General features: G+C 58.9%; 59 protein-coding genes and 4 tRNA genes (2 of these 63 only partly in view). 20 read left to right on the top strand and 43 right to left on the bottom strand.

Going from position 1 to position 55,195, the window contains the following annotated elements; all coding sequences use genetic code 11:
* Positions 1-81 carry the end of a cyclopropane fatty acyl phospholipid synthase gene (gene cfa, locus ACURWW_RS11515; protein ID WP_445616807.1) on the top strand. Its footprint begins 1,086 nt before the window's first position, so 81 of the gene's 1,167 nt are visible here — the last part of the coding sequence; its start codon lies off the left edge, out of view; its stop codon occupies positions 79-81.
* Between the two features lie 25 nt (positions 82-106).
* Here cfa and ACURWW_RS11520 read toward each other — a convergent pair whose 3' ends face one another.
* The gene (locus ACURWW_RS11520; RefSeq protein ID WP_445616808.1) at positions 107-1,144 is read right to left on the bottom strand and encodes a COX15/CtaA family protein; all 1,038 of its coding nucleotides are present in this window, start codon (positions 1,142-1,144) and stop codon (positions 107-109) included.
* A 219-nt stretch (positions 1,145-1,363) separates the two neighbouring features.
* Here ACURWW_RS11520 and ACURWW_RS11525 point away from each other — a divergent pair, with 219 nt between their 5' ends.
* Together ACURWW_RS11525 and ACURWW_RS11530 are read left to right on the top strand one after the other, a co-directional pair.
* Positions 1,364-1,849, top strand: a complete 486-nt coding sequence (locus tag ACURWW_RS11525; RefSeq protein WP_445616809.1) for a c-type cytochrome — start codon at positions 1,364-1,366, stop codon at positions 1,847-1,849.
* Complete coding sequence (locus tag ACURWW_RS11530) at positions 1,839-2,552, top strand: cytochrome b/b6 domain-containing protein (RefSeq protein ID WP_445616810.1); 714 nt, start codon at positions 1,839-1,841, stop codon at positions 2,550-2,552. The genes ACURWW_RS11525 and ACURWW_RS11530 overlap by 11 nt, the downstream gene beginning before the upstream one ends.
* A 102-nt stretch (positions 2,553-2,654) precedes the next feature.
* Here the strand turns inward: ACURWW_RS11530 and ACURWW_RS11535 are convergent, their stop codons facing one another.
* Complete coding sequence (locus ACURWW_RS11535; RefSeq protein ID WP_445616811.1) at positions 2,655-4,040, bottom strand: spinster family MFS transporter; 1,386 nt, start codon at positions 4,038-4,040, stop codon at positions 2,655-2,657.
* A 206-nt stretch (positions 4,041-4,246) separates the two neighbouring features.
* On the opposite strand from ACURWW_RS11535, the gene ACURWW_RS11540 reads away from it, so the two are divergent.
* Positions 4,247-4,489 (top strand): hypothetical protein, encoded by a 243-nt coding sequence (locus tag ACURWW_RS11540; protein ID WP_445616812.1) that lies wholly within the window; start codon positions 4,247-4,249, stop codon positions 4,487-4,489.
* Here the strand turns inward: ACURWW_RS11540 and ACURWW_RS11545 are convergent.
* A complete protein-coding gene (locus ACURWW_RS11545; RefSeq protein ID WP_445616813.1) occupies positions 4,482-5,705 on the bottom strand; it encodes an argininosuccinate synthase in 1,224 nt (407 codons plus the stop codon). The genes ACURWW_RS11540 and ACURWW_RS11545 overlap by 8 nt on opposite strands.
* A gap of 218 nt (positions 5,706-5,923) precedes the next feature.
* Here ACURWW_RS11545 and pyrC point away from each other — a divergent pair, with 218 nt between their 5' ends.
* A complete protein-coding gene (pyrC, locus tag ACURWW_RS11550) occupies positions 5,924-6,958 on the top strand; it encodes a dihydroorotase (RefSeq protein WP_445616814.1) in 1,035 nt (344 codons plus the stop codon).
* A gap of 4 nt (positions 6,959-6,962) precedes the next feature.
* The gene (rnt, locus tag ACURWW_RS11555) at positions 6,963-7,655 is read left to right on the top strand and encodes a ribonuclease T (RefSeq protein ID WP_445616815.1); all 693 of its coding nucleotides are present in this window, start codon (positions 6,963-6,965) and stop codon (positions 7,653-7,655) included.
* A gap of 144 nt (positions 7,656-7,799) precedes the next feature.
* Here rnt and ACURWW_RS11560 read toward each other — a convergent pair whose 3' ends face one another.
* Complete coding sequence (locus ACURWW_RS11560) at positions 7,800-8,402, bottom strand: peroxiredoxin (protein WP_445616816.1); 603 nt, start codon at positions 8,400-8,402, stop codon at positions 7,800-7,802.
* 301 nt (positions 8,403-8,703) lie between these two features.
* On the opposite strand from ACURWW_RS11560, the gene ACURWW_RS11565 reads away from it, so the two are divergent.
* Complete coding sequence (locus ACURWW_RS11565) at positions 8,704-8,907, top strand: bacterioferritin-associated ferredoxin (protein WP_445616817.1); 204 nt, start codon at positions 8,704-8,706, stop codon at positions 8,905-8,907.
* A gap of 157 nt (positions 8,908-9,064) precedes the next feature.
* Complete coding sequence (gene bfr, locus ACURWW_RS11570; protein ID WP_445616818.1) at positions 9,065-9,535, top strand: bacterioferritin; 471 nt, start codon at positions 9,065-9,067, stop codon at positions 9,533-9,535.
* Positions 9,536-9,743: 208 nt separating this feature from the next.
* Here bfr and ACURWW_RS11575 read toward each other — a convergent pair.
* A tRNA-Ser gene (locus tag ACURWW_RS11575) sits at positions 9,744-9,831 on the bottom strand.
* Between the two features lie 612 nt (positions 9,832-10,443).
* Here ACURWW_RS11575 and ACURWW_RS11580 point away from each other — a divergent pair.
* Entirely contained in the window at positions 10,444-11,760 is a 1,317-nt protein-coding gene (locus ACURWW_RS11580) for an adenylate/guanylate cyclase domain-containing protein (protein WP_445616963.1), read from the top strand.
* An 8-nt stretch (positions 11,761-11,768) separates the two neighbouring features.
* Here the strand turns inward: ACURWW_RS11580 and queF are convergent, their stop codons facing one another.
* The 4 genes from queF to ACURWW_RS11600 form a co-directional block, all read right to left on the bottom strand.
* Positions 11,769-12,599 carry an NADPH-dependent 7-cyano-7-deazaguanine reductase QueF gene (queF, locus tag ACURWW_RS11585; RefSeq protein ID WP_445616819.1) on the bottom strand — a complete coding sequence of 277 codons (831 nt, stop codon included), beginning with the start codon at positions 12,597-12,599 and terminating at the stop codon, positions 11,769-11,771.
* Between the two features lie 35 nt (positions 12,600-12,634).
* Positions 12,635-13,408 carry an ABC transporter permease gene (locus ACURWW_RS11590; protein WP_445616820.1) on the bottom strand — a complete coding sequence of 258 codons (774 nt, stop codon included), beginning with the start codon at positions 13,406-13,408 and terminating at the stop codon, positions 12,635-12,637.
* The gene (locus tag ACURWW_RS11595) at positions 13,405-14,337 is read right to left on the bottom strand and encodes an ABC transporter ATP-binding protein (RefSeq protein ID WP_445616821.1); all 933 of its coding nucleotides are present in this window, start codon (positions 14,335-14,337) and stop codon (positions 13,405-13,407) included. Before ACURWW_RS11595 ends, ACURWW_RS11590 begins: the two co-directional genes overlap by 4 nt.
* Positions 14,338-14,485: 148 nt before the next feature.
* Positions 14,486-14,947 (bottom strand): Hsp20 family protein, encoded by a 462-nt coding sequence (locus ACURWW_RS11600; protein ID WP_445616822.1) that lies wholly within the window; start codon positions 14,945-14,947, stop codon positions 14,486-14,488.
* 187 nt (positions 14,948-15,134) lie between these two features.
* Here ACURWW_RS11600 and ACURWW_RS11605 point away from each other — a divergent pair, with 187 nt between their 5' ends.
* The 3 genes from ACURWW_RS11605 (at position 15,135) to ACURWW_RS11615 (ending at position 16,619) form a co-directional block, all read left to right on the top strand.
* Positions 15,135-15,416 carry a DUF503 domain-containing protein gene (locus tag ACURWW_RS11605; protein ID WP_445616823.1) on the top strand — a complete coding sequence of 94 codons (282 nt, stop codon included), beginning with the start codon at positions 15,135-15,137 and terminating at the stop codon, positions 15,414-15,416.
* A gap of 145 nt (positions 15,417-15,561) precedes the next feature.
* The gene (locus ACURWW_RS11610; protein ID WP_445616824.1) at positions 15,562-16,401 is read left to right on the top strand and encodes a tetratricopeptide repeat protein; all 840 of its coding nucleotides are present in this window, start codon (positions 15,562-15,564) and stop codon (positions 16,399-16,401) included.
* A 141-nt stretch (positions 16,402-16,542) separates the two neighbouring features.
* Positions 16,543-16,619, top strand: a tRNA-Pro gene (locus tag ACURWW_RS11615).
* 234 nt (positions 16,620-16,853) lie between these two features.
* Here ACURWW_RS11615 and ACURWW_RS11620 read toward each other — a convergent pair.
* The 9 genes from ACURWW_RS11620 to ACURWW_RS11660 form a co-directional block, all read right to left on the bottom strand.
* Complete coding sequence (locus ACURWW_RS11620) at positions 16,854-17,210, bottom strand: MerR family transcriptional regulator (protein WP_445616825.1); 357 nt, start codon at positions 17,208-17,210, stop codon at positions 16,854-16,856.
* Positions 17,191-17,496 (bottom strand): integration host factor subunit alpha, encoded by a 306-nt coding sequence (gene ihfA / locus ACURWW_RS11625; RefSeq protein ID WP_445616826.1) that lies wholly within the window; start codon positions 17,494-17,496, stop codon positions 17,191-17,193. Before ihfA ends, ACURWW_RS11620 begins: the two co-directional genes overlap by 20 nt.
* Before the next feature lie 170 nt (positions 17,497-17,666).
* Positions 17,667-20,042: a phenylalanine--tRNA ligase subunit beta gene (gene pheT, locus ACURWW_RS11630; RefSeq protein WP_445616827.1), complete on the bottom strand. Its 2,376-nt coding sequence runs from the start codon at positions 20,040-20,042 to the stop codon at positions 17,667-17,669.
* A gap of 70 nt (positions 20,043-20,112) precedes the next feature.
* On the bottom strand, positions 20,113-21,132 hold the full coding sequence (pheS, locus tag ACURWW_RS11635) for a phenylalanine--tRNA ligase subunit alpha (RefSeq protein WP_445616828.1): 1,020 nt from the start codon (positions 21,130-21,132) through the stop codon (positions 20,113-20,115).
* Between the two features lie 200 nt (positions 21,133-21,332).
* Positions 21,333-21,689, bottom strand: a complete 357-nt coding sequence (rplT, locus tag ACURWW_RS11640) for a 50S ribosomal protein L20 (protein ID WP_445616829.1) — start codon at positions 21,687-21,689, stop codon at positions 21,333-21,335.
* Between the two features lie 43 nt (positions 21,690-21,732).
* Entirely contained in the window at positions 21,733-21,927 is a 195-nt protein-coding gene (gene rpmI, locus ACURWW_RS11645) for a 50S ribosomal protein L35 (RefSeq protein WP_445616830.1), read from the bottom strand.
* 187 nt (positions 21,928-22,114) lie between these two features.
* The gene (gene infC / locus ACURWW_RS11650; RefSeq protein ID WP_445616964.1) at positions 22,115-22,693 is read right to left on the bottom strand and encodes a translation initiation factor IF-3; all 579 of its coding nucleotides are present in this window, start codon (positions 22,691-22,693) and stop codon (positions 22,115-22,117) included.
* Positions 22,690-24,627: a threonine--tRNA ligase gene (gene thrS, locus ACURWW_RS11655; RefSeq protein ID WP_445616831.1), complete on the bottom strand. Its 1,938-nt coding sequence runs from the start codon at positions 24,625-24,627 to the stop codon at positions 22,690-22,692. The genes infC and thrS overlap by 4 nt, the downstream gene beginning before the upstream one ends.
* Positions 24,628-24,833: 206 nt before the next feature.
* Positions 24,834-24,910: transfer RNA gene (locus ACURWW_RS11660), tRNA-Val, on the bottom strand.
* Between the two features lie 170 nt (positions 24,911-25,080).
* Between ACURWW_RS11660 and ACURWW_RS11665 the strand changes: the two genes are divergently transcribed.
* From ACURWW_RS11665 to ACURWW_RS11680, 4 genes are all read left to right on the top strand, one after another.
* Positions 25,081-26,325 carry an O-antigen ligase family protein gene (locus tag ACURWW_RS11665; protein WP_445616832.1) on the top strand — a complete coding sequence of 415 codons (1,245 nt, stop codon included), beginning with the start codon at positions 25,081-25,083 and terminating at the stop codon, positions 26,323-26,325.
* Between the two features lie 112 nt (positions 26,326-26,437).
* Positions 26,438-26,513: transfer RNA gene (locus ACURWW_RS11670), tRNA-Asn, on the top strand.
* 194 nt (positions 26,514-26,707) lie between these two features.
* A complete protein-coding gene (locus ACURWW_RS11675) occupies positions 26,708-28,672 on the top strand; it encodes a polysaccharide biosynthesis protein (RefSeq protein WP_445616833.1) in 1,965 nt (654 codons plus the stop codon).
* An 11-nt stretch (positions 28,673-28,683) separates the two neighbouring features.
* Positions 28,684-29,268: a sugar transferase gene (locus ACURWW_RS11680; RefSeq protein WP_445616834.1), complete on the top strand. Its 585-nt coding sequence runs from the start codon at positions 28,684-28,686 to the stop codon at positions 29,266-29,268.
* 60 nt (positions 29,269-29,328) lie between these two features.
* Here the strand turns inward: ACURWW_RS11680 and ACURWW_RS11685 are convergent, their stop codons facing one another.
* The 12 genes from ACURWW_RS11685 to pyrF form a co-directional block, all read right to left on the bottom strand.
* On the bottom strand, positions 29,329-30,654 hold the full coding sequence (locus ACURWW_RS11685; RefSeq protein WP_445616835.1) for a UDP-glucose dehydrogenase family protein: 1,326 nt from the start codon (positions 30,652-30,654) through the stop codon (positions 29,329-29,331).
* 193 nt (positions 30,655-30,847) lie between these two features.
* Positions 30,848-31,309, bottom strand: coding sequence for a transcription termination/antitermination NusG family protein (locus ACURWW_RS11690; RefSeq protein WP_445616836.1), 462 nt, complete (start codon positions 31,307-31,309; stop codon positions 30,848-30,850).
* 53 nt (positions 31,310-31,362) lie between these two features.
* The gene (gene rfbD, locus ACURWW_RS11695) at positions 31,363-32,244 is read right to left on the bottom strand and encodes a dTDP-4-dehydrorhamnose reductase (RefSeq protein ID WP_445616837.1); all 882 of its coding nucleotides are present in this window, start codon (positions 32,242-32,244) and stop codon (positions 31,363-31,365) included.
* Positions 32,241-32,777, bottom strand: coding sequence for a dTDP-4-dehydrorhamnose 3,5-epimerase (rfbC, locus tag ACURWW_RS11700; protein ID WP_445616838.1), 537 nt, complete (start codon positions 32,775-32,777; stop codon positions 32,241-32,243). The genes rfbD and rfbC overlap by 4 nt, the downstream gene beginning before the upstream one ends.
* Positions 32,777-33,646, bottom strand: coding sequence for a glucose-1-phosphate thymidylyltransferase RfbA (gene rfbA / locus ACURWW_RS11705; RefSeq protein WP_445616839.1), 870 nt, complete (start codon positions 33,644-33,646; stop codon positions 32,777-32,779). Before rfbA ends, rfbC begins: the two co-directional genes overlap by 1 nt.
* Positions 33,647-33,664: 18 nt before the next feature.
* A complete protein-coding gene (rfbB, locus tag ACURWW_RS11710; RefSeq protein ID WP_445616840.1) occupies positions 33,665-34,720 on the bottom strand; it encodes a dTDP-glucose 4,6-dehydratase in 1,056 nt (351 codons plus the stop codon).
* Between the two features lie 84 nt (positions 34,721-34,804).
* Complete coding sequence (gene lapB / locus ACURWW_RS11715) at positions 34,805-36,004, bottom strand: lipopolysaccharide assembly protein LapB (protein WP_445616841.1); 1,200 nt, start codon at positions 36,002-36,004, stop codon at positions 34,805-34,807.
* Between the two features lie 38 nt (positions 36,005-36,042).
* Positions 36,043-36,342, bottom strand: coding sequence for a LapA family protein (locus tag ACURWW_RS11720; RefSeq protein WP_445616842.1), 300 nt, complete (start codon positions 36,340-36,342; stop codon positions 36,043-36,045).
* A gap of 110 nt (positions 36,343-36,452) precedes the next feature.
* Positions 36,453-36,746 (bottom strand): integration host factor subunit beta, encoded by a 294-nt coding sequence (ihfB, locus tag ACURWW_RS11725; protein WP_445616843.1) that lies wholly within the window; start codon positions 36,744-36,746, stop codon positions 36,453-36,455.
* A gap of 342 nt (positions 36,747-37,088) precedes the next feature.
* On the bottom strand, positions 37,089-38,768 hold the full coding sequence (gene rpsA, locus ACURWW_RS11730; protein ID WP_445616844.1) for a 30S ribosomal protein S1: 1,680 nt from the start codon (positions 38,766-38,768) through the stop codon (positions 37,089-37,091).
* 226 nt (positions 38,769-38,994) lie between these two features.
* Positions 38,995-39,696: a (d)CMP kinase gene (gene cmk / locus ACURWW_RS11735; RefSeq protein ID WP_445616845.1), complete on the bottom strand. Its 702-nt coding sequence runs from the start codon at positions 39,694-39,696 to the stop codon at positions 38,995-38,997.
* A 3-nt stretch (positions 39,697-39,699) separates the two neighbouring features.
* A complete protein-coding gene (pyrF, locus tag ACURWW_RS11740) occupies positions 39,700-40,401 on the bottom strand; it encodes an orotidine-5'-phosphate decarboxylase (protein WP_445616846.1) in 702 nt (233 codons plus the stop codon).
* Between the two features lie 135 nt (positions 40,402-40,536).
* Here pyrF and ACURWW_RS11745 point away from each other — a divergent pair, with 135 nt between their 5' ends.
* Complete coding sequence (locus tag ACURWW_RS11745; protein WP_445616847.1) at positions 40,537-41,013, top strand: MarR family winged helix-turn-helix transcriptional regulator; 477 nt, start codon at positions 40,537-40,539, stop codon at positions 41,011-41,013.
* Positions 41,010-41,969: a S41 family peptidase gene (locus ACURWW_RS11750; RefSeq protein ID WP_445616848.1), complete on the top strand. Its 960-nt coding sequence runs from the start codon at positions 41,010-41,012 to the stop codon at positions 41,967-41,969. Before ACURWW_RS11745 ends, ACURWW_RS11750 begins: the two co-directional genes overlap by 4 nt.
* Positions 41,970-42,123: 154 nt before the next feature.
* Here ACURWW_RS11750 and ACURWW_RS11755 read toward each other — a convergent pair whose 3' ends face one another.
* The 8 genes from ACURWW_RS11755 to zapE all read right to left on the bottom strand — a co-directional run bounded on the left by ACURWW_RS11755 (position 42,124) and on the right by zapE (position 49,060).
* On the bottom strand, positions 42,124-42,429 hold the full coding sequence (locus tag ACURWW_RS11755) for a ComEA family DNA-binding protein (RefSeq protein WP_445616849.1): 306 nt from the start codon (positions 42,427-42,429) through the stop codon (positions 42,124-42,126).
* 192 nt (positions 42,430-42,621) lie between these two features.
* Complete coding sequence (locus ACURWW_RS11760; RefSeq protein ID WP_445616965.1) at positions 42,622-43,011, bottom strand: ClpXP protease specificity-enhancing factor; 390 nt, start codon at positions 43,009-43,011, stop codon at positions 42,622-42,624.
* Between the two features lie 124 nt (positions 43,012-43,135).
* Entirely contained in the window at positions 43,136-43,771 is a 636-nt protein-coding gene (locus ACURWW_RS11765) for a glutathione S-transferase N-terminal domain-containing protein (protein ID WP_445616850.1), read from the bottom strand.
* 131 nt (positions 43,772-43,902) lie between these two features.
* Positions 43,903-45,960: a ubiquinol-cytochrome c reductase gene (locus ACURWW_RS11770; RefSeq protein ID WP_445616851.1), complete on the bottom strand. Its 2,058-nt coding sequence runs from the start codon at positions 45,958-45,960 to the stop codon at positions 43,903-43,905.
* On the bottom strand, positions 45,957-46,562 hold the full coding sequence (petA, locus tag ACURWW_RS11775) for a ubiquinol-cytochrome c reductase iron-sulfur subunit (RefSeq protein ID WP_445616852.1): 606 nt from the start codon (positions 46,560-46,562) through the stop codon (positions 45,957-45,959). The genes ACURWW_RS11770 and petA overlap by 4 nt, the downstream gene beginning before the upstream one ends.
* A gap of 313 nt (positions 46,563-46,875) precedes the next feature.
* On the bottom strand, positions 46,876-47,268 hold the full coding sequence (rpsI, locus tag ACURWW_RS11780) for a 30S ribosomal protein S9 (RefSeq protein ID WP_445616853.1): 393 nt from the start codon (positions 47,266-47,268) through the stop codon (positions 46,876-46,878).
* Positions 47,269-47,325: 57 nt separating this feature from the next.
* Complete coding sequence (rplM, locus tag ACURWW_RS11785) at positions 47,326-47,757, bottom strand: 50S ribosomal protein L13 (RefSeq protein ID WP_445616854.1); 432 nt, start codon at positions 47,755-47,757, stop codon at positions 47,326-47,328.
* Between the two features lie 205 nt (positions 47,758-47,962).
* Positions 47,963-49,060: a cell division protein ZapE gene (gene zapE / locus ACURWW_RS11790; protein ID WP_445616855.1), complete on the bottom strand. Its 1,098-nt coding sequence runs from the start codon at positions 49,058-49,060 to the stop codon at positions 47,963-47,965.
* 202 nt (positions 49,061-49,262) lie between these two features.
* Here zapE and ACURWW_RS11795 point away from each other — a divergent pair, with 202 nt between their 5' ends.
* Together ACURWW_RS11795 and ACURWW_RS11800 are read left to right on the top strand one after the other, a co-directional pair.
* The gene (locus ACURWW_RS11795; RefSeq protein ID WP_445616856.1) at positions 49,263-49,691 is read left to right on the top strand and encodes a YhcB family protein; all 429 of its coding nucleotides are present in this window, start codon (positions 49,263-49,265) and stop codon (positions 49,689-49,691) included.
* An 83-nt stretch (positions 49,692-49,774) separates the two neighbouring features.
* Positions 49,775-50,941: a S1C family serine protease gene (locus ACURWW_RS11800; RefSeq protein ID WP_445616857.1), complete on the top strand. Its 1,167-nt coding sequence runs from the start codon at positions 49,775-49,777 to the stop codon at positions 50,939-50,941.
* On the opposite strand, the gene hisD is transcribed toward ACURWW_RS11800, so the two are convergent.
* The 5 genes from hisD to ACURWW_RS11825 form a co-directional block, all read right to left on the bottom strand.
* Complete coding sequence (gene hisD / locus ACURWW_RS11805; protein WP_445616858.1) at positions 50,938-52,251, bottom strand: histidinol dehydrogenase; 1,314 nt, start codon at positions 52,249-52,251, stop codon at positions 50,938-50,940. The genes ACURWW_RS11800 and hisD overlap by 4 nt on opposite strands.
* A gap of 21 nt (positions 52,252-52,272) precedes the next feature.
* Entirely contained in the window at positions 52,273-52,899 is a 627-nt protein-coding gene (hisG, locus tag ACURWW_RS11810; RefSeq protein WP_445616859.1) for an ATP phosphoribosyltransferase, read from the bottom strand.
* Positions 52,900-52,956: 57 nt separating this feature from the next.
* Entirely contained in the window at positions 52,957-54,219 is a 1,263-nt protein-coding gene (murA, locus tag ACURWW_RS11815; RefSeq protein ID WP_445616860.1) for a UDP-N-acetylglucosamine 1-carboxyvinyltransferase, read from the bottom strand.
* 34 nt (positions 54,220-54,253) lie between these two features.
* Positions 54,254-54,496, bottom strand: a complete 243-nt coding sequence (locus tag ACURWW_RS11820) for a BolA family protein (RefSeq protein WP_445616861.1) — start codon at positions 54,494-54,496, stop codon at positions 54,254-54,256.
* Positions 54,497-54,660: 164 nt separating this feature from the next.
* A protein-coding gene (locus ACURWW_RS11825) for an MlaC/ttg2D family ABC transporter substrate-binding protein (protein WP_458618488.1) crosses the window boundary here: on the bottom strand, positions 54,661-55,195 show its 3' portion. Its footprint extends 125 nt past the window's final position; 535 of the gene's 660 nt are visible here — the last part of the coding sequence; its start codon lies beyond the right edge, outside the window; its stop codon occupies positions 54,661-54,663.

A 55,195-nucleotide genomic window follows, 5' to 3' on the forward strand; every position in this document is an offset into this window, starting at 1 on the left:
TTCCGATCCCGGCAGGGGCAACTCTGGCAGCTGGTGCTCGCCAAGCGCGAACGGGAGTGCGTCTACCGTTCTGTTCGCTGAGGCAGCCGCCCTCCCTCGCAGGACCTCAGTTGTTCTTGAGGGAGTGACTCAGGTAGAGGGAGGCCGTCAGCAGCAGTATCGCCCCGCCCTGGTGGGCAGCCGCCAGCGACACCGGGACCACCAGCAGCAGGGTCGTGATCCCCAGGCTGACCTGAATCACCAGCATGGCCAGCAAGGCGAGACTGCCAACCCGGGCCCGCCCCTGCACACCTTTGCGCACGGCCAGCACAAAAAAGGTGACGATCAGGACCACCAGCAGATAGGCAAACATTCGATGGTTGAACTGAACCGTCGTGATGTCTTCGAAAATGGATGTCCAGGCCGGCTCCAGGCCATAGAGCCCCACCGGGAAGAAGCGCCCATCCATCAGGGGGAAAGTGTTGTACGCGAAGCCCGCATGAATGCCGGAGACCAGCCCCCCCGACAGAATCATCAGGAAAATCAGGCCCGTCAGTGAAAAGGCGAAGCCCTTTACCCCTTTACCGGCATGGGGGTCTGACTGGCGCCCCGGATACAGCAGATCCAAGGCAACCCACAGCATGTAGCCATAGATGATCACCGCCAGACCCAGATGGGCCACCAGCCGGTACTGACTCACTCTGGGCACGTCCACCAGCCCGCTCTTCACCATGAACCAGCCCAGCAGACCCTGGAGTGCGCCGAGCACGAACAGTGCAATCAATTTGGGGAAATGCTGCTTCGGAATGCGCCGCTTCCAGGCGAAGAAGACCAGGGGTACGAAGAATATGACCCCGATCAGCCGGCCGAGGATGCGATGGGCATATTCATACGCAAAAATGCGTTTGAATCCAGCCAGATCCATCCCGCGATTCACCTGCTGGTACTCGGGATACTGCTTGTATTTGCCGAAGGTCTCCTGCCAGGCCTCCTCGCTGAGCGGAGGGATGACCCCCATCAGGGGCTTCCATTCGACCATGGACAGCCCGGACCCGGTCAAGCGGGTCACCCCGCCCAGCACGATCATTCCAAAAATAACCGACGCACAAACAAGCAGCCAGATGGCCAATTGGCGGTTGTACCGCGACTGAAGGGAATCGTTCATAGGACAGACTTACCACTGGGAGGATCAGAGCCGCCATTGTACCCGAAGTGCCATTTGGCGGACCATCAGGCGACCGGAGGCCGTGAGGCATTTCCTTGCATGCGCCGGCTCTGTTCGCGAAAATGCCAGGGCGGCCCCAATCCGGCCCGCTATCGGAGCGCCCACGGGATGAACAATTCTGCAGCGCTCCCCCATGAGAACAATAGCCAAGGAGCCAAAATGCCATCAAGAAAATCATTCGCCCTGCTCGCAGCGGGAGCTGCGTTCCTCGTCAGTGCCGCGTTCGCTCAGGAGGGGGCGGTCACCGATCAGGAAACAGCCAGGCAGTTGATGCACGAGCGCCACGAAAACTTCGAAACCATCGGTGAATCATTCAAAACCATTCGCGATCAGCTGCGCTCCAAAGACAGCGATATGGAAGCGATTGCAAAGGCCTCAGAAACCATCAATAGCCTGTCCAAGGAGATTCCAAGCTGGTTCCCCGAGGGCACCGGTCCAGAGACCGGCATCGAGACTGAAGCCAAGGCCGAAATCTGGCAGGACTGGAGCAGCTTCACCGCGGCTGCAGATCGGCTGGTGGAGGAGTCCGGCAAGTTTGTCGCTTTGACGGCCACGGGTGACAAGGCCAAAATCATGGGCGGCGTTCGCGGCCTGGGCGGCGCCTGCAAAAACTGCCACGACAGCTTCCGCGTCGATGAAGACTGACGCCGCAGTGCAAGCGGCAGCGGGCCGGTCCCCACGGGCAACCGTGTGGGACCTGCCCCTGCGCATTACCCATTGGGCTTTTGTTGCAGCATTCGGGTTTTCCTGGTGGACGGCCGAGAACGACAAGCTCGAATGGCACACCTGGTCCGGCTACGCCCTGTTGGGCTTTCTGATTTTTCGCATTTACTGGGGACTTGCAGGCAGCACTACTGCCCGCTTCAGCCATTTTCTGCGCGGCCCCAAAGCGGTGTGGCAATACAGTCAAGGCCTGTTTCGGCGCGGCGGAACTCCGTTCGTGGGTCACAACCCCCTCGGCGGCTGGAGCACCCTGTTGATCCTCGCCTTTTTATTGAGCCAGGTTCTGCTGGGGCTGTTCTCTGAAGACGTGGATGGTCTGGCCTCGGGACCACTGTCCTACAAGGTGAGCTACGACACGGGCCGCTGGGCCGCCGAGACCCACGAAGCTCTGTTTGACGGATTGCTGATCGTGATCGGCTTGCACGTAGCCGCGATACTGTTCTACCTCCTGTACAAGCGCAATAACCTGATCGCGCCAATGGTCACAGGTAAATTGGCCACGGACAAGAAGGAAGAGGCGGGCACGGAGCCCTTGTACATTGCACCGCTGTGGCGGGCCGTTCCGGGAATCATCCTGGCGGGAGTCGTGATCGGGTGGATTGTAAAAAACGGGGTAGTGTTCTAGGGAAGCTTCGAAACAACTCCGATGGGCCTGGGCTCCACGGGAGCCTCCTTCGACCATCGGAGCAATGAGGGCCGCCGCTCGGCAGCCCTCCAACCTCATTCCTCAGGTATTCTTCCATTTCTCCAGGTGTTCCATGCTGGCGCGGAAGTGACGCATCCCCAGGTACAGCAGGATGGAAGCCACCACACCGAACACGGTGCTCACCAGGACCAGCGACAGATAAAGCTGACTCTCGCTGCCAAACAGGTAATCCGTGCTCAAGGCCACCGCAGAGGGGCCGAAGCCGAGGCCGATCAGGTTCAGTACGAACAGATACACCGCTGAAGCCTGCGCGCGCATGCGGTTGGGCATCATCTCCTGAATGGCCGCAGGCCCCACCCCGAAGGGCATGGCGGCGAAGAATACCGCGCCGCACAGCAACACCAGGGCCATCTGTGCGTTCGGCATCAGCGGAAACAGGATGCCGAATGGAATGTGCAGCAGGGCCGCGGTCAGCGCGGAACGCATGCGTGCGTCCTTGTAGCCGCGCTGGGTGTAACGGTCTGCGAGCCAGCCGCCAAAAATAATTCCAGCGGTCCCAAAAAACATCACGATGTAGCCGTAAAAGATTCCCGCATCCCGAATCGGGTATTCATAGGTGCGATTGAGAAAGGTGGGAATCCACTGTGTGCTGCCGTAGGAGATGAACGAACAGAGGGCGAAGCCGACATTGTGGAAGAAGAAGGTGCACCAGTTGTCCTTGATATAGCCCATCACCTCGCGGATGGGCACTGAAACCGCCTTGGCCGCGTTGCCGGTTTTTTTCAGGCCACGGCGCACGGGTTCCTTGACCGTCAGCAGAGCGAGAGTAAAGATCAGCCCCGGGACCCCGATCATGAAGAACACCGATTGCCAGGGCTTCACTGCGCCCACAACCGGTAGATCCACGGTTTCCGCACCGGCGGTAAAGCCCACTACATACCCACCCAGGACGTAGGCAAGGCCCGACCCGATATATATCCCTGCACCATAAATGCTGATTGCCAGCGCCTGCCGATGGGGGCGGAAGTAGTCGGTAATCAGCGAATAAGCCGAAGGAGACAGCGCCGCCTCGCCGACCCCCACACCCATACGCGCCAGGGCAAGAGTAAAAAAGCGTGAAGTCATGCCGCATGCGGTGGTGAACAGGCTCCATACAGCAAGACCAATTGCAATGATTCCGACCCGGTTCTTACTGTCTGCGAGGCGGCCGATGGGAATTCCGAAGATTGTGTAGAACAATGCAAAGGTAAAACCCATCAGCAAACTCATCTGGGTATCGCTGATGTCCAGGTCCGCCTTGATAGGGCCGACGAGGAGCCCGAGAATCTGCCGATCCATAAAGGAGAAGATGTAGACGATCATCAGGATCATTACTACATACCAGGCATAGGCCTCCTTGGGATAGGGAATCTTCTCCTCATCCACGTTCTTCTCTCCTGAAGTCATCTCGACTTGGTCTGCACTCATGTTGTTATCTCCATCGGCTGATCCACCCTGGGCACAGCGACACCTGTCGGTATTTACCGGGAATGCTTAAATAGCGTAAAAGCCAAATAATGAATGGACGAGAACATTCGGCGGGGAAGTTTGACGAGGTGCCCTGATTCCACAATCGTCCTACCGGTTGATGCTGACAAGAAACTGGCTGGCAAGCTGTTGGTAAACAACCTGCATTGCCATCGCTGCTGGTGGTGATCGTGTCTGATCGACCTTCTCTTGAATTATTCAACGCCTGCGGGCGTGCTTATGGTTTCACTTCTGCACCCGCCAAAATCGCCGGGCGCGTCTGGATTAAATCACAATTGGCTGGGCACTTCCATCAGGCACCTGGGAGCGCGACAGATACGGGAATGACCCAGGAAAAGAAAGGGGTCACCACCAATGGTGGCGGTGACCAGGGGAAAGGCGTTACTTGAGGGGGCTGCGGCCCTTGTCGGCGGCAATGCGCATGCGCAGAGCGTTCAGTTTGATGAAGCCCGCCGCATCTTTCTGGTCGTAAGCGCCGGCATCGTCCTCGAAGGTGGCGATGGTGCTGTCGAACAGACTATCAGCGGAACGGCGACCGACTACGATCACGTTACCCTTGTAGAGCTTGAGCCGCACCTCGCCATTGACCACCTGCTGGGACTCGTCGATGGCCGTCTGCAACATGTGCCGCTCGGGGCTCCACCAGTAACCGTTGTAGATCAGCTCGGCATACTTGGGCATCAAACTGTCTTTGAGATGCGCCACTTCCCGATCCAGTGTAATGGACTCGATGGCCCGGTGGGCTCGGAGCATGATGGTCCCGCCGGGAGTTTCGTAGCAGCCCCGGGATTTCATGCCCACGTAACGGTTCTCCACAATGTCCAGGCGACCGATTCCATTTTCACCGGCAACCTTGTTCAGATGCCGCAGCACCTGAGCCGGACTCATGGCCTGACCATCAATGGCCACGATGTCGCCACGCTCGTAGCGGAGCTCCATATAGGTGGGCTGATCCGGAGCGGCTTCCGGGCTTACCGACCAGCGCCACATCTCCTCTTCCGCTTCATTCCAGGGATCTTCCAGCAGATCCCCCTCATAGGAAATGTGCAGGAGATTGGCGTCCATCGAATAGGGGGACTTTTTCTTGCTGCTGGAAAAATCCACCGGGATCGAATGCTGATTGCAGTAAGCCATCAGGGTTTCGCGGGAGGTAAGGTCCCACTCCCGCCAGGGAGCAATCACGCGAATGCCCGGCTTCAGGGCGTACGCGCCCAGTTCGAAGCGCACCTGGTCGTTGCCCTTGCCCGTGGCGCCGTGCGCGATGGCATCGGCACCGGTTTCATTGGCGATTTCGATCAGGCGCTTGGCAATCAGGGGACGGGCGATGGAAGTCCCGAGCAGGTACTCGCCTTCGTAGATGGCGTTACCGCGAAACATGGGAAACACAAAATCGCGGACAAACTCTTCCTGCAGGTCATCGATGTAGATTTCTTTGACACCCAGAGCCTGGGCCTTGGCGCGAGCTGGTTCCACTTCCTCGCCCTGGCCGATGTCGGCGGTGAAGGTGACCACCTCGCACTGATAGGTTTCCTGAAGCCATTTGACGATGACCGAGGTATCCAGTCCGCCGGAATAAGCCAAAACCACTTTCTTGATGGACGACATGAAGTGCTCCCATGATGAACAGGGCCGACGACCAATGTGCGCGCGACGCTGGGAAGAGATGAAATCTGCCGATTGGCAGGTGGAACAGCAGGCGCGAATTGTAGCGGTAAACCCCCGAAGATTTCAAAAAGAACAGCCTCCTTTCGGCCCCCGGCCTGTGTTTTAACGCGCTTTTTCGGTAGCATGCGCCTCCTCTTCCATCGAACGAACACCAAGGCATGAGCGAAACGCTGACCATCACCCGACCCGACGACTGGCACATCCATCTGCGCGATGGTGCCGCCCTCACGCTGACGGTGCCCGATGCCGCCCGCTATTTCGGCCGCGCCATCGTCATGCCCAACCTGGTTCCGCCGGTCACCACCGCCGAACAAGCCATCGCTTACCGGCGCCGGATTGAAGCGGCCTTACCAGGCAGCAGCGGCTTCGAGCCGCTGATGGTGCTCTATCTGACCGATAACACCACTCCCGAGCATATCCGGGACGCCGCACGCGCCGGAGTGGTAGCGTGCAAGCTCTACCCGGCCGGGGCAACCACCAACTCGGATTCAGGCGTTACCCGTCTCGAAAACTGCTACCCGGCACTGGAAGCCATGCAGGAGGCCGGGCTCCTGTTGCTCGTGCACGGAGAAGTGACCGACGCCGATGTGGACATTTTTGATCGGGAGGAAGTCTTCATTGAGCGGAATCTGCGCCCGCTGGTTGAGCGATTTCCAGAGCTGAAAATCGTGCTGGAACATATCTCCACCGCAGCCGCAGTGGACTACGTGAGCAACGCGGGCTCCAATGTGGCCGCGACCATCACCGCGCACCACCTGCGATACAACCGCAATGCCCTGCTCGCCGGCGGCATCCGGCCCCATTACTACTGCCTGCCCATTCTCAAGAGCATGCAGAACCAGCGCGCCCTGATTGATGCAGCCACCAGCGGCAACCCCAGGTTCTTCCTGGGCACCGACTCTGCGCCCCACGCCACAGCCAAAAAAGAAGCCGCCTGCGGCTGCGCCGGCTGCTACACCGCCCACGCCGCGCTGGAGATGTACGCCGAGGTTTTCGAGGATGCCGGCGCCCTGGACAGGCTGGAGTCATTTGCCAGCCACTTCGGGCCGGATTTTTACGGTTTGCCACGCAACCGGGACTCCATCACGCTGGTACGACAGGACTGGCAGCCCCCGGCCGAGTTGCCTTTTGGGGATGAGAAACTTACTCCGCTGGGCGCTGGGGAGCCCCTGCGCTGGACGGTTCGTGGATAAGCGAATGACGGGACAGAAGATAAATTCCGATGAGTCCTCCACCGAAGAGGCCACCCTGATGGCCCAGCGGTTCCGCGGCTTTTTACCCGTGGTTATCGACGTGGAAACCGGCGGTTTCAACCCCGCCACGGATGCCTTGCTTGAAATTGCCGCGGTCACGCTCCGCATGGACGAGCAGGGCTTCCTCCACCCGGACAAGCTTTTCGACTTCCATGTGGAGCCGTACGAGGGAGCCAATGTCGAACAGGCCGCCCTGGACTTCACGGGCATTGACCTGGAGTTCCGCGAAGTGCCGGCTCAGCCCGAAAGCATCGTGATCAACGAGTTATTTCGCCCCATCCGGACCGCAATCAAGGACAGTGGCTGCAACCGCGCCGTCGTGGTCGGACATAACGCCCACTTCGACCTCAGCTTCATCAATGCAGTGGTCAAACGGTGTAACGTCAAGCGCAACCCTTTTCACCCATTCTCATGCTTCGATACGGCGACCCTTGCGGGTCTCGCATTCGGCCACACGGTGCTGGCACGCGCCTGCCAGCTGGCGGGAATCGAATTCGACAACAGCCACGCGCACTCCGCCGCCTACGACGCAGAGCGAACCGCCGAGCTGTTCTGTCGTATCGTTAATCGCTGGCAGGAGTTGGGCGGATGGCCGCTGACCGGCGCTGGCACAAAGGTTGGTGGCCCGGCCGAATAACTAAAGCGCGGCCGGCAGAGCCTCGGCGTCCCTTATCTCCTTTTCTGTCCATCCAACGACCAACCAACGAAAAAACCCCGGCCGAAGCCAGGGTTTTTTGGCAGGTCTTCTCGTTTGAGCCGACCCCGGAGAACCGCCCGAAGCTTACAGCTTGCCGGCGTTCTCTTTCAGATACGCAGCCACACCTTCCGGAGTGTCTTTCATGCCCTTGTCGCCTTCTTTCCAACCGGCGGGGCACACTTCGCCATGCTCCTGGTGGAAGGCGAGGGCATCCACCATGCGCAGCATTTCGTCGATGTTGCGGCCCAGAGGCAGATCGTTGACCACCTGATGACGCACCAGACCGTCTTCATCGATCAGGAATGAACCGCGATACGCCATGCCGCCGGGAGATTCAACGTCATAGGCCTTGGCAATGTCGTGGGTCATGTCGGCAGCCAGAGTGTACTGAACCGGTCCGATGCCGCCGGCATCCACGGGGGTGTTCCGCCAGGCGTTGTGGGTGTAGTGAGAGTCGATGGAAACGCCAACCACTTCCACATTGCGCTTCTTGAACTCTTCGATGCGATGGTCAAAAGCCAGCAGCTCCGACGGGCAGACAAAGGTAAAGTCCAGCGGATAGAAGAACACCACAGCCTTTTTGCCCTTGATGGCTTCGGACAGGGTGAATTCATCCACGATCTCGCCGGAGGCAAGCACTGCAGGCACAGTGAAGTCCGGAGCGGGTTTGCCAACAAGTACACTCATACTGTTTCTCCTGTTTGGGTTTAAGTCCACGAAAGAAGTGCTCAACTAGCACGCCGGCCTCTCACCGGCAGAATCTCAGGCAAATTGAAAAAAATTTAATCAATTTATCTGCGCCTGATAGGGAGGCGCTATGGTACCCCACTGCTTGCAATCTTACTCATTGATTTTCCATATCAATCCATTGAACCGCACCTATCGGGACCGGTCAATGGAAATACGAATTCTTCGCATCCATGTTTGACAATCATTCTCATTCTTCCTAGACTTCACTCAACATCAACTCGAGGAAGTTTCGCTCAACATGTACGTCTGTCTCTGTAATGGCATCACCGACCGCGAAATCAAGGCTTCGGTCCACGAAGGCTCGGCGAGCATGGAGGACCTGCAGGAGAATCTCGGGGTGTCCAGCCAGTGCGGCCAGTGCGCCTGCCTCGCTCGGGAGATCCTCGAGGAAACTGTATCCGAGCTCAATGAAGCGGCGCTCCTCCCATACGCCGCAGCGTGACCCCCACCGCGGCGCCGTTCGCGTGCCGCGGTGCCTTCCCCAAGCCGCAAGACCTGCCCGCCCCCATCCGTTATAATCCCGACCAGAACAACGCAATCCGCGGCACGGGCTTCCGTGCACAGATTCAGGCACCACCAGGCCAATCGGGAGACAGGTAATGAAGGGCGACAGCAAGGTAATAGCAATTCTCAACAAAGTACTCGGCAACGAACTAATCGCCATCAATCAGTACTTTCTCCACTCGCGCATGTACAAGGATTGGGGATTGAAAGAACTGGCCGAACATGAGTACGAAGAATCCATTGATGAGATGAAGCATGCGGACCAGCTCATAGAGCGCATCCTGTTTCTGGAAGGGCTCCCGAACCTTCAGGACCTGGGAAAGCTGCTGGTCGGCGAGAATACCCAGGAAATGCTGGAATGCGACCTCAAGCTGGAGATGCAGGCCATCCCGGACCTGCGCGAGGGAATTGCCTATTGTGAGTCCGTTCGGGATTTCGGCAGCCGGGACCTGCTGCAGGAGATTCTGGAATCCGAAGAGGAGCACGTGGACTGGCTGGAGACCCAGTTGGGGCTGATCAAGGCAGTGGGGCTTCAGAATTACCTGCAAGCCAAGATGGACAGCTAAGGTCCCGCAAGCGTTGGGTTACGGCCTTCGGCCTTAACCCAACCTACTCACACCCAACTACCCTTCGGCGCCCATGCACCTCACCCCCTTGCGGGGGCGCTAACGCGGTCCAAATCGCTCCCGGCGATTTGTCGAACCGGGAGGGTTCAAATCAGATCATCCCTCACCCCCATACAAAAAAGCCCCGCATTTGCGGGGCTTCTCTGTATGGCGGTGAGGGAGGGATTCGAACCCTCGAAGCCTTTCGACTTACACACTTTCCAGGCGTGCTCCTTCAACCACTCGGACACCTCACCGGACTGGAGTAAATGGCGGTGGCCCGGGGGCGCGCCCTTTACTGCGTTGAAGCGATGCGTGGTGCGTCGCTCCAAATTAGGGGCGCTAACTGTACACAAGTGACTGGCGGAACGCAATCGAAAACCCTGGCTCTGGAGTGGCTGGCTCAGAGGCGGACATGCATGTGCAAAAAATGAACTGGTTCGCAGGTGGCTCGCGAATTGTGTCACTTTGTACCATACTAGGAAGCTTTGGCAGGGAGTGGCGCGATAAACCACCTCTGAGCAGGGGAAAACACATCCCGCAGCCCGGAATTGTGAACCGAAGCGCGGCCTTGGTATAGAATGGGTGCTCAGAAAAAAGGCTTACTGGTCGACATTCTGGCCAGGAACATAACAAAAGCTGCCAGACGCCCCGGCGGGTTCTCATCCGTGCCGGGCGCGGGCAATTGGGGTGTCAACCGGACAGAGCCCCCAATAGCGTTGTGCAAGAGGGTTTGAACGTTGTCCACCCCCACACCAATCAGCAGCCCTGCCCTTGGGGATCCACGCAGGCGCGGCAAGGCTTTCTCCGCAGAGCCCGAGCAACCGGGGAAGCTCCAGGTTTCCCTATATCAGTTCTATTTCCGGGCGCTGATCTGCTTCGCGGCGGCCGGTACCCTCGCCACCGACATGGAATGGCCCCACATCAACCCCATCGCGGCGGCCGTGATCGTTTTATTGCTGGGTTACACCTGGGGCAGCTACGCCGTCACCCGCTGTATTCGCTCGGAAAAGGCGGAGGTCATCGCCGAGCGGCTGACTTACGGGGATGCCGCTCTGGTGGGCGTAGTCCTGAACCTGATCGATTTCAGCCTTCTGCCGTCCATCCTGTTCGTCACCATGGTGCAATTCAACGCCCTGCTTCAGGGCGGCGTCAGAAAGTGGGCCGGGGATAATCTAGCCCTCCTATGCGGCGTCATGGCTTCCCTGCTCATCCATCGGCCCAGTTGGGTCTTCAGCGACAATCTGGAGATCAGTGCCGCCAGCCTGATCGGCATCACCACCTATTTTTGTGCCTACGCCCTGTACACCTACACGCGCTTCCGCAAGTTGAGCATGAAGGTGGAGCAGTTGAAAAGCGAGCAGCACCTGCACAAGCTGCGCGCCTACAAGCTGTCCCGCTACCTGCCGCCTCCGGTCTGGAATGCCATCAATGAAGGGCGCGATCGGGCGCTGGCCACGGAACGCAAGCGACTGACCATCTTCTTCGCAGACATCAAGGGTTTCAGCCAGATGTCCGAAGAGTTGGAAGCGGAGACGCTGACTGAGTTGCTCAATAGCTTCCTCACGGAGATGACCAAGATCGCCACCCAGTTCGGCGGTGTGGTCAACAAATTCATGGGGGACGGTGTCATGATCGTGTTCGGGGACAACCCCCAGAGTCAGGGCGCCAAGAACGATGCGATCCGCTGCGTATCCATGGCCATCGCAATGAAGAAGCGCATGAAGGTGCTGCAGCACGACTGGTTCAAGAAGGGAATTCGCAAGCCCCTGCAAATTCGCATGGGCATCAACACCGGCTACTGCACGGTGGGCACTTTCGGCACCTCCGATCACCTGGATTACACAGTGCTCGGCACCCACGTCAATCTCGCCAGCCGGCTCGAGACCGCCGCCGATCCCGGCGAGATCCTGATCTCCTACGAGACCTGGTCACTGATCAAGGACATTGTGATGTGCCGGGACAAGGGTGACATTCAGGTCAAGGGCTTCAGCCAGCCGATTCAGGTGTATCAGGTGGTGGATCTTCGCAAGCACCTGGGCAAGAACCAGAGCTATTTCGAACAGAATACCGATGGCTTTTCCATGCACCTGGACATGGAGCGAATCCGCAACTATGACAAGGAGAAGGTCATTCGCTGTCTGCAGGACGCGGCGGAGCGCCTGAAGGACAAGATCATCGTTTAGCTTCGACTCTACTGTCGCGGCAACCGGATCTGCGGCGCCTGTTCCCCGCAATTGGAGCGATGGGGGTTGATATCCAGTCCGCCCCGGCGTGTGTAGTGGGCGCTGACCGTCAGCCGCTCCGGTCTGCAGCGTTCGCTGATGTCGAGAAATATCCGCTCCACGCAATTCTCGTGGAAGTCCCGGTGCTCCCGGAAGGAAATCAGATACTTCAACAGGCCACCGCGGTCGATCCGCGGTCCATGGTAGCTTATCCGAACACTGGCCCAATCCGGCTGGCCGGTAACAGGACAGTTGCTCTTCAGAAGATCACTGCACAGGACTTCGCTCACCATTGCACCGGCATCCATGTGCAGGAAGCCGGGATCCAGTTGGTAGATGCCCACCTCTACATCCACAGCGTCGATGTTCTCGCCATCGAACCCGCGCATGACCTGTCCACCTGGGTGGTCCAACGGAAGTATTTCCACCTGCACGCTGCCGCCGGACGCACGACCAAGGTCCCCTTCCAGCATTCTGACCAGCTCCGCTTCGCTCCCGATCCGGGTCTGGTTAAAGGAGTTCAGGTAAAGTTTGAAGGATTTGGATTCAATCAGATGGGGCGTATCACAGGGGAACGCGAAGCGGCCCAGTGCAACCCGCGGCTTTCCACGGGGATCCAGCCAGGACAGTTCGTAGGCGTTCCACACATCCACACCGCTGAAAGGCAACTGTCCGGCAATGCCGAGAGCCTGCCGGGACTCCGCACGAGGAATCGGACTCAGCAGGGATGGCGTGTAGGTGGTGGGGTACTCGCTGTGCTTGCCCAGGGGGCTGTCACAGACGGAGGAAGGAAGGTCCATGGAAGTCACTCATTGATGATTTCAAGCCGGCCGACTCAGGCCCGCAGGCGCCGACCGGACTGCAACATCGTCAGGGCAAGCGTCGCAAAGACGATGATGAAAACAAAAATCGATCCAAACGCCACTGCCACGTTGATATCTGAAATCCCCAGAATTCCATAGCGGAAGGCATTCACCATGTAGAGCACCGGGTTCGCCTGGGAGACCCAGCTCCAGAGCGGCGGCAGCATGTCGATGGAATAGAAGATACCGCCGAGGTAGGTCAGCGGAGTGAGAATGAAGGTGGGGATAATGCTGATGTCGTCGAAGCTCTGGGCGAACAGCGCGTTGATGAAGCCGGCAATGGCGAACAGCACCGCGGTGAGCACCACCACGGCTACGGTGATACCCAGGTGGTTAATCTGCAGGTCGGTAAAGAACAGCGATACCACGGTGACGATGAAGCCCACCGCCAGCCCCCGGAATACGCCCCCGAGCACGAAGCCGAGCAGGATGACGTAGTTGGGTGTGGGCGAAACCAGAATCTCTTCAATGCTGCGCTGGAACTTGGTGCTGAAAAAAGACGAGGCCACATTGGAATAGGAGTTGGTGATCACTGACATCATGATCAGGCCCGGTACCACAAAGGACATGTAATCCACGCCGCCCATCTGACCGATCCGCGATCCGATCAGGGTGCCGAAAATGATGAAGTAGAGTGTCATCGTGATCACCGGCGGAAGCAGCGTCTGCATCCAGATCCGGGTGAAGCGTTTGACTTCCTTGCGGGTGATGGTGAGCAGCGCGATGAGCTGTTGCTGGAATGTCATGCGGCCTCCCCTCCCCGTCCGGTTTCCACCAGGGAAACAAACAGCTCCTCCAGGCGATTGGCCTTGTTTCGCATGCTGGTAATCTGCACGTTCTGGGCGGACAAACTGTCGAACAGCCGGTTCAGGGACTGCCCCTTCTCCACCTCCACTTCCATGCTGTGATCGTCCAGTCGATGGACCTGATAGCCGGGGATATGCAGCTGGTCACCGAGCGCCTCCCGGGTGTCGAGGATAAAGACCTCCCGGTTAAGCTTCTGCAACAGAGAGCGGATGCTGGTGTTCTCCACTATTTTACCCTGGTCGATAATGGCCACGTTTCGGCACAGGCTCTCGGCCTCTTCCAGATAGTGGGTGGTGAGAATGATCGTGGTCCCCGCCTGATTGATTTCCTGCAGGAACTGCCACATGGAGCGGCGCAGTTCGATGTCGACCCCCGCGGTGGGCTCATCCAGAATGAGCAGCCTGGGCTCGTGCACCAGGGCACGGGCGATCATCAACCGGCGCTTCATACCGCCCGAAAGGCTGCGGGAAGGCTCGCTGCGCTTGTCCCACAGCCCCAGCTTACGCAGGTACTTTTCCGCACGGGCACGGGCCAGCCGGGGCGGCAAACCATAGTAGCCCCCCTGATTGACGACGATGTCTTCGACCTTTTCGAACTGATTGAAATTGAATTCCTGGGGCACCACGCCCAGGCAGGCCTTGGCTCCGGCGAAATCCAGGTCGATGTCCTTGCCAAAGATCGCCACCTTGCCCGAGGTCTTCCGGACCAGTGAGCAAATGATCCCGATGGTGGTGGACTTGCCGGCCCCGTTGGGACCGAGCAGGGCGAAGAAATCACCCGGCTGAACTTGCAGATCAATGCCCTTGAGGGCCTCGAAGTTTCTGCCGTAGGTCTTGGTCAGGTTCTGGATGGACAGAGCGGGTGACATGGGCTTCCGTTAGTCTCGATTCGAATGTCCGCGATAGCGGAGTGTGATTGGCTGCAAACGACAAAGCCCAAGAGGTGAAACCTCTTGGGCCAATCGGTTGTTAGTTCATGGTGGGCGACCGGGTACTCCCCGGGCGCCCTGGCTCTTTTCAGGCCGCGTCTCGGCTGACCTCGGTCGGGTCCTTGTCCGTGGTAATGGCAATGGTACGCGGTTTCATCCGTTCTGGCAGCTCCCGCACCAGTTCTATGTGCAGCAGGCCATGTTCATACCGGGCCCCCTCCACGCGTACATGGTCCGCCAGTTCAAAGCGGCGTTCGAAGTTGCGGTTCGCAATGCCCCGGTGGAGGTAGCGACTGCCCTCCTTCTCCGCCTTGCGCCCGCGCACCAGCAGTTTGTTCTGTTCAGCCTCGATCTCCAGTTCCGACTGGTCAAAACCGGCCACTGCGATGGTAATTCGGTACTGATCTTCACCGGTCAACTCGATATTGTAGGGCGGGTAGGTGTTGCCCTTGCCTGCAGGGTCCGACTTGTTCAGGCTATCGAGCAGGCTGAACATACGGTCGAAACCGACAGAATTGCGGTACAGCGGTGCAAAATCAAAAGTTTGCATGATTATATCCTCAAGATAAGCAATATAACGTTGTAAGGCTCATTCACCGAATCAAGCCTCGTTTCCACTGTCTGCAGATCAGTCTGTTGGATAAATGGGGCCGCAGGGGTGCTTTTCAAGTCCCGCTTCAGCACCGGCGACACACCGCGAGGCATTACCTCTTTCTCGACCAACATGGGGTTACGTCATGCACATCGGCCTGCTTTCACTCAGCCTTCAACTCCCCGGCTGTCGCTCCCTCAAGGAAAAACGCGGTCGGCTGCGCGGCATGCGCGACCGCTTCGGCAAGCTGAGCAACCTGGCGGTGAGCGAAAGCGGCAAGCACGACGTGCTCGACCAGGCCGAATGGACCTTTCTTTCCCTGAGCCAGGACCGGGCACAGATCGACCGCATATTTTCCGCTGTCGACCAGTACGCCAACAGCGAGTTGGACGCGGTGGTCCTGGATGTGCACCGGGAATGGTTGTGATCTGTTTCAGCAGACTCAGCGCACCGCCCGGCTATACTCATGGATGAGCACGGGTTCCGATGGAACAATCCTTTTCCGGCCGAGCTCTCAACACCATAGCCGCGCTCCGGCGCGACTCCGATTACCGACCAAGGAGGCCCTCCCTGTGACGCGTTCCATCGTGCTGCCCTATTTGCTCGCGGTCAGTCTGCTGCTGGCGGCGCCTCTGGCCCAGAGTGCCCTTAAGCCCAGCCACGAGGCGGACCGGCTGATCATGGCCGCCCAGGACGCCATCGCCGCCAATGACTTTGATCGGGCCGAGGGGCACCTGGACCGCGCACGGGGGCTGGGTGTGAGGCTGCCGCCGGAGTTTGATTTTTTCTACGCCAGAATTCTGCAGCAGAATAACGAGCTCGAGAATGCCCGCAGCCACCTGGAGCGCTACGTGGATGGCGTGGGCGCCGACGGAGACTACTACCGCGAGGCCCTCGCCCTCATCACGCAGATTGAGCGCCGACGCAGTGGTGTAAGCCAGCAGCCGGCGGTCGAAACCTCCCAGCGCACGGCGGACATCCGCTGGTCGGACGACAAGGACAAGCACCTTGAGGAACTTAAAACCCTCTACGAGACGGAGAAGCCTACCGAGGCCCTGGTCCTGCACATCAACAATCTCCTCAAGTTTTACGCCTACGGCGACCAGCGAATCATCGCCGCCAGCCGGATGGGTACACCGACCCGCCACCGCATCCACATCAGCGACCGCGGCGAGATAGTCTCCATGAATCGGCGGGGCGCGGACACGGAACCCTTCACGGAAGACCGGTTCCCGGTTTACGGGATAAACCCCTATGTGGATCATGATTGTCAGAGCACCACCGGCAGTTGCTGGCTCCTGCATCCGGTGACTTCAGCTCCCTGGCTACAAATTGTCCAGAACGAGGAAGTCGCCACGGAACTGAGCCGCGCGTTCGCCCAATTGATTCGGGAAATGCAGAAGTCGCGATAAACGGACGCCCCCCTGCAGGCCGCCCCGCCACCGGCTCCGCAGAGCAAGTTCCTGCGTCAGCGACTTGCATTTGAGCGCTTTTTCGGTATGATTCCGCCCTCTTCGCCACGAGCCGAACCCAGCTCCGCGAAGACAAAAAATCGGAGCGTAGCGCAGTTTGGTAGCGCACCACACTGGGGGTGTGGTGGTCGTCGGTTCAAATCCGGCCGCTCCGACCAAACACAAAAAAACCGCCCTCGTGGCGGTTTTTTGTGTTCGGGGTGGCTGGGTTTGTTCTCAGACCTCGGTTCACCAAATGGCAGGACAGCCATTTGGCACAGCCGAAGGCTGCCCGCAGGGCGAGGGCCAGGGATGGCCCGAGTGAATTCCGGCCGCTCCGACCAAACATAAAAAAACCGCCCTCGTGGCGGTTTTTTTGTGTTCGGGGTGGCTGGGTTTGTTCTCGGGCGAGACTAGAGCTTCAAGACGTCCAGGACTTCTTCCAGCTCGTTGATCATCTGTCCCACGAGCTGATTGAACTGGGACGCGTCCTGAGCCGCGGAATCACCGTTCATCTGTTGACGGGCACCGCCAATGGTAAAGCCCTGATCGTACAGAAGAGCCCGGATCTGGCGAATAGTCAGCACGTCCTGATGCTGGTAATAACGGCGATTACCCCGCCGCTTGACCGGCTTGAGCTGGGGGAATTCCTGCTCCCAGTAGCGGAGCACATGGGGCTTCACCGCGCAGAGCTCGCTCACCTCACCAATGGTGAAGTAGCGCTTTCCGGGGATGGCTGGCAATTCGTCGTTATTGCTTGGTTCCAGCATAGGCCTCTACTCGAGCTTTCAGTTTCTGCCCGGGTCTGAAAGTGACGACACGTCGAGCTGTAATGGGGATTTCCTCACCGGTTTTGGGGTTGCGACCCGGCCTTTGGCTTTTATCGCGCAAGTCGAAATTGCCGAACCCGGACAGCTTCACCTGTTCATTGCTCTCGAGCGAGCGCCGGATCTCTTCAAAAAACAGCTCCACCAGTTCCTTGGCTTCCCGCTTGTTGAGACCCAATTCCTCGTAGAGTTTTTCTGCCAGATCCGCCTTGGTCAGTGCCCCATTCATTGGTGTGAAGCCCTTATTTTTGCTTATACAGACAATGCGAGAACCGGCAATGTGAGTACCGGCTACGCGGACCGCATCCTACCGGCGATGCCGACAATCCACGCAATCGCTGCCCGCTCTGCCGCGCCAGCCGCGAAGCGGCCCCACCGAGGCGCCAATCCAACCGGCTCCTACCGCAGTGTGGCGTCAAAAACCTCCCTCAATCCGGTGACGACCGCATCAATAGAAGCATTGATTTCAGAATCCTTAAGAGTGCGGGATGGATGCTGAAAGGTCAAGCCCAGCGCAACGCTTTTTCTTTGTGGATCAATGCCTTTGCCTGCATACACATCAAAAACCTTTAAGTCCCTCAGGTAACTTCCAGCCGCCTTCCGCGCGCTTGCCAGCAGCGCTTCAGCCTGCACGTCCCGGCTGACCAGTACGGCCAGATCCCGCCGCACCTCCGGGAATTTGCTGATTTCCCGGAATGAAGGGATCGCGCCGTTCAGCAGGGCAGATTGCCTGATTTCGAACAGGTAGACTGGCTGGGCGATATCCAATTCCTGCTGAATCCGGGGATGAAGCGCACCCAGGCAGCCGACAGTTTCTCCGTTCCGAAGGATGGCGGCACTTCGGCCCGGATGAAGGGCAGCCTGCTTCCCGGCCTCGAAGGCGAATTCATCCGCGCAGCCAGTACGCGCCAGCAGCGCCTCGACATCCCCTTTCAGGTCGTAGAAGTCCACCGGCTCTTCTTTCTCGGACCAGCTTTCGGACCGCCGGGAGCCGCTGATCAGACCCGCCAGCATGGGCTCCTGCTGGAGACCTTCTTCGAGCCGGAAACGCATCCCGGCCTCGAAGAGGCGAACGCGACTCTGCTGACGGTTCAGGTTGTGGGTCAGTGTCTGCACCAGGCTGGGCAACAGACTGCTGCGCATGACTGCCAGATCGGCGCTGAGGGGGTTCTGGAGTCGCACCGGCTGCCCCTGCGGGTCGAACAAACGGGCCAGATCCTCCCCGATGAAGCTGTAGGTAATAGCCTCGTGGAAGCCGCGAGCCACCAAAACCTCTTTCAGCGCCGGAAGGCAGATTTGCGCCTCCGGCTGCTCACCCATGGTCAGGCGCATGGGCTGCCCGACGGTCGGCAGACGGTTGTAGCCGTAGATGCGAGCCAGTTCCTCCAGCAGGTCCTCTTCGATGGCGATATCGAAGCGGTAGCTGGGAACCTGGAAGCTCCAACCTTCGGGGCGAGTCTCCAGCAATTCCAAACCGAGGCGGGTGAGGATGTCCACCACCTCCTCGTCAGCCAGTGAGAACCCCAAGCCCTTGGCGATGCGTTCCCGACGCAGAGCCACCTGGCGATCGGCCGGCAGATGTTCCGGCGATTCCTCGACGACCACGGGACCGGGGCTACCGCCCGCAATCTCCGTCAAAAGCTGGGTTGCCCGCTCCATCGCACGCAAGGGAAGTTCGTAATCCACGCCGCGCTCGTAGCGATGAGACGCGTCTGTGTGAAGACCATAACTCCGGGCCGTGCCGGCCATGGCCAGTTGGCTGAAGAATGCGCTTTCCAGGAAAATGTCACGGGTGCTGTCGCTGACAGCACTGCGAGCGCCACCCATAATGCCCGCCAGGGCCACCGGCCCCTGCTCGTCGGTAATCAGCAAAGTGCCCTCTCGCAAATCCACCTGCTGGCCGTCCAGCAACTCAATCGTCTCTCCGGCTTTCGCGAGACGCACGTTGATGCCGCCCACCAACTTGCTCCGGTCGAAGGCATGCATGGGCTGTCCCTGTTCCAGGAGCACATAGTTGGTTACGTCCACCACGCAGTCATGGGGGCGAATCCCGGCCCGGCGCAAGCGTTCCTGCAGCCACAGGGGGCTCGGGCGGGACGGGTCGAGGCCCTCGATGACCCGACCGACATAGCGCGGGCACTGCTCTTTGGCCTCGATGGTGAGCGCCAGCGTGCTTCGGGAAGTTGCGGCAACTGCTGCGAACGCGGGCTCGGTGACCGGCAGACGATTAAGGACTCCGATCTCCCGGGCGATGCCGCGCATGCTCAGACAGTCCCCGCGATTGGGTGTCAAATCCACCTCGATGACCGAGTCGGACAGTTTCAGGTACTCTTCCAGAGCTGTACCTACCGGGGCGTCGCCGGGCAGCTCCCATAGACCGCTGTCATCGTCCCCTGCCTGGAGCTCGGTCTGCGCACAGAGCATTCCCTGGGACTCCACCCCGCGCAGCTTGGCCTTCTTGATCTTGAAGTTGCCCGGCAATACCGCGCCGATAGTGGCGAAGGGCACGCGAATACCCGGCCGGGCATTGGGCGCACCGCAAACCACTTGCAGATTCCCGTCTCCCCCTGCGTTCACCTGGCAAACCTGCAGCTTGTCCGCGTCCGGATGTTGTTCGGCCGCGACAATCTCGCCCACGACGACGCCAGTGAATTCGCCGGCTACCGGCTCGATGGCATCCACTTCCAGGCCCGCCATGGTGAGTTGTTCCGCGAGAGCGGCCGTGTCTATGTCCGGGCTGACCCATTCCCGCAGCCACGATTCGCTAATTTTCATGCAAGCAATCTCCAGATCCACTCGTCAGTTTCCGGATCGCCCCGAAGGTCCGAAAACTTGTGTGGAGGTTCTAAAACTGTTGTAGAAATCTCAAGTCGTTCTCGAAGAACATCCGCAGATCGTTGACGCCGTAGCGCAGCATGGCCAAGCGGTCCGGCCCCATGCCAAAGGCGAATCCGGTGTACTTCTCCGGATCGATGCCGCTGCTGCGGAAGACGTTCGGGTGGACCATGCCGCAGCCCATCACCTCCAGCCAGCCGCTGTTCTTGCACACCCGGCAGCCCTTGCCTGAACAGTTGGTGCACTGGATGTCCACCTCGGCGGAGGGCTCGGTAAAGGGGAAGAACGAGGGACGGAAGCGAACCGGCACGTCCTGCTCGAAAAAGGCCTTCAGAAACTGGTCCACTGTGCCTTTCAGGTCAGCGAAGCTCACCCCCTCGTCCACCACCAGACCTTCGACCTGGTGGAACATGGGGGTGTGGGTCAGATCGGAATCGCAGCGATAGACGCGGCCCGGGCAGATTACCCGCAGCGGCGGCTGCTTGTTTTCCATGGTGTGGACCTGAACTGGCGAGGTATGGGTTCGCAGCACCAGATTACCCAGCCCCGGCTCCACATAGAAGGTGTCATGCATGGCCCGGGCGGGATGGTGCTCGGGGATATTCAAGGCTTCGAAATTGTGATAATCGTCTTCGATTTCGGGCCCTTCTTCCACCGTATAGCCAATGGATGTGAACAGCGCTTCAATACGCTCGATGGTGCGGGTTACCGGGTGCAGAGACCCGTACTCGCCGGCGCGACCCGGCAGGGTCACGTCGATTGTCTCCAATGCGAGCCTCGCTTCAATTGCGGCCGCTTCCAGCGCCTGGCGGCGCTCTTCGATCAAGGCCTGAACCTCCTGCTTGACCTGATTGATTTGCGCGCCCACCCGGGGCCGCTCCTCGGGGCTAAGACCGCCCAGATTCTTGAGCAGGCCGGTGATTTCGCCCTTTTTGCCGAGCAGGGCGACGCGCAGGTTTTCCAGCGCCGTGAGGTCGCTCGCCCCGCCAACCTGCTCCAGGGCTTTTGTTTTCAGATCATCTAAGTTCATTTGAGTCCCTAGTCCCAGTCTGTGGCCGTCGGTCGCCCGCCGGAGGGCAAGGCGCGGGGATGTCTTTTTGCCGATCATAAAACCAAAAACCCATCCCCCTTGACCGTATCCTGAAGATACCGAAAAGGTGATGGGTTTTTGTTGCGCCAGGCGCGATTTGGAAACAATGGGAGCATGCCGGCCCCCACCATCAAACCTGCTTATCCCAAAGCCGCTTTTGCCTGCGCAACCACGCTGGCAAAAGCCGGTTTGTCATGTACTGCCAAGTCGGCCAGAACGCGACGATCCAGCTCGATGTTGGCCTTCTTCAGACCGGCAATCAGCTTGCTGTAGGTCAGGCCTTCAGCGCGGGACTGGGCGTTAATGCGGGTAATCCACAGTGCCCGGAAGTTGCGCTTCTTCGCACGGCGGTCACGGTAGGCATACTGTCCCGCCTTGATAACCGCCTGCTTGGCGACGCGGAATACGCGCGACCGCGCTCCATAGTAGCCCTTGGCAGCTTTTAGTACTTTCTTGTGGCGACGACGCGCCTGAACACCTCGTTTTACACGGGCCATGATTCAATCCTCAAAAATCTGTTCAAAAAGGGATGACCGGAGCTCAATTGGCTCGCAGCATACGATCCACGGATGGCTTGTCAGCCGCATTGACGATGCGGGTACCGCGCAGCTGACGCTTACGCTTGGTGGTCATCTTGGTGAGGATGTGACTTTTGAAGGCCCGCTTGACCTTGTAACCGGCAGCGGTTTTTTTGAAGCGCTTGGCTGCGCCGCTGTGCACTTTAGCTTTTGGCATGGAATAAAACTCCGCAGTGAGAAGCCCTGTTGGCTTCGATTAAAATTCAGAGCAATCAGGCAAGCTAATGGGCCCGGGATGCTCTGCTTGACGGCCTGCCGATGACATGAACCAACGACGGCCGTCCTTCCAGTAACCGCGCCACCCCCGGACGTCCAAACTTCGGACGTCCGACCGGCGACCCGGTTTACTTCTTCTTGCGTGGGGCCATGACCATGATGAGCTGTCGACCTTCCATCTTCGGATATTGCTCGACCGCGGCAATCTCCTCCAGATCGGTCTCGATCCGCTTCATCATTTCCATGCCCAACTCCTGGTGAGCCATTTCCCGCCCGCGAAAGCGGAGCGACACTTTGGCTTTGTCACCATGCTCAAGGAAACGCATCAGGTTGCGCAATTTGACGTTGTAGTCCCCTTCATCCGTTCCGGGACGAAACTTCATTTCCTTGATCTGCTGCTGTTTCTGCTTTTTGCGTGCAGCGGCCTTGGCTTTCTTCGCCTCAAATTGCTCCTTGCCGTAATCCAGTATCTTGCACACTATCGGATCGGCGTCCGGCGCAATCTCGACCAGATCGAGTGATGCCGCTTTAGCGGCCTCCAGTGCTTCATCCAGGGATACGATACCGACCTGCTGGCCGTCCGCTCCTATCAGGCGAACCTGGTCCGCGTTAATCTGGTCGTTTATTCGGGCTTTTTTTAATTTAATGGCCGTTTTCTCCTCTGCACGTTGATGTTTCGGATTCCGCCGGGCTCTGCCCCGGGTCAGGAATCAGCGGACTCCGGCACGCGGCTCTTGTGTGCCAGATCCTGGGTTAACAGATCGATAAATGCCTCTACAGACATGGCCCCGAGGTCGTCGCCGCCCCGAGTGCGTACGGTTACCAGCCCGTCCTCGACCTCTTTATCGCCGAGAACAATCAGGTAGGGAACACGCTGAATGGTGTGCTCGCGGATTTTAAAGCCGATCTTCTCGTTTCTCAAGTCGCAGTTAGCGCGGAAACCCTTGTTTCGCAAGGATTCTTCCACTTTTTTCGCATAATCCGCCTGACGGTCGGTAATGTTGAGGATCAGCACCTGCTCGGGCGCCAGCCAGAACGGGAATGCACCCTCGTAATGCTCGATCAGAATCCCGATAAAGCGCTCGAAGGAGCCGAGAATGGCGCGGTGCAGCATGACCGGCACCTGGCGGGAGCCATCTTCCGCCACGTACTGGGCGTCCAGGCGCCCAGGCATGGAAAAGTCCACCTGAATGGTGCCACACTGCCACACCCGCCCGATGCTGTCCTTCAGCGAGAATTCGATTTTCGGGCCATAGAACGCCCCCTCACCTGGCAGTTCCTCCCAGGGCAGCCCCTTGGCATTCAGGGCATCAGCCAGGGCCTTCTCCGCCCGATCCCAGTCTTCATCACTGCCCACGCGCTTTTCCGGACGGGTGGAGAGCTTGTAAATCAGATTTTCGGCGGCAAAACCGAAGTCCTCGTAGACCTCATGGAGGAAATCAATGAAATCCGCCACTTCCGGCTGAATCTGGGATTCGGTACAGAAAACATGGGCATCGTCCTGGGTAAATCCCCGTACCCGCATGATTCCGTGCAGGGCGCCGGACAACTCATTGCGGTGGCAGGAGCCAAACTCCGCCAGCCGCAGCGGCAGGTCCCGGTAGCTGCGCAGCCCCTGGTTGAACACCTGCACGTGGCAGGGGCAGTTCATGGGCTTCACCGCGAACTGACGCCCTTCCGATTCCACGAGAAACATGTTTTCGCCGAACTTGTCCGCGTGGCCGGACTTCTCCCACAGACTCAGATCGACCACCTGCGGTGTACGGATTTCCTGGTAACCGTGGCGGCGCTGCTGGCCGCGCATGTACTGCTCGATGGTGTTATAGATGGTCCAGCCCTTCGGGTGCCAGAACACCATCCCGGGGGCCTCTTCCTGCATATGGAAGAGGCCGTATTTCTTGCCCAGTTTGCGATGATCGCGCTTTTCCGCTTCTTCGATGCGATGCAGGTAGGCCTTCAGCTCCTTCTTGCTGGACCAGGCGGTACCATAGATGCGCTGGAGCATGGCGTTATTCGAATCGCCACGCCAATACGCACCGGCGACCTTCATCAGTTTGAAGGCCTTGATCTTGCCCGTGGACGGCACATGCGGCCCCCGGCAGAGGTCTTCGAAGTCGCCTTGCCGATAAAGAGAAAGCTCTTCGTCCTCGGGGATATCCTCGATGATCTCCGCTTTGTACTCTTCGCCAATGCTGCGGAAGTAGTCCACGGCTTCGTTGCGGGACAGAACCCGTCGCGAGACCGGAATGTCCGCCTTGGCCAGCTCGGTCATCTTCTTCTCCATGGCCTCGAGATCCTCGGGCGTGAAGGGCCGCTCATAGGCGAAGTCGTAATAGAAGCCGTCCTCGATGACCGGACCGATAGTCACCTGGGCTTCGGGAAAGAGCTCCTTCACCGCCTGCGCCAGCAGGTGAGCTGCCGAGTGACGAAGCACTTCCAGGCCTTCTTTGCTGCGGTCGGTGACGATGGCCAGGCGGGCGTCGTCGGCGATAACGTAGGAAGTGTCAACCTCTTTCCCGTCAACGACGCCTGCCACGGCGGCACTGGCGAGACCGGGACCGATGTCAGCGGCCACATCATGTACGGAAACAGGTTGCGGGAATTGGCGTTGAGAGCCGTCGGGAAGTGTAACAGTGGGCATGATAAGTCCTATTCAGTGGTGACCCCTACCAAAGGCCACGTGACAAGCTGGGCTGAGCCGGACAGGATACAGAATTTTTTCGGGGGATTCACCCCGGGGGCTCCTGCCCCAGGGCTCGTTATCGAGAGCTCTCGACCAAGGGCTCCCTGTCTAGAGCTCTCTATATCCAGGGCTCTCTATATCCAGGGCTCTCTATTCCAGGGAATTGGTAGGCACGATTGGATTCGAACCAACGACCCCCACCATGTCAAGGTGGTGCTCTAACCAACTGAGCTACGTGCCTGTCGCGTATCGCGGAAAGGTCGCGAACTTTAGCAGCGGGTTGGAAGTTTGGCAACTACCAAACGGCGCCGGTTATCTCTGATGCGGTCCCTGGGGTGTGGTCGATCCCGGGATGACAATTGCTGTGCTAGTATTCGCGCTTCGATTGGCCGCACTCCTTCTGATTTTTCCATGGACACGATCCAAGACCCGTCTTCGCTATTCGCCCGATCCAGGGTGGTTACGGCGGCATCCATCTGGATCGCTGTCGGCCTGGCCGCCCTGATCAGCCTGCCGTTGCTGCCAGTCGGCAATTACGCCACTCTCGTCTATTGGCTTTTCTATGCCCCCCTGGTGGCTCTTCTTGCCACTCAATGGCAAGCCTTCACTATGATATGGCGGCAATCCGATGTCCGGTTACGGCTTTACCTGGGTGCACTGCTGCTCTGGCTCATCCTCAGTGCTTCGTGGTCCGAAGCCGCATCCCCCCTGGTGAACGTGGGAGATGCTTTCCGCCACGGTCTGCTGATAGTTCTGTTTCTGGCGGGGATCAGGTATCTCCGGGAGGCGGCTCCCGGGGCTCTCCAGGCCTCTCTGCTGGCAGCCATTTGCATTGTGGCGGTCAGCGGAGTGGCCTCCATGGTCACTCAGTATTACCTGGACGGCACGGAGATCTCCACCAGACTGGGTTCAGTGGGCATACCAGGCTGGCGAGCGGCCGCGAATGAAGTGGTTTCCGGGATCTATTTCGGGATGTTCGGGGTGCTGGCCGCGGGCCTGCTCCTGACCCATCCCCGCCTTCGCCACTCCCTGAAACTCGTTCTGATTATCTGCGCGGTTTGCTGCTGGCTCACGATGTTCGCGACGGGCACTCGCACTGCGATCGTGGCCGTTTCCGCAACCGCTCTTGCGGCACTGGCAGCTCGCGGACACGTTCGAATTGCCACCGTTCTTCTGTTCGCCGCCGCTCTTGGCGCCGCGGCCCTGGCCGCATGGCCCGAATCAGAGTTCCAGGAGTTTTGGATGCGCGGCGGCCTGGGCAGCTGGCGGCCCGAAATCTGGGCCGAATCAATGTCACTCGCGGTCGCTCACCTGCCCTTTGGCGCCGGCCTGTGGAACCCGATGACCCTGGAGGTGATGCGAGATGGCGCGCTGAATGTTCAAAACCACAGCCATAACTTCTATCTGCAGCTGCTCTTCTGGAGCGGCATTCCTGGTCTGGGGCTGTACCTGGCGACCCTGGCGAGAGGCCTGCGCCTGAGCTTGAAGGGCCAGGGGCTGCAACACTTGGGTTTCTACGGGCTCTGCTATTTCAGCGTTGTACAGGTTTTTGATGTTCACGACGTCTTCACGACCCCATCCTATTATTGGCCATGTCTCTGGCTGCCACTGGCTCTTGGCGCGTCTCCAGGCTCGCCCGAAAGCCGGAACAGTTGAACGGCTGAGACTGCACGCCGAGTCCTGCCATTGCTTCGCTTTGAAATGTTGACTCCCCCGAAACGCGCCATTATCATACGCGCCTCTCGAATGGAGCCGAGAATCTTTCTACTCCGCCTTAGCTCAGTTGGTAGAGCAAATGACTGTTAATCATTGGGTCGCTGGTTCGAGCCCAGCAGGCGGAGCCAATTCCTTCATGGTCCCTTTCTCGGGGCCATAGATCACGCAGGGATCGTTCCCGGATCACTGCACCCCCGTGGAACAAGTGGCGAAGCCGAACCCTTGGGCGGACCATAAGCACATAAGTAGGGCCTCGGCCTTCTCATTCGCCAAAGTAGCTCCTATACTCAGTTAATTGGATATAAAAATCACTGGGGACACAATGCTGCGCAGGCTGCTGGAATCTTCGCGGGGGACGAAACGAACCGTATCGCTCGCCTACGACGTGGTCGCGCTGGCCTTCTCTTTTTACGTCGCAATCTGTCTTCGCCTCGGTCGCACGGATATCGAGCTCGGGATTCCGGAGTTGGCGACACTCGCAACCACGATTACAGTCTCCCTGGCCGTGTTTATCCGCCTGGGTCTGTATCGCGCCATTCTCAGGTTCATGGCTCACCAGGCGCTGATCAGCGTTGCTCTGGGTGTACTCGCATCAGCCGCCGCTCTCGCGGCGAGCAGTTTCTTCCTCCATGCCTGGGTCCCTCGTTCCGTTCCAATTATCTACGCTTTTACAGCGCTCTTTTTTGTGGGTACCCCTCGGCTGCTCATGCGCCATATCGTGCTGGTTCTCTATACGGCGCCCGAGGAAGGTGAAGAGCCCGTCATCATCTACGGTGCCGGACACAGCGGCTTCCAACTGGCCAGCGCGTTACAGGGATCCCGCTATCGGGTGGTCGGCCTTGTCGATGACGACCCCCTCCTCCACGGCCGACTGCTGCGCGGCCTGGTCATCCGCGACCCGCGGGACCTGCCGGAAATTGTCCGTAAAAAGCCCATCAAGCATATCCTCCTGGCGTTGGACAACGTGTCGCGCTCCCGTCGCGCAAGCATCGTCAATACGCTCGAACCGCTGGAGATCAGTGTCAAGACAATTCCCGCAATGGATAACATCCTGAGCGGTAAACAGAAGATTGAGGACATCCGTGACGTAGAAGTGGAGGATCTCCTGGGACGGGACCCTGTTGCCCCCGTCCCCGCTCTCATGAACGCTTGCATCGCCCGCAAACACGTGCTGGTAACCGGAGCCGGCGGCTCCATCGGATCCGAGCTGTGTCGTCAGATCCTGAAGCAACATCCCACCCGACTCGTGCTTTTCGACATCAGCGAATTCAACCTTTACCGGGTGGAACAAGAGCTGAATGCCGGTCTTGGCGAGTTGGCCAGCGCCATCGAATTGATACCCATCATCGGCTCGATCCAGAACCGTTCCCATTTCGAATATGTCCTTTCAACATTTTCCATCGATACGGTTTACCACGCGGCCGCCTACAAGCACGTACCGCTGATCGAGCATAACCTGATCGAAGGGGTGCGCAACAACGTATTCGGCACGTGGCATTGCGCGGAAGCCGCAGTATCTGCAGGAGTGGAGTCCTTTGTTCTGATCTCCACCGACAAAGCGGTCCGACCCACGAATATCATGGGCGCGGCAAAACGCCTCGCAGAGCTGGTTTTGCAAGCGATGGCGAAGCGACAGACAACCACGCGATTCACAATGGTCCGATTCGGAAATGTTCTGGGTTCATCCGGTTCGGTTGTGCCCCTGTTCCGACAGCAGATCAAGGATGGCGGCCCGGTTACTGTGACCCACCCTGAAATCATTCGCTATTTCATGACCATTCCCGAAGCCGCCGAACTGGTGATCCAGGCTGGATCCATGGGCAAAGGTGGGGACGTGTTTGTTCTGGACATGGGAAAACCGGTACGCATCGTTGACCTGGCAAAACGAATGATCCATTTATCGGGACTTACGCTTCGCGACGAGGATCACCCCCAGGGGGATATTCAGATAGAGTTCACGGGCCTGCGTCCAGGTGAGAAGCTTTTTGAAGAGCTGTTGGTGGGGGAAGACGTTAGCGGAACAGACCATCCCCGCATCCTGCGCGCTGAAGAACGGGCCATGACCTGGGAGCAGACCGAGTCGGTCCTGACCCAACTCGCCAGAGCATGCGACGAATTCGCGTACGGAAAGATTCGCGACTTGCTGCTCCTGGACCTCGTCGGCTATTGCCCCGAAACTGAGAATCTCCACGACAGTCTGTGGCTCGCCAAGCGCCAGCGTACGGCGACCGAAGGCCTGGTTATTCCGCTCGAATCTGCAACAGCTCGTAAAACGCACCCCGCCTGAAGACCCCCTGCATGCAGCCGCTTCTTATCCGGTCGTTGGACCTTTGTTTATCCGCCGTCGGCATTGTATGCAGCGCTCCGCTGTTCATCGTAATTTCTATCGCGGGTTTGCTCGACACAGGCTCGCCCCTATTCCTTCAACAACGCGTCGGACGCGATCAAAGATCGTTCATCCTCCTGAAATTCAGAACCATGGCGCCAACTACTCAGGCGGTCGCGACCCACTTGGTGGACGCCGACGCCATTACTCCACTGGGGCGCTTGCTCCGCAAAACCAAGCTCGACGAATTGCCGCAACTGGTTAACGTATTGAGGGGCGACATGAGTCTGGTCGGGCCGCGCCCCTGTCTGCCAAGCCAGACCCGCCTGCTGGAAGAACGGGCCAAACGCGGCGTGCTGGACGTGCGTCCGGGCATTACGGGGCTGGCGCAAATCAATGACGTGGACATGTCGACTCCACGCAAACTGGCTCGCTATGACCAGGTCATGGTCAAAAACATGCGCTTGTCGCTCTACTGCAAGCTGATCCTGTCGACGCTTGTTGGAAGAGGCTTGGGGGATCGGGTTCGCGGTAAGGGCCGGAACCTCAGCAGTTGAATGTGAAAGTGATGCGGAGCTCACGGCGATTCGAACCAGCCGGAGCTCCTTTGCGGAACGTCATCTGCGACCGACAGAGTAGTAGGTAATGCCGCGCTTCTGCATCTGTTTCGGGTCATAGAGATTGCGCCCGTCGAAAACCACTGCGCTGTTGAGGCACTCGGTAATCAGGTCGTAGTCCGGCGCCCGGAACTCCTTCCACTCGGTAACAATCACGAGTCCGTCGGCGTTCTTCAGGGCTGCCTCTTTGGTTCCCACCAGATTGAGGTCGTCCCGATTTCCGTAGATGTTCTGGCACTCCCGCATGGCTTCGGGGTCATAGGCATTAACCCTGGCACCGGCTGCCCAAAGCGATTCCATCAACACTCTGGACGCCGCTTCGCGCATGTCGTCGGTATTCGGCTTGAATGACAAGCCCCAGAACGCAAATGTTCGACCGGTGAGATCGTCGCCAAAATGAGCGATAATTTTGTCGAAAAGAATTTTTTTCTGACGGTTGTTGCGACTCTCGACCGATTTCAGAATGCTGGGCTCAAATTCCTTTTCTTCGGCGGCGTGGATCAAAGCACGCACGTCCTTCGGAAAACACGATCCGCCGTAGCCCAGCCCCGGATAAATAAACTGGTAGCCAATACGGGGATCACTCCCTATGCCTTGCCGCACCATTTCGACGTCGGCGCCGAAGATTTCGGCCAGATTGGCCATCTCGTTCATAAAGCTGATCTTCGTGGCCAACATGCAGTTGGCGGCATATTTGGTTAGCTCCGCACTGCGGACATCCATCATGATGATTTTTTCGTGGCTGCGGCTGAACGGCGCGTAAAGCTCCCGCATGACCTCTTCGACGGCCTTTGAATCCGTACCGATGACAATACGGTCCGGCTTCATGCAATCGGCAATGGCTGCACCTTCCTTCAGAAACTCGGGGTTTGAGACGACGTCAAATGCCGGTGTTGCGCCGCCGCGTTCCGCGAGTACAGCATCAATGGCGGCACGGACCTTGTCCGCCGTTCCCACCGGGACGGTGGACTTGTTGATAACAATCTTGTGGTCTTGCATATGACGGCCGATGGTCTCGGCGACACTCAAGACGTAGCGAAGATCGGCGGACCCGTCGCCGTTGGACGGGGTGCCGACGGCAATAAACTGAACCCGCCCGTGGTTCACACCGACCTCCGCTTCCGTGGTGAAATTCAGGCGTCCGGCACTGATATTCTCCTTCACAATGGATTCCAGACCTGGCTCATAGATCGGAATCTCGCCATCCTTCAACCGTTTGATTTTTTCGGCATCCACGTCCACGCAAAGAACGTTGTGACCTACCTCGGACAAACACGCCGCCTGTACCAGTCCGACGTAGCCCACCCCAAAAACGCTTATTTTCATTTCCTGTATCTCCTGACGATCTGACGTCTAATGGAAGTATCCCTTTCACTTGCTTGATCTTCATCTTTGTCCCGCTGAACCTCGGGCAGTTCCATCGACTACCAGCGGGATAAAGAAAAAGCAGTTATCCACTTCGGCAGGCGCCCGCCTTTATGGAGGCTCGAATATCGACAAACCTCTGTGGCGAAAAGGTTCATAACGCATCGAGTTCTGATAACGGCACCTGCACCGGTCGCGGTGAGCTGAGGAGGTCAAGAAGGATAATGCACCGCTGCTCCCCACTTTCGGCCTCAAAGATGCCCTGCAGGCCAGCCATTGGCCCTGATTTGAACCGCACCTTCTGTCCTCTGGCAAACCGGGGTACATCCCGGTATCGAGCTTCCAAAGCTTTCAGATCCTCGATCAAGAACTCCGGGGCCCTGGCGATGTTCGTACCGAAGCGGACAAATCCAAGGACGCCGCGCGTGGACCTCACTTTACCCATAGCCGTTCTGTCAGCGTCCTCGGGCACGAAAAGATAGCCGGGAAAAAGCGGTTCTGCAGCTCCGGTCTTCCGCGTCAGCATCGGCAGATACACCTGAATGGACTGATTTTCCAGGTTTTCCTTGGCGCGAAGTTCCTGGCGAGCTTTACTTTTCAGGAGATACCAATTCATTGCAATTCCGGTTCAGATCCCAAATCAGCCTGGCCACGCGGCGGACACTTGTTTCAGGAGTCCCTGATTTCACAGAGCACCCTTTGAAGTTCGCGGCGCCAGTCGTCCGCAACCAAGCCTAGCATCTCCTCGCCGCGCCTGCCGTCAAGACATGTGTTGGCCGGACGCTTCGCTGGTGTCGAAAAATCCGCGCTGGTGATGGGGTGCACATGAACCGGAGATATCATCCCAAGATCTACGGATTCCCCCGCGATGGCGCCGGCGAAGTCATACCAGCTTGCACAGGGTCGACCGGAAAAGTGGTAGGTTCCCCAGGGTAGTTCGCCCCCCGCCCGATAACGCTCCGCCACCGCCAGCAAGGCGGCGGCGATCCCCCGTGCGGAAGTGGGCGCTCCCTTTTGATTATCGACAATGCGCAGGGGCCCGCCGCCCCTGGCCAGACGCAGGACGGTCTTCACGAAGTTGTTTCCGTGACTGCCAAACACCCAGCTGGTTCTCAGAATCACATGCCGGGCAAGGGCCCGGCGGACCGCGTCCTCGCCCGCGAGCTTGCTCCTGCCGTAGACGTTCAGCGGGTTGACCGCGTCGCCTTCCCGGTAGGGGATGCTGCTCGCTCCATCGAAGACGTAATCCGTCGAGATGTGGAGCAGCGGGATCCCAAGCTTTGCACAGGCCTCGGCCAGAAAACCCGGCCCATCGCCATTGATCGCGAAGGCCAGTTCGGGCTCCTGCTCCGCCTTGTCCACAGCCGTGTAAGCGGCCCCGTTGATCACGATGGACGCGGAGGAAGCCGCCAGCCGCTGCGCCACGGCCTCCCTATCGGAAATGTCCAGTTCATCCCGTCCCAGGGCAACGAGAGGCAAACCCTGCTCTTTCGCCAGGCGCTGAACTTCCCAACCCACCTGGCCGTTGGCGCCGGTCAGCAGGATGCTCATAAGTCCAGTTGCTCAAAATTGAGACCGGCCCGGTCCTTGGCCGATAAGATGGGCGCTTTAACCGGCCAGTCAACACCGATGACCGGATCATCCCATCTCAGGCAAGCTTCGTCGGCCGGGTCGTAGTAGTCCGTGCACTTGTACTCGAAATCGGCGTGCTCACTGAGAACAAGGAAGCCGTGGGCGAAGCCCGGCGGTACCCACAATTGCCTGTAGTTGGATTCGGAAAGGACCTCCCCGACCCACTGCTTGAAGGTGGGCGAAGTGGGCCGCAGATCCACGGCCACGTCGAACACTTCGCCGCGCACCACCCGCACCAGTTTCCCCTGGGGCCGCCGCCTCTGGAAGTGCAGGCCGCGGAGCACGCCGCCGCCTGAGCGCGAGTAATTGTCCTGAACGAAGGGCAACTCGATGCCAGCCTCTTTTCGATAGCGTTCCGCCTGAAAGGTCTCCAGAAAGAAGCCCCGGTCATCGCCGAAGACTTTCGGGACGATCACTTTGACTTCAGGGATGCTCGTAGCGAAAACTTCCATCAGGCCTCCTCCAGAACCCGCTGGAGATACTCTCCGTACCCCGTTTTGCCCAGGGCTCTTGCCTGCTCAGCAAGCATCTCGGCAGAGATCCAGCCGGCGCGGAACGCGATCTCTTCGAGGCACCCCACTTTGAGGCCTTGCCGGTGTTCGATAGTCTGCACGAATTGACTGGCAGCGAGCAGTGAGTCGTGAGTACCCGTGTCCAGCCAGGCGAACCCGCGTCCCAGCAATTCAACGTTCAACTCCCCGAGTTCCAGATATTTGCGGTTTACATCAGTGATTTCCAATTCCCCGCGGGCCGAGGGCTTGATCTGGCGGGCGATGTCCACCACACGGTTGTCATAGAAGTAGAGCCCGGTCACCGCGAATCGGGACTTGGGCCGGGCGGGCTTTTCTTCGATGCTGATGACCCGCCCGTCCCGGTCGAACTCCACCACACCGAAGCGGGAGGGGTCGCTCACCTGATATCCGAATACGGTCGCGCCGCTTTCCTGAGCGACCGCTGACGTGAGATTGTCGGTGAAATGATGACCATAGAAGACGTTGTCACCGAGGATGAGGCTGACGGAGTCCTCGCCGATAAAGTCGGCGCCGATCAAGAAGGCCTGAGCCAGACCATCGGGCGATGGTTGGCTGGCATAGCTGAGCTGTAGCCCAAATTGACTGCCCTCGCCCAGTAGTTGCCGATAGTTGGGCAGATCATCAGGGGTCGAGATAATGAGAATCTCACGAATCCCCGCCAGCATCAGCACCGACAGGGGATAGTAGATCATCGGCTTGTCGTAAACGGGCAGCAACTGCTTGGATATACCGCGAGTGATTGGGTGCAAGCGGGTGCCGGAGCCCCCGGCCAATACAATGCCTTTCATGGTGACGTGCCTTTATGTTTATTTCTCGATCAACCCGATCCGCTGCCTCTGATAACTGCCATCCTGAATGGCTCGACACCAGGGTCCATTGTCCAGGTACCACTGTACGGTTTTGCGCAATCCGGTATCGAAGCTCTCGGCCGGAATCCAGCCCAACTCCCGTTGCATTCTGGATGCATCGATTGCATAACGCTGATCGTGACCCGGGCGATCCGCAACATGCGTGATCAGATCTCGATAATTGTGCAGCCCCGCCGGCTTGACGGGAACCAGTTCCTCCAGCAGAGCGCAGATACTTGCAACCACTTCGATGTTCTTCTTTTCGTTGTGGCCGCCGATGTTATAGGTTTCGCCGATTTTACCCTTCTCGAGCACTTTGCACAGGGCACGAGCGTGGTCTTCCACATATAACCAGTCGCGTATTTGCTGCCCTTCGCCGTAAACGGGCAGCGGTTTGCCCTCCAGTGCATTGAGAATCATCAGGGGAATAAGCTTTTCCGGAAACTGGAACGGCCCGTAATTGTTGGAACAGTTGGTCACCAGCACCGGTAGGCCGTAGGTCCGGTGCCAGGCACGAACCAGGTGATCCGAAGAGGCCTTGGAGGCGGAGTACGGGCTGCTTGGCGCATACGGAGTCGATTCGGTGAAGAGCGCATCGCTGCCGTGGAGGTCGCCGTAGACCTCGTCCGTGCTTATGTGGTGGAATCGAAAGCCGTCACCGATCGTCTCCCAGTGGCGGCGTGCTGCTTCCAGCAGCGTGTAGGTTCCCAGAATATTGGTCTGGATGAATGCCGAGGGCCCTTCGATGGACCGGTCCACGTGGCTCTCGGCCGCCAGGTGCATGACAGCGTCCGGCTGGTACTCCGTAAAAACTCGCTCCACCTCCCGCTCATCACAGATATCCACCTTCTCGAAACAGTATCGACTGTCCTCTTCCGCCCCCGGAAGCGAGGCGAGGTTGCCCGCATAAGTGAGCTTGTCGACGTTGATGACCGAATGGGTTGTGTCGGCGAGAAGGTGTCGGATGACGGCCGAGCCAATGAAGCCGGCGCCGCCGGTAATCAGTATTTTCACGTTTTCCAGGTCCAGTGGCGTATTGCAGGGTGGGCAAGTCTAACGGAATGCACTGCTGGAATGAACACGACGCCCGCTGGCGTCTTATTCGCCCTCTACCCCACGGATGGCTTTTACCGTGTTCCACGACTTGCAGCTGGGACAAAGCCAATGCAGTTGATTGCCGGTAAATCCGCAGTGCTCACAGCGATAGGCAGGCTTGCTGACGATAATCTGATCGATCAATTCCTTGAGAAGCCGAAGGTTCTCCTGCGCCTTCTCCTTGCTGTGGTTCACATAAAAATCGAGCAGCCGGCTGACTCCACGCACGGAGGGCCGGGATTTGAGCTGGGTACCAATGAAGCTCGCCGCCGCCATATCCCCCTGAGTCTGACGAATGCGCTCGGTCAGCTCCAGGATGATGGAGTTGCTTGGATATTCGCTCTGCAGTTGCAGCAGAAACTTCTGCAAGCCCTGGTAATCACCCAGCTGCTCATGACATTTCACAAACAGCGGCAGGGCCTCCACCAGAAAATCCGCGTCCTGGGAAGGGATTTTTTTGAGAATCTTGAGCGCTTCGCGGCCGTGGCCGAGCTGGTACTCCAATTGCCCCCAAAGCAGGCTGGCACGAACCAGGTTCTTGTCGTAGCCAAGCGCGGATTTGAGGTAGCGCCGGGCGGTCAGGAAGTCATTTCGCCCCATGGCCTGCTCGGCGAGCTCACAGCAGAAATGGGCCTGCGCGCAGCGCCATTTGGCGGGCACCTTCGCGAACCCGGTGCCGAAGCGGCGCCCCACCAGTTGCTCCACCGCATTGATGGCTTTTTCCCACTCCTGCTCGTCCCGGTAGATCTCCACCAATCCTTCCAGGCACGTGTCCCGCAATTCCGGAGACTGCTCCACCAGCTCCTGAAAAAGGCGCTCCGCCCGGTCCAGCAGACCGGCCTTCACATAGTCACGCGCCAGTTCCAACTGCGCATGGTGTTGCTGCGACGGGGGGAGTCCGGGCCGGGCCAGAAGGTTCTGATGGATGCGGATTGCACGGTCCACTTCCCCCTGGCGGCGCAGCAGATTGCCGAGGGCCAGATGGGTTTCGAGGGTATCGCTGTTGACCTCCAGCGCCCGGATGAAGGTATCGATCGCTGCATCCGGCTGTTCGTTCAACAGCTGATTGAGCCCCTTAAAGTAGTTGCGATCGAAGGCGCCGGCGAGATCGTCCCCAGCTCGAGTACGGGTACCCCGCCGCCCCAGGAAGTAGCCAATGGCGATGGCCACAACCAGCAGGAGGAGCATGAATAGGTCGGACATCAGTCTACTCGAGAGCCTGCCTCTCAGGTCAGGGCTTGTTAGTCGCGCAGTGCGGCTGTACGGAGCTTCGCCACTTCCTGCTCACAACGGTTGAGCTTGCGCTGCAAGGAAAGCGATTTACTGCGAATCCTGATGTAGCTCAGGAGACTCAGAAGATAGCCAGCGACGCCCCCCAGCAACAATACAATGAACAGCCATGCACCCAGATTCAGGCTCGGCAATGATATTCCCATTAACGTGGGGCTGACGAGCTGGTTGTTCTCCGAGCTGATCCACCAGCCGAGGCCCATGACTACTACAGCAATAATAGCACTTGCAATGACTTTGATTTTTGTCATAGGGACACAGATTTCCGGGAACAGAAGTCAACGTACTCTACCACAGGCTGATCCCTGGCAGGCTGGCAATAAGGGGGCGGAAAAAGGTGGGCGGGTCCGTGCGGTGCAGATTATTGCGCCTGCAGACTGTTGTTGACCCGATCGCGCATCTCCTTCCCCGGCTTGAAATGAGGGACGTATTTGCCGGCGAGTTCCACGGAGTCCCCGGTCTTGGGATTGCGCCCGATGCGGGGAGCCCGATAATGAAGTGAAAAGCTGCCAAAACCGCGGATTTCGATCCTCTCGCCAGAGGCCAGTACCTGGGACATATGGTCGAGCATGAGTTTTACCGCCAGCTCGACGTCCTTGGTCGGCAACTGGTCCTGCCTCTCGGCTATACGTTCGATCAATTCTGATTTGGTCATCGCTCGCCTTCCTGCAGAATCATTAGTCAACCCCGCGAATTGACTTAGCCTATCGGAATTCAGGAGGGATGCCAAGTCTTTGATTTGGAAAAGAAAGTAGCTTGTGCGTGGTCCCTATGCCGGAGCCGCCGTCCGCCCCGCTGGGGCCAGTAGGCGAAGGAGCCCCTGAGCGCAGAGGGTGATGCCTCGGAGCGGCAAGTGCAAAACGTGAGCAAACGGGAGTACAGTCGCGACGGCTGCAGGGCGCCGCCTGGCCAACTGGTCCAGGGGCGATTTACGACGGGCGAAAAAAAAGCAGCTCCCGAGGGAGCTGCTTTCATTTTCCGAAGTTGCCGAAGATCACTACTTCTGACTTTCCATTTGCGCCTTGATAAGGTCACCGATGGTGGTCGGAGAAGATTGCTCTTCCTCTTTGGCCGCGTGTTCCTTCACGGCTTCTTTCTCATCATGGAAATCCTTGGCCTTGATGGAAAGAATAATCGTGCGGTTCTTGCGGTCCACGTTGGTGATCTTGGCTTCCACTTCGTCGCCGACGCTCAGCGCGTTACGGGCATCTTCCACCCGGTCACGGCTGATTTCAGACGCCTTCAGGCTGCCTTCGATGTCTTCGGCCAGAGTGATCACGGCACCCTTCGCGTCAACTTCCTTCACAGTACCTTTGACGATGGAGTTCTTGTCGTTCTCCGCAACGTACTCGGAGAAAGGATCGCTCTCCAGCTGCTTGATACCGAGAGAGATGCGCTCACGCTCCGGATCGATCGCCAGGATGACGGTTTCGATTTCGTCGCCCTTCTTGTACTTGCGCACGGCTTCTTCGCCGGGCTCGTTCCAGGAGATATCAGAAAGGTGAACCAGACCATCGATTCCGCCTTCCAGGCCAATGAAGATCCCAAAGTCGGTGATAGACTTGATCTTGCCAGTGATCTTCGCGCCTTTGGCGTACTGTCGTCCGAATGCATCCCAGGGATTTTCCTGGCACTGCTTGATACCCAGGGAAATACGACGACGCTCTTCGTCGATGTCCAGGACCATTACTTCTACTTCGTCACCAACATTCACCACCTTGGACGGGTGGATGTTCTTGTTGGTCCAGTCCATCTCGGACACGTGAACGAGGCCTTCCACGCCCTCTTCCAGCTCCGCAAAGCACCCGTAGTCGGTCAGATTCGTGACGCGGGCGTTGACGCGGGTGCCTTCCGGATAGCGGCTGGTGATCTGAACCCAGGGATCTTCACCCAGTTGCTTCAGGCCCAGCGAGACGCGGTTGCGTTCACGGTCGAACTTCAACACCTTCACGTCAATCTCATCGCCAACATTGACGATTTCGCTCGGGTGCTTGATGCGCTTCCAGGCCATATCGGTGATGTGCAGCAGACCGTCAACGCCACCCAGGTCCACGAAGGCGCCGTAATCGGTGAGGTTCTTGACGATACCCTTGATGGTCTGACCTTCCTGCAGGTTGGCGAGCAGTTCTTCACGCTCCTCGGAATTCGCCTGCTCCAGCACAGCACGTCGGGATACCACGACGTTGTTGCGCTTCTGGTCCAGTTTGATGACCTTGAAATCAAGCTCTTTGCCTTCCAGATGCGCGGTTTCGCGAACCGGACGCACGTCGACCAGAGATCCGGGCAGGAAGGCGCGAATGCCGGACACGTCGACTGTGAAGCCACCCTTCACCTTGCCGTTGATCACGCCTTTGACCACTTCATCTGCCTTATTGGCAGCTTCCAGTACTTTCCAGGCTTCCGCGCGCTTGGCTTTTTCACGGGAGAGGCGGGTTGCACCAAAGCCATCTTCAACCGCTTCCAGCGCGACCTGGACTTCGTCGCCCACCTGGAGCTCAAGCTCACCGTCAGCGTTGTAAAACTGCTGGGCCGGGATGACACCTTCGGACTTGAGGCCTGCGTGCACAGTGACCCAGTCACGATCCACGTCGATAACCACGCCGGTCACAATGGAGCCCGGCTGCATTTCGACGGTTTTCAAACTCTCTTCAAAGAGATCTGCAAAGCTTTCGCTCATGAACTTACCTATAGTGTATTCAGCACAGAACCACGGAGCCGCGTAACCGGACGGTTATCGCCAACCGCGTCGAACTGCTCTTACCGTGCAGCCAGATTGCACGGGCCTATTAACGATTACTCAGGATCGACAATTCTGGCCACGTCGATACTGAGCATTCCGAACACGTACTGCTGTGCGATTTTGGTGACCGCTGCTGCCGGATCGGCGACCGGCGGTGCAGGATTTATTCGCTGGGGGGAGTGATTCCCCGTTGGGCGGCGTAATCCAGGACCCGATCAAGCACTTCGACAATCGAGAGCCGCGTACTATCCAGGATCAGGGCATCATCGGCGGGTTTTAGGGGTGAAACAGCACGCTGGCTATCACGTTCGTCGCGCGCCTGGATGTCCTTCAGCAGGGCGCGAAGGCTAACAGATTCACCCTTTTCCAGCAACTGATTATAGCGGCGCTGCGCGCGCTCCTCGGCGCTCGCGGTCAGGAAAATTTTCACATCCGCAGTGGGGAAAACCGTGGTCCCCATATCCCGTCCGTCGGCCACCAGACCGGGAGGCCGCTGGAAGCCCTTCTGCAGCTCCAGCAGGGCCGCTCGCACCGCCGGGTGTGCAGCAACGGTGGACGAACCCAGGCTCATGTCTTCCTTGCGAATGGCGTCAGTCGCATCCTCACCGTCGAGCAGAATCGTCGCACGACCGCCATCCGTCTCGAACTTTACGTCCAGCCCGGCAGCGACCCGGGCGACGGCCGCCTCGTCCGCCCAATCCACATTGCGCTTGCGTGCCGCCAGTGCGGTCAAACGGTAGAGCGCGCCACTGTCCAGAAAGTTGAACCCGAGCTTCCGGGCCACGAGTTGGGAGATGGTGCCCTTGCCGGAGCCGCTCGGACCATCGATCGTGATGACCGGTGCTGTCTCGAGTGTCTGCTGCATGAGTTAAACCCCCGCCTGCAAGGAGCGAATAATGTCCTGGCAGGCAGCGCCAGGATCGCGGGCGGCGGTAATTGGCCTGCCAATAACCAGAAAGTCACTGCCGGCCGCCGCGGCTTCCGGTGGAGTCATGGTGCGCCGCTGGTCGGCCGCTTCGGTCCCGGCGGGTCGAATGCCCGGAGTGACGAGCGTGAACTCCTTTCCCAACTCCGATTTCAGTATGGGCGCCTCGCGTGCCGAACAGACCACCCCGTCCAGCCCGCATTGCCGGGCCAGCCCGGCGAGCGCCAGGACCTGATCGTCCGGGGAACGAGCCACTCCGGCCTGTTCAAGATCGTCGCGGGCCATGCTCGTGAGCACCGTGACGGCGATCAGCAAGGGTCGTTGAGAGAAGGGCTCGAGGGCCTCGCGGGCCGCTGTCATCATTCGCTCGCCGCCGCTTGCGTGTACATTGACCATCCACACGCCCAGATCCGCAGCCGCCCGGGCAGCCTGCGCCACCGTGTTGGGAATGTCGTGATATTTCAGGTCCAGGAACACCTCGAAGCCCCGATACTGCAGCTGCTCAACCACTCCCGGGCCAGCCCGAGTGAACAGTTCGTTGCCAACTTTCAATCGGACCTGACCCGGATCCAGCTGCTCGACCAGGGCGGTGCAGGCTTCGACGCTATCGAAGTCCAGGGCGACAATCAGGGGCGATTTTGACATCGGGTGCTTACCTCGAACCAGAACGGCGGCCATTGTAGGGCGATACATCGCTGCTCGCCAGTGCGCAACCTCCGCTTGCACACGATCATCCAATATGTAACAGTGCTTATATATTTTCTGAGGAGGCGTCTATTCATGACTTCAAGACTGGGCACGCAGCTAAGGCGCCTTGTTGAGCTGCTGGACGGCGACCTTGAGGCAATTTATAGAGCGCAACACATGTCCGGCTATCGTCCCCGATATACCCCCGTCGTGCGCGCGCTCCAGCAGCTCGGCCCCGCAACCATCAAGCGCATCGCGGAATATTCCGGAACCAGCCACTCGGCGGCAAGCCAGACGGTGGCTCAGATGCAGCGGGGCGGTCTGGTAACGACACACACCGGCCTCGACGCGCGGGAGCGCCTCGTCTCAATGACACCTGCGTTGCGGAAACTTATACCCAAGCTGCAGTTGCAGTGGCAAGCCACCAGTGCAGCGGCAACTGATCTGGAAGAGGAAATCGGGATCGGGCTGAGCGGGATATTGGACACCATGATAAGGGCCTTGGAAGAAGAGCCCTTCAGCGCTCGAATCGAGCGGCACATTGGACAGACGAAAGGGAAAACAGAATGAAACGATGGCTCATGACTATGATGATAATAGCGGTCCCCGCCATGGCCGCTGGTGAACCACCACATGCGGATGTCGTCGCCGCTGTAGCAGATCACATGGAGGCAGACTACGTGTTCGCGGAAACCGGCGCTGAAGTGGCCGACGAGCTGCGTGCCCGGCTACGGCGCGGCGAATACAACCGTTACGCAGATGCCGCATCGCTCGCCGAAAAGATTGCCAGGGATCTGCAAGAGCTGGCCGGTGTTGGCCATCTCATGCTCGAGTACAGTGCAACACCGCTCTCGGACGACCCTGACAACAGCGAGTTCAATGAGGCACAGAACGAGCGTTACTATGGCGCACATCTTAATTTTGGTTTCCGCAAAGTGGAGATCCTGGAGCCCAACATAGGTCTGCTCGAGTTGGGAGTGTTCGCACCGGTAGAAATGGGGGGCGACACCGCCGTTGCCGCGATGCATTTTCTTGCCCACACGCAGGCACTCGTCATTGACCTTCGCGCCAATGGTGGCGGACACCCCGAAATGGTAAATCTGCTGGCCGCCTACCTGTTGCCACCCGGAAGTCACCAGTTGAGCGGTTACTATTCGCGCTCCGATGACACGCTGACGCAAAACCCGGTACAAAGCTATGTGCCCGGCCCGCGTTATGGCGAAAATAAAGCGCTATTTATCCTGGTATCGGAAAAAACGTTTTCTGCCGCCGAGAACTTTGCCTACGATCTCCAAGCGCTAGGGCGGGCGACTATTGTAGGGGAACCGAGTGGTGGCGGTGCGCACCCCTTCGAGTACACTCGCATCAGCCCGCATTTTGTGCTCTGGCTGGAGAAAGGCCGTTCGCTGAATCCCATCACAGGCTCTAACTGGCAAGGAATAGGCGTCAAGCCCGACGTTCAGGTGCGCGCTGAAGACGCGCTCGAAAAGGCAGTCCAGCTGGCTAAGGAGTCCTTGATCAGATAGCGCCAGTGACAAAGCGACACACCTTCGTCCGGACAGGTCACATTGCCATCCATCCCCGGCAGAGTCCCGGAGCACATCTGTTTGACGCTCCTGAGGTTAAAACTGAAAAAGCCCGGCACAACCGGGCTTTTTCGAACTGTTTAATACGCGATAATCAGAACAGTATACGGTCGCGATTGCTTTCGAGGGTCGCCTGACCGATTCCCTTGATCTCGAGCAGCTGTTCAGCAGAGGTAAACTTTCCGTTGGCCTCCCGCCAGGCCACAATGGCCTCGGCGCGCTTGATACCCACCCGATGCAAGGCAGCGGAAATCGCTTTGGCATCAGCCTCGTTGATGTTCACGCGCTCAACGACGGCCATTACATTGCCCTGCCCCTCATCGGCCTTCTCCGCCGCAAAGGACGGCAGGCAACCCAAAGCCAGAACCACTGCAGCAACCAAAGAAACAACCTGTTTCATAGCACTTTCTCCCTGTGGAAGTAATTGATTGGTTATGGTGCTCGATCAGTAATGCCTTGCCCCAAGCGAGTGCTGCTCACTTTAGGGCGCGAACGTGGAGCGGGCTACTGGGAGAAGGCTGGAAAACAGGTAGGAAACCGGGGATGCAGGACGTAGGACAAGGATTACAACAAGCGCGAGCCCTGGCGGTGGCTACTTGACCACACGCAGGCTCGGGCGCCCTTTGGGACCTGTCTCGTCCCCACCAGAGGGCGGCGGCGGTTCGCGATCGGGTTCAGGCTCAAAAATCATACCCTGGCCGTTTTCACGGGCATAGATGCCGAGCACCGAACCACAGGGGACAAAGATATCAGTCGGCACCCCTCCGAATCGGGCATTGAAGGTAATCACTTCATTGCCCAGCTGGAGGTCCTTCACCGCCGTGGGTGATACATTCAGGACGATTTGCCCGTCCTTGTTCACAAAGGTTTGAGGTACTGAAACTCCCTCGCCGTGCCCGTCCACCAGCAGGTAGGGTGTGCTGTCATTATCGACAATCCACTGATACAGGGCGCGGATGAGGTAGGGCCGACTGGATGACATGGAGGTTGGCATTGAGCTCATGATCGCAACAACTTCGCAGTGAATGGACAGCTCTGGCCATTACGCAAATTACACGCAATTCTGCGGCCAGGTGCTGATTCTGAGCGGCGCCTGTTCCGCAGGCTCACGAGGCCCGCATTTCCCTTTCGTATTCGGTAAGGCTCTGGCGGAACGAATCCCTGGTAAAGAGCCGCTCCATGTACTGCTCCAGGGGCCGGGTTTGCTTGGTCTTCGGGAGCTTGATTTCAAGGGCATCCAATCGCCACAGGATCGGGGCGAGGCAACAGTCCACAATGGTGAACTCTTCGCTCATGAAGAAGGGCTTTTCCTGGAAGATGGGGGTGATCGGCAGCAAGCTGTTCAGGAGCTCCTTCCGGCACTTTTCCAGAGTCCCTTTGTCGGCGCCTCGAACAAGCGTATCCACCAGGGGACACCAATCGCGTTCAATCCGGTACATCCAGAGCCGACTCTGGGCCCGGGCAACCGGGTACACGGGTAACAGCGGGGGATGGGGAAAGCGCTCGTCCAGATACTCCATCATGACCTTGGTCTCATAGAGCACCAGATCCCGGTCTACAAGGGTCGGCAGGGAGTTGTAGGGGTTGAGCTCGGAGACTTCTTCAGGAATGTCAGTGGGCTCCACGTCAATGATGTCCACCGATACACCCTTTTCGGCCAACACAATACGCACCCGGTGGCTGTAGTGGTCGCGCCCGTCGGAGAAGTACGTCATGGCCGAACGCTTTGTGACAACACCCATTTGAGATCACCTGTAGAAGAAGATCGGCTTTTCCATGCCGATGCGCTCAAAAATCCCTGGAGCTGAGGGCAGAACAGGGCCGATGGCCCTGCACTGCTGGTCCTAATAGAGGCGCGTGAGCGCGACAGCGCCTAGTGGATATCCCGCCAGTACTCGCGATCCAGAAGGATTGCGAAAACCAGGAACGCCGCGAGAAACAAGAGCACATAGACTCCGGTATGCTTGCGATCCTCAGCGCCCGGATCGGATACATATTCGAGATAGTTTACCAGATCGTAGATAGCCTGATCGAATTCCTCCGGGCTCATCGTCCCTTCGATGTCACCGCTGGGCTCCAGTTCACCGCAGAAATCCATCACCTCCTGACCATTCTCGTCCAGGACGGGATTGCCGTGGCCATCCAACTTCGGCGCTGGTGCGCACTCCATCAGCCCCTGTAGCTCAACCATTGCATGAGGCATCGCCACATTCTCGAACACGCGGTTGTTGACACCTACGGCGCGAGAATCATCCTTGTAGAAGTTTCGCAGGTAGGTGTAAACCCACTCCGGAGAGCGTAGACGGGTTTCCAGACTGAGGTCCGGCGGTGCGGTGCCAAACCAGGCCTTCGCTTCAACCGGGTCCATGGAGTTCTCCATCAGGTCGCCGATCTTCTTGGTGGTGGGGACGATGGTCTCCACCATCACTTCCGGCGGCACTCCCAGGTCATCCGCCACCCGTCCATAACGGGAGTATTTCAGGGCATGACAGCTGTAACAGAAGTTGTCGAACCACTTGGCGCCCCGCTGCAGCGACTCCTTGTCGCTGAGGTCCGCCTTGAATTCATCGCAGGGAATGGCCCCGCAGTCGTAAGCGGCCTCGGCACCCACGGCCTTCAGCGGCACAAAGGACAGAACCGCCACCAGCAGCACGCCGCCCAGGGTCATCCACAGAGGCAGGCCTTTCATGCGCAGACGCTCGGGTTCCGGGAAGGTTTTTTCCCGTGCTGTCCAGAACGGCATACCGATGAAGTAGGCGAAGTACAGGAAGGTACAGAACTGTGCGAGCAGTGTGCGCCCCTCTGTAGGCGCCTTCACGCCCAGCACGCCGAGAATGATGAACGCAGCCGCAAACACCATCAGCGCGATTCGGCTGAACCAGCCCTTGTAGCGGATGGACTTCACTTTGCTTCGATCCAGCCACGGCAGAACGAACAGAATGGCGATCGCCGCGGCCATGACCACAAAGCCCAGGAACTTGGAGTTCAGCGGACCAATGTCGATGGTGATCGCACGCAGCATTGAATAGAAGGGCGTGAAATACCAGACGGGCGCGATATGCTCTGGAGTCTTCAGGTTATTTGCCGGTTCGAAGTTTGCGTACTCCAGGAAGTAACCGCCCATCTCCGGCATGAAGAAGATGATGAAGCAGAACGCGAACAGGAAGACAACCACGCCCACGAGATCGTGCAGGGGCAGGTAGTACGGGAAGAAGGGTACGCCGTCTTTCGGAATACCGTTCTCATCCTTGTTCTTCTTGATTTCCACACCATCGGGGTTGTTGGAACCCACTTCGTGCAAGGCCAGGATGTGCAGGAAGACCAACAGAATCAGGACGATGGGCAGAGCCACCACGTGCAGCGCAAAGAAGCGGTTCAACGTGATGCCGGAAATCAGGTAATCACCGCGGATCCACTGAACCAGGTCCTCGCCCACAACCGGAATGGCGCCGAACAGGGATACGATCACCTGCGCGCCCCAGTAGGACATGTTGCCCCAGGGCAGGATGTAGCCCAGGAAGGCTTCCGCCATCAGCGCCACATAGATGGTCATGCCGAAGATCCACAGCAACTCGCGCGGAGCCCGGTAGGAGCCGTACAGGAGGCCACGGAACATATGCAGATACACCACCACAAAGAAGGCCGAGGCCCCGGTGGAGTGCATGTAACGCAGAATATCGCCGAACGGCACGTCCCGCATGATGTACTCAACGGACGCGAAGGCATCTTCTGCCGTGGGTACATAGTTCATGGTGAGCCAGATGCCGGTCAGCAGCTGATTGACCAGAACCAGGAGCGAGAGAACACCGAAGATGTACCAGAAATTGAAGTTCTTGGGAGCGTAGTACTTCGCCATGTGCGTGTCCCACGCACGCTGAACGGGCAAGCGATCGTCGATCCAACCCCACAAATCGGATAACCACTGGGTCATGCGCTTGCCTCCTCTGAATCCAAACCAATGACAAGCACGTTGTCACTCTCAAAATAATAGGGAGGAACCTCCAGGTTCGTCGGCGCCGGTACGCCCTTGAATACGCGTCCCGCAAGGTCGAACATGGAACCGTGGCAAGGGCAGAAGAAGCCGCCGTACCATGGGTCCCGGTCGGTGGCGTGGTTGATGTCCCAATACTGGGGCACACAGCCCAAGTGGGTACAGATCGCCTTGAAGACCATGATTTCCGGCCGCTCTTCCCGCGCCCGGTATGGGTTCTGGGCGTAATCCGGCTGCTGGGCCGCTTCGTCGGAAGCGGGATCCCTGAGCTCATCAGTCAACTGATCCAGGTTTTCCAGCGTCTGTTGTGAACGACGCACGATGAAAATCGGGAAACCTCGCCATTCGACCTGGGTCATGGCATCGGGCTCGAGCTTCCCGATGTCGATCTTGACCGGCGCACCGGCCGCTTCGGCCTTGGCGCTCGGGTTCCAGGACCCGATGAACGGCACGGCGGCTCCGACTACTCCGACGGCGCCCACTACGGTGGTGGACACTGTCAGGAATCGACGCCGTTGTTCGTTGACTCCGTCATTGCTCATGACGTTTATCTCCCATTACAGCGATGTAAAACAACAAGTAGATGCTTGCCCTTGGCGGAAGCTCGCCCAGAATGGCGCCCCAAAAAACCGCAACATGGTAAAGAAATTGCCTGTCACTGACAACAACAGTGGCCAATAAAACCTTCCTTCGGAAGCCTCAACTCCCAGCAGAAAGGCCAGTCGTGCGGTTAGCGGGCCCTCGCGCGAGGTCAAATTTCAGACACAAAAAAACGCCCAGCCAGCATATAGCATGGGCGTTTTCCTGGCACATTCAGTATAGCGAACGTGCGCGGACTGCCTCCGGAGGCGCCAATTAGCGCTTGGAGTACTGCGGACGCTTGCGGGCTTTGCGCAGCCCCACTTTCTTACGCTCCACCTCACGGGCATCGCGAGTCACATAGCCGGCGCTGCGCAAGGTGGGTCGAAGGTTTTCATCATAGCTGATCAGGGCACGGGTCAAGCCGTGGCGAATGGCACCGGCCTGGCCGAAGCTGCCGCCGCCGCGAACCGTTACCTTGATGTCAAACTTGTCAGTCAGGTCAGCCAGTTCGAGGGGCTGACGAACGATCATTCGGGCCACTTCCCGCCCGAAGTAGTCGTCCAGAGTGCGACCATTAACGGAGATGTTGCCCTGCCCCTGGGTGATGAAAACCCGCGCGCTGGAGGTTTTGCGACGACCCGTACCGTAGTATTGAGTATCAGCCATTTATGAAGCCCATTATCAACATTGAAGGCCCCACATGTGGAGCCTTGATTTAAATTTCTACTGGATGTTCAGCTCTTGCGGCTGCTGTGCGGCATGAGGATGCTCGCTTCCCGCATAGATCTTCAGTTTTCTGAACATGGCGCGTCCCAACGGACCGCGGGGCAGCATGCCCTTGACCGCGGACTGAATGGTTCGCTCCGGCGCTTTCTCCACCAGCTCATTGAAGCTCATGGATTTCAGGCCACCCGGATATCCGCTGTGCCGATGGTACATCTTGTCCCGCGCCTTGTTGCCGGTAACCCGTACCTGGGCAGCATTGATCACGACGATGTAATCGCCGGTATCGACATGGGGGGTGTATTCGGGCTTATGCTTGCCACGGAGGCGGCTTGCAATCTCGGCCGCCATTCGGCCCAGGGTCTTGCCGGCCGCATCGATGACGTACCAGTCCCGCTTGACCGTTTCAGGCTTAGCACTGATCGTTTTCATGAAAATCCTGCCTTACACATTAAGGAGTTCCCCTAGGGGAGGGCCTTCCCAGAAAAGAGCGCGAATACTACATAAGCCCCTGCCGCATTTCAAGGACTTAGAGCCCTCACAGCGGATACTTTTCCGCCCCGACCATCTGGCGAGCCGCAGCGCCCAGCCGTATGGACCGCGCGGGCCGGTCCGACCGGGCTTTCCGCCCCCGATCTCAAGGTCTGTGGGCCCGAGCCAGATAATCGTGGCTCTGCATCTCCAGCAGCCGGCTGGCCGTTCGTTCGAACTCGAAGCGAAGGCGGGTACCCGTGTACAGGCTCTCCAACGGCCCGGCAGCGGAAAGAACCAGCTTTACGTTCCGATCGTAAAACTCATCCACGAGATTGATGAACCGCCGCGCCTGATCGTCAATGGCAGCGGTAAAGATCGGGACATTGGAGATCAGCACGGTGTGAAACTCCCGAGCCAGCTCAATATAGTCGTTCTGGGAACGCGGGCCGTCGCAAATGGCAGGGAAATCGAACCAGGCTACGTCATCTGCCACGCAGCGGGCCTTGATCGGCCGACCTTCGACCTCCAGGGTCGCAGAGTGTTGTACGGTCACCTGCTCAGGGGTGAGGTTCGCAAAGCTGTTGCTGAGGCTTTCGTCGGCCCGGGTGTCGAGCGGGCAATGGTAGAGCTCGGCCTTCTCCAGAGCGCGGAGCCGGTAGTCCGTCGGACTGTCCACGTGCACGACCCGGGTATGCCGCTGGATAAGGGCGATGGCCGGGAGAAAACGCTCTCGCTGCAGGCCGTCCTTGTAGAGCAGGTCCGGGGTGATGTTGGAAGTGGCCACCAGGCAAACTCCCCGCCGGAACAGGGCCTGCAGCAGATTTCCCAGAATCATCGCATCGGTAATGTCCGACACAAAAAATTCATCGAAACAGATTATTCGCGCCTCGCGACTCAAACGATCGGCCACCTGCTCCAGGGGGTCCGAATGTCCGGCAAGGGACTTGAGTTCCTGGTGAATGCGCCTCATAAAGCGATGAAAGTGAGCCCGCATCTTGTTTTCGAACGGCAGGCTCTCGAAGAACACGTCCATCAGATAGGTCTTTCCGCGCCCCACTCCGCCCCAGAGGTAAAGGCCGCGCTCAGGTTCGATGGGCCTGGCTGACAGGAACGGCAGAAAGCGCAAACCTCGCTTTGGTTCCGGCCTGCGCACTAAACGCTCATATAGATCCTGAAGGTGGTCTACGACTTGTTCCTGGGCCGGATCGGGAAGGAAGCCCGGCTGCAGCAGGTCGCTCTGGTAACGCTCTTTGGGTGTCATCGAAGCAGATCTCACGGCCCGCGATCCGGGGCCAGACTACAAAATGGCGGCCACTTTAGCGGTCCGCTGGAACGGGGGCAAGACGAGGCGGCGGATTGCGTCCCCGCCGGCGGCACCCAGCGCACCCGGAAACGACCCGAAACTCCGCCCCGGGGAATCCGTATACTACCCGAAGGGCAGAACGCAACGATCAAGGAGATTTATGGTTACGACGACTGCTGCAGTACTGTTTTCCCTGTTGTCCCTGGCGGCCGGACTGGTGGCGGGCGCTCTGCTCTGGCGCGCTTTCGGGCCTCACGAAGACCGCAACCGCGACCTGGAGCGACGGCTTGAAGATGCCGAGCAGCGATTCGGTGACTACCAGACCCAGGTCACGGAGCATTTCGTCGAAACCTCCCGACGGGTCAACGAACTCACCCGCAATTACCGGGACGTGCATGAATATCTCGCCAGTAGTGCAGTTCGCCTCAGCAATCCCGCGGTTGGCCAGGACCTCCGGGAAGCGGCTCGCCTCGATGACCAGTCCGGCTCCGCGGAGACGCCCGTGGCAAGTGACTACACCACGGGAGCATCCGGCGATACTACCGGGCCGCAGATGCCCGACCAGTCGCGCCCCCGGGAGGGGAAGTGACGCAAACTCCCGCTGTTTCACATTGGGTGATCACCGGGCTTACCGTATAATCGACTGTGTTTCAGTCCTCTTCGGAGCACATTGTGGCCCTCAAACGGTTCCTTAATTTCGCGGGCTGGCCCGCGGCGACCGGCATGCTGGCAGCACTGCTGGTGCTGCTGCTTGCCCCGCAGCTGGGCAAGCAGCAGCCGGACCTCAACGGGGGGCAGGACGCCGGCTTCGGCTTCGCCCACCTGAGCCCCTCCCAGGACTGGTCGGGGCCCGTGTCCTATGCGGCAGCCGTGCGCCGGGCCGCCCCCGCCGTGGTCAATATCTACACCAGCCGCCGCTCCCGAAGCCGGCACCCTTTCTTTGACGATCCGGTGATCCGCGAACTTTTCAATTTCGCCGACCGGCCCCAGCAGCAACAAATGATGACGATTCTCGGCTCGGGGGTAATCGTCAGTGAGCAGGGTTACATCCTCACCAACAACCACGTCATCGAGGGCGCCGACGAAATCATTGTGCAATTGCACGATGGCCGCGAGTCCAAGGCCACTCCCGTCGGCGCTCACGCGGACAGCGACCTTGCCGTTCTGAAAATCGAATTGGACGAGCTCACCGCGATCAACATCGGCATGCCGGACCAGGCCCAGGTGGGTGATGTGGTATTGGCCATAGGCAACCCGTTTGGCGTGGGGCAGTCTGTCAGCCAGGGGATCATCAGCGCCACCAGCCGCCTCAGCAAAACCCAGAAGGGGCTGCAGAGCTTTATTCAGACCGATGCGGCAATTAATCCGGGTAACTCGGGCGGCGCCCTGGTGGACGTTTACGGCAACCTGCTCGGAATCAATACGGCCATCGTCGGCGGGAACTACTCGGGAGATTCGGTGGGGATCGGCTTTGCCATTCCGGCCAGTATCGCGATGGCCGCACTGGAAGAAATCATCGAATACAGCCGCACGGTACGCGGCTACCTGGGCGTGGCCGTGGGGGTCCTGACCCCGCAATTGGCCAAATCCCTCAACCTGAGTTTCACCGCGGGCTTTCTGATCTACGAAATCGATGTCAACAGCCCTGCCCATCGCGCCGGCCTGCTGCCGGGAGATGTGATTACCCGGGTCAACGACCAGGTGTTCGAAGACGGAACTCTGATCGCATCGGAACTCAGTGGCGCCAAGCCCGGGGAATCGGTGGAGATCGAAGTCTGGCGCCAGGGCGCTCCCCAGGTGATCCACGTCACCGTAGGGCTTGCCTCGGCGGTCAGCTAGTCCTCCTTCACCCGATATTCCGCCGAGCGGGCATGGGCCTCCAGGGATTCGCTGCGCGCGAGAACGGAGGCCACCCGACCGAGGCGGGACGCCGCTTCCGGCGAGCAGTAAATGACGGACGAGCGCTTCTGGAAGTCGTAAACCCCCAAAGGAGACGAAAAGCGCGCGGTGCCCGAGGTGGGCAGCACGTGATTGGGGCCTGCGCAGTAATCGCCAAGTGCTTCGGCCGTGTAACGCCCCATGAAGATTGCTCCTGCATTGCGGACCTGCGGCAGCAGCGCCTCCGGGTCTTCCACCGATAACTCCAGGTGTTCCGGTGCGATTCTGTTGCTCAATGTCAGCGCTTCATCCACGCCGGCCACCTGAATCAGGGCACCCCGCCCCGCCAGGGATTTGCGGGTAATTTCCTCGCGCTGCAGGGTGGGCACCAGTTTCTCCAGGCTGTCGGCCACCTGCCGCAGAAACTCCCCGTCGGGGGAAATCAGAATCGACTGCGCGTTCTCGTCGTGCTCGGCCTGGGAACAGAGATCCATGGCAATCCAGTCCGGATCGGTTTTGCCATCGCAGATGATCAGGATCTCTGAAGGTCCGGCGATCATGTCAATGGCCACCTGGCCGAAAACCTGACGCTTGGCGGTGGCAACAAACACGTTGCCGGGCCCTACAATCTTGTCCACGGCCGGTACCGACTCCGTCCCGTAGGCCAGGGCTGCAACCGCCTGGGCTCCCCCGATGGTAAACACCCGTTCGACGCCGGCGATGGCGGCTGCGGCGAGAACCATTTCGTTCACCTCGCCATCAGGTGTGGGAGAGACCATCACGACCTCATCAACACCCGCCACCTGCGCGGGGATCGCGTTCATCAGCACGGACGAGGGATAGGTCGCCTTGCCGCCGGGAACGTACAGGCCGACCCGGGCCATGGGTGTGATGCGCTGGCCCAGAACCGTTCCGTCCGCCTCCCGGTAGTGCCACGATTCCGTCAACTGATGCTGGTGATAGTCCCGAATGCGTGTGGCCGCGGCCTCGAGTGCGCGGCGCTGCTCAGGCGATATCTGCTCGAGGGCTTGCTGAAGCCGCAGCTTCTGAATCACCAGGTCCGAAAACCGGTCGACGCTGAGACGGTCGAAGCGATTGCTGTAATCGATCACCGCCGCATCGCCACGCCGGCGCACGTCGGCAATAATGGCTTTCACCGCATCGTCCACGGCGGTCTCTGCGCCCTCCTCAAAGGCGAGCAGGGACTGAAGTCGCTCCTCGAAGTCCGGGTCCGCAGCGTTCAATAACTTGATGATTGGCGTCTGGCTCATTCGGGTTCCCTATCAACGCGTTCAGGCAACAGCCCGGGCGAATCCGTCCAGCAGGTCCTGAATGAGATCGTGTTTCATTTTCATGGAGGCCTTGTTGACGATCACCCGGGAACTCACATCGGCGATGTGCTCGCGGGGCTCCAGGCCATTGGCTTTCAGGGTGTTGCCTGTGTCCACGATGTCCACGATCTCATCGGCCAGATCCATGATCGGAGCCAGCTCCATGGCCCCATAGAGCTTGATGATGTCCGCCTGGCGGCCCTGACCGGCGTAATACTGCTTGGCGATGTTCACAAATTTGGTGGCGACCTTGATTCGCCCCGGCGGAGCCGCCCGATCTTTCAAACCTGCGGTCATCAAGCGGCAACGCGCAATGCCAAGGTCCAGGGGTTCATAAATTCCGGTACTGCCATGCTCCAGCAGCATGTCCTTGCCGGCAATGCCCAGGTCCGCCGCTCCGAACTCCACATAGGTGGTGACGTCACTGCCCCGCAGTACCAGCAACTCAACATGCTGCTGGTTGGTGGGAAAAATGAGCTTGCGGCTTTTGCTGATATCCTCCGCCGGGGTGATGCCGGCGGAGGCCAGAATGGGCAGTGTTTCTTCGAGAATGCGCCCCTTGGTAAGGGCGAGGGTGATTTTTTCCATAGCGAGTCGTTCTTGATCAGGTCGCGGGGAGGCACCGGAGCACCTGAATACCATACATCAGTCCGGTACGCGGCGAATGTTCGCTCCCAGCAACTGGAGCTTCTCCTCGATGCATTCGTAACCACGGTCGATGTGGTAGATGCGATCCACCACCGTCTGCCCTTCGGCAACCAGACCGGCTATCACCAGGCTGGCGGACGCGCGCAGGTCCGTGGCCATCACGGGCGCTCCCCGCAGGCGTTCCACACCGGTGACGATCGCGGTGCTGCCCTCGAGCACGATCTTCGCACCCATGCGGTTCAATTCGTTTACCTGAATCAACCGGTTCTCGAAGATGGTTTCGGTGACCGCGCCCGTGCCCTCGGAAACGGCATTCATGGCGGTAAACTGCGCCTGCATGTCGGTCGGGAACGCCGGGTAGGGAGCCGTACGAAGATTGACCGCCTTAGGCCGGTTGCCGCGCATATCCAGCGCAATCCAGTCTTTGCCGGTATCGATGTAGGCTCCTGCCTCTTCCAGCTTCAGCAGCACGGACTCCAGGAGGTCCTCTCGGGTGTCCTTGAGGTGAATACGCCCGCCGGAAGCGGCCGCTGCGGTCAGATAGGTGCCGGTTTCGATCCGGTCGGGCATCACCCCGTATTCACAACCCTGGAGACGCTCGACCCCATGAATGGTCAGCGTCGCCGTTCCGATGCCTTCAATATTGGCGCCCATGGCCACCAGACAATTGGCCAGATCCACCACCTCCGGCTCTCGCGCGGCGTTTTCCAGCACAGTTTTGCCGTCCGCCAGCACCGCAGCCATCATCAGGTTTTCCGTGCCTCCCACGGTAACGGTGTCCATGAGGATGTGCGCGCCCTTCAGGCGGCCTTTGACCTTGGCTCGGATGTAACCCGCGTCTACCACCACCTCGGCACCCATGGCCTCCAGGCCGCGCAGGTGGATATCCACCGGGCGACTGCCAATGGCGCAGCCGCCCGGGAACGAAACATCCGCGCTACCGAAGCGGGCCAGCAGAGGGCCCAGGACCAGAATGGAGGCGCGCATGGTCTTCACCAGGTCGTACGGTGCGGAAAAATCGGTGATTGTGGTCGGATCCACCTCCACCCGCATTTTTTCGTGAATGGTTACGCTGACGCCCATGCAGCGCAGCAGTGCGAGCATGGTGGTGATGTCGTTGAGATGCGGCAGGTTGCTGACGTGCATGGGACCGTCCGCCAACAGCGTGGCCGCCAGAATGGGCAGCCCCGAGTTCTTTGCGCCGGAAATGCGGATTTCGCCGTCAAGGCGTGCGCCGCCCGTGATGATTAGTTTATCCATGGGAACCCCGGAGATATTGAACCCGAACGCGGATTCAGGATTGTGCTTGCTGCCATTCAGCGGGCGTGAAGGTTTTCATGTGAACGGCATGGATGCGACCGTCGGCGATCGCCTCATTGAGCGCCCCATACACCAGCTGCTGCTTTTTCACAGTGTTCAGCCCTTCAAACCGGGCGCTGACCACAGCCACGCTGACATGGCTGCCATCCACCTGGACCCGGGATTCACTGTCCGGGATATGGGTTTTGAGCAATGCTTGAATTTCTCCAGCTTCCACGGGCGCCTCTTTCAATTGCGGTACATTTTGGGCGCGGTAGTTTACCTCAGAAGCCGCCGGGACACATCCGGTAATGGCGGGAACCGGAAGTGTGTCGTAACTTTCCGCGTGAGAGGAATATCGGAGAGGGTGGCGGCCCCGGAGGGGCCGCGGTTTTCTGGTCCTCAGACGGTCCAGTTGGCGATGGTGGCTTCGATGTCGCCCTGATTCTGGTTCATGGCATTCTCGAACTGACCCCGGAACGCTTTGCCCAGGTTCACGCCGTTGAGGATCATGTTGGTGACCTTCCACTCACCGTCCCGGTTGAGCTTGGTTGTGAATGCGAGGCGATGGGTGGAGTCGCCATTGCTGACATTCAGCCATACGCCAACGGTGCGCTTTCCGCTCACATCTTCCTCCGGGGGCACGACCGTAATGTCATAGTTGCCGTAGCTCGCCAGGCCCTTGGCGTAGGTGTTCACGAGACTGCGTTTGAAAACCTCGGCGAAGCGCTGGCGCTGCTCGGGGGAGGCCTGTTTACCGTGCTTGCCCATGACTCCTCGCGCGATATAGTCGAAGTCCACTACCGGCTCGAGAACTCCGCGGACAGCAGCGATGTACTGGTCACTCCCACCCTCCTGCTCGAGTTCGTTCTTACTCCGTATAACCTCAACCAGTTCGTCCTTGACCTCCTCGGCGAACTCGTGGGCCGACTTCTCA

This window comes from Gilvimarinus sp. F26214L (assembly GCF_054401055.1).

What these genes read in the sequence shown, in the direction of transcription:
- ihfA (WP_445616826.1), bottom strand. Translation starts at nt 17,496, where the DNA reads ATGAATGGGGCACTGACCAAGGCGGATCTGGCAGAAAAACTCTACGAG.
- ACURWW_RS11795 (WP_445616856.1), top strand. Translation starts at nt 49,263, where the DNA reads ATGGTTACGACGACTGCTGCAGTACTGTTTTCCCTGTTGTCCCTGGCG.
- ACURWW_RS11600 (WP_445616822.1), bottom strand. Translation starts at nt 14,947, where the DNA reads ATGCAAACTTTTGATTTTGCACCGCTGTACCGCAATTCTGTCGGTTTC.
- ACURWW_RS11685 (WP_445616835.1), bottom strand. Translation starts at nt 30,654, where the DNA reads ATGAAAATAAGCGTTTTTGGGGTGGGCTACGTCGGACTGGTACAGGCG.
- lapB (WP_445616841.1), bottom strand. Translation starts at nt 36,004, where the DNA reads ATGTCCGACCTATTCATGCTCCTCCTGCTGGTTGTGGCCATCGCCATT.
- rpmI (WP_445616830.1), bottom strand. Translation starts at nt 21,927, where the DNA reads ATGCCAAAAGCTAAAGTGCACAGCGGCGCAGCCAAGCGCTTCAAAAAA.
- ACURWW_RS11620 (WP_445616825.1), bottom strand. Translation starts at nt 17,210, where the DNA reads ATGCTGGAACCAAGCAATAACGACGAATTGCCAGCCATCCCCGGAAAG.
- ACURWW_RS11595 (WP_445616821.1), bottom strand. Translation starts at nt 14,337, where the DNA reads ATGTCACCCGCTCTGTCCATCCAGAACCTGACCAAGACCTACGGCAGA.
- cmk (WP_445616845.1), bottom strand. Translation starts at nt 39,696, where the DNA reads ATGCAGCAGACACTCGAGACAGCACCGGTCATCACGATCGATGGTCCG.
- rfbA (WP_445616839.1), bottom strand. Translation starts at nt 33,646, where the DNA reads ATGAAAGGCATTGTATTGGCCGGGGGCTCCGGCACCCGCTTGCACCCA.
- rnt (WP_445616815.1), top strand. Translation starts at nt 6,963, where the DNA reads ATGACGGGACAGAAGATAAATTCCGATGAGTCCTCCACCGAAGAGGCC.
- ACURWW_RS11765 (WP_445616850.1), bottom strand. Translation starts at nt 43,771, where the DNA reads ATGGGTGTTGTCACAAAGCGTTCGGCCATGACGTACTTCTCCGACGGG.
- pheS (WP_445616828.1), bottom strand. Translation starts at nt 21,132, where the DNA reads ATGAACTTAGATGATCTGAAAACAAAAGCCCTGGAGCAGGTTGGCGGG.
- ACURWW_RS11535 (WP_445616811.1), bottom strand. Translation starts at nt 4,040, where the DNA reads ATGAGTGCAGACCAAGTCGAGATGACTTCAGGAGAGAAGAACGTGGAT.
- hisD (WP_445616858.1), bottom strand. Translation starts at nt 52,251, where the DNA reads ATGAGCCAGACGCCAATCATCAAGTTATTGAACGCTGCGGACCCGGAC.
- ACURWW_RS11565 (WP_445616817.1), top strand. Translation starts at nt 8,704, where the DNA reads ATGTACGTCTGTCTCTGTAATGGCATCACCGACCGCGAAATCAAGGCT.
- rplT (WP_445616829.1), bottom strand. Translation starts at nt 21,689, where the DNA reads ATGGCCCGTGTAAAACGAGGTGTTCAGGCGCGTCGTCGCCACAAGAAA.
- ACURWW_RS11690 (WP_445616836.1), bottom strand. Translation starts at nt 31,309, where the DNA reads ATGAATTGGTATCTCCTGAAAAGTAAAGCTCGCCAGGAACTTCGCGCC.
- ACURWW_RS11720 (WP_445616842.1), bottom strand. Translation starts at nt 36,342, where the DNA reads ATGACAAAAATCAAAGTCATTGCAAGTGCTATTATTGCTGTAGTAGTC.
- ACURWW_RS11530 (WP_445616810.1), top strand. Translation starts at nt 1,839, where the DNA reads ATGAAGACTGACGCCGCAGTGCAAGCGGCAGCGGGCCGGTCCCCACGG.
- ihfB (WP_445616843.1), bottom strand. Translation starts at nt 36,746, where the DNA reads ATGACCAAATCAGAATTGATCGAACGTATAGCCGAGAGGCAGGACCAG.
- ACURWW_RS11675 (WP_445616833.1), top strand. Translation starts at nt 26,708, where the DNA reads ATGCTGCGCAGGCTGCTGGAATCTTCGCGGGGGACGAAACGAACCGTA.
- murA (WP_445616860.1), bottom strand. Translation starts at nt 54,219, where the DNA reads ATGGATAAACTAATCATCACGGGCGGCGCACGCCTTGACGGCGAAATC.
- zapE (WP_445616855.1), bottom strand. Translation starts at nt 49,060, where the DNA reads ATGACACCCAAAGAGCGTTACCAGAGCGACCTGCTGCAGCCGGGCTTC.
- rplM (WP_445616854.1), bottom strand. Translation starts at nt 47,757, where the DNA reads ATGAAAACGATCAGTGCTAAGCCTGAAACGGTCAAGCGGGACTGGTAC.
- thrS (WP_445616831.1), bottom strand. Translation starts at nt 24,627, where the DNA reads ATGCCCACTGTTACACTTCCCGACGGCTCTCAACGCCAATTCCCGCAA.
- pyrF (WP_445616846.1), bottom strand. Translation starts at nt 40,401, where the DNA reads ATGTCAAAATCGCCCCTGATTGTCGCCCTGGACTTCGATAGCGTCGAA.
- ACURWW_RS11520 (WP_445616808.1), bottom strand. Translation starts at nt 1,144, where the DNA reads ATGAACGATTCCCTTCAGTCGCGGTACAACCGCCAATTGGCCATCTGG.
- ACURWW_RS11770 (WP_445616851.1), bottom strand. Translation starts at nt 45,960, where the DNA reads ATGACCCAGTGGTTATCCGATTTGTGGGGTTGGATCGACGATCGCTTG.
- pheT (WP_445616827.1), bottom strand. Translation starts at nt 20,042, where the DNA reads ATGAAAATTAGCGAATCGTGGCTGCGGGAATGGGTCAGCCCGGACATA.
- ACURWW_RS11605 (WP_445616823.1), top strand. Translation starts at nt 15,135, where the DNA reads ATGCACATCGGCCTGCTTTCACTCAGCCTTCAACTCCCCGGCTGTCGC.
- ACURWW_RS11680 (WP_445616834.1), top strand. Translation starts at nt 28,684, where the DNA reads ATGCAGCCGCTTCTTATCCGGTCGTTGGACCTTTGTTTATCCGCCGTC.
- rpsI (WP_445616853.1), bottom strand. Translation starts at nt 47,268, where the DNA reads ATGGCTGATACTCAATACTACGGTACGGGTCGTCGCAAAACCTCCAGC.
- ACURWW_RS11750 (WP_445616848.1), top strand. Translation starts at nt 41,010, where the DNA reads ATGAAACGATGGCTCATGACTATGATGATAATAGCGGTCCCCGCCATG.
- ACURWW_RS11590 (WP_445616820.1), bottom strand. Translation starts at nt 13,408, where the DNA reads ATGACATTCCAGCAACAGCTCATCGCGCTGCTCACCATCACCCGCAAG.
- rfbC (WP_445616838.1), bottom strand. Translation starts at nt 32,777, where the DNA reads ATGGAAGTTTTCGCTACGAGCATCCCTGAAGTCAAAGTGATCGTCCCG.
- ACURWW_RS11525 (WP_445616809.1), top strand. Translation starts at nt 1,364, where the DNA reads ATGCCATCAAGAAAATCATTCGCCCTGCTCGCAGCGGGAGCTGCGTTC.
- ACURWW_RS11560 (WP_445616816.1), bottom strand. Translation starts at nt 8,402, where the DNA reads ATGAGTGTACTTGTTGGCAAACCCGCTCCGGACTTCACTGTGCCTGCA.
- bfr (WP_445616818.1), top strand. Translation starts at nt 9,065, where the DNA reads ATGAAGGGCGACAGCAAGGTAATAGCAATTCTCAACAAAGTACTCGGC.
- ACURWW_RS11545 (WP_445616813.1), bottom strand. Translation starts at nt 5,705, where the DNA reads ATGTCGTCCATCAAGAAAGTGGTTTTGGCTTATTCCGGCGGACTGGAT.
- ACURWW_RS11755 (WP_445616849.1), bottom strand. Translation starts at nt 42,429, where the DNA reads ATGAAACAGGTTGTTTCTTTGGTTGCTGCAGTGGTTCTGGCTTTGGGT.
- rfbD (WP_445616837.1), bottom strand. Translation starts at nt 32,244, where the DNA reads ATGAGCATCCTGCTGACCGGCGCCAACGGCCAGGTGGGTTGGGAAGTT.
- petA (WP_445616852.1), bottom strand. Translation starts at nt 46,562, where the DNA reads ATGAGCAATGACGGAGTCAACGAACAACGGCGTCGATTCCTGACAGTG.
- ACURWW_RS11665 (WP_445616832.1), top strand. Translation starts at nt 25,081, where the DNA reads ATGGACACGATCCAAGACCCGTCTTCGCTATTCGCCCGATCCAGGGTG.
- rpsA (WP_445616844.1), bottom strand. Translation starts at nt 38,768, where the DNA reads ATGAGCGAAAGCTTTGCAGATCTCTTTGAAGAGAGTTTGAAAACCGTC.
- hisG (WP_445616859.1), bottom strand. Translation starts at nt 52,899, where the DNA reads ATGGAAAAAATCACCCTCGCCCTTACCAAGGGGCGCATTCTCGAAGAA.
- ACURWW_RS11760 (WP_445616965.1), bottom strand. Translation starts at nt 43,011, where the DNA reads ATGTCATCCAGTCGGCCCTACCTCATCCGCGCCCTGTATCAGTGGATT.
- pyrC (WP_445616814.1), top strand. Translation starts at nt 5,924, where the DNA reads ATGAGCGAAACGCTGACCATCACCCGACCCGACGACTGGCACATCCAT.
- ACURWW_RS11745 (WP_445616847.1), top strand. Translation starts at nt 40,537, where the DNA reads ATGACTTCAAGACTGGGCACGCAGCTAAGGCGCCTTGTTGAGCTGCTG.
- queF (WP_445616819.1), bottom strand. Translation starts at nt 12,599, where the DNA reads ATGGACCTTCCTTCCTCCGTCTGTGACAGCCCCCTGGGCAAGCACAGC.